Genomic DNA, 56,277 nt, shown 5'->3' on the forward strand with positions numbered 1-56,277 from the left:
CGTCCTCATACTGGGCGTATTCGGGCGTTCCGACAACGCAGCGAGGTGCCGTAGCTGTCGTCGCGCGCCCGCCAGGGATTACGGGACAGCCCTTAGGCTCCCTCTCACACGTACGCGAACAGGGGAACCGCATGGCCACAGACCGCGACGGCATGGTTGTCTACTGGCGGCCCGGCTGCCCGTACTGCATGAAGCTGCGACTGCGGCTGCGGTTCAGCCGCCTCACCTACACCGAGGTGAACATCTGGCGGGACCCCGAGGCAGCGGCGTTCGTCCGCTCGGTCGCTGACGGGAACGAGACCGTGCCGACGGTGTCCGTCGCCGGCCACTCGATGGTCAACCCGTCCAAGCGGCAGGTGCTGGCCGCGGTCCGGACCCACGCACCGCACCTGGAGGCGTCGTAGCTCCGGACCGGACGCGCGGCGCGGTCAGGGACGGGGCGCGGGCGGGTCGTCGATCGTCACCTTCATGCCGCCCAGCTCGTCCTCCAGGTCCTTGGCGGCCTCTTTTGTCGCCTCGCCGATATGGGCGTTGAAGATGTCGTCGACGAACCCGGCCAGGACCTTGGTGTCGATGCCCTTGCACTCCGGCGGGACGGTGCCGTCGGCAGTGTTCTCCACGAACCGCTTCTCCATGACGGCCCTGCATGCCTTCGGATCGGCCTTGGCCGGCTCGTCGCCGCCGCAGCCGGTGAGGACGAGGAGCAGGGCGGCGCCGCCGGTGGCGGCCGCGACAGTGCGGGTACGGATGCGCATGGTCCCCCCAGGACGTTGCATGATCAAGACGTCATTGTGCGCCAGGATCAGGCCGTACGTCACCGGCCGACGGGTCACAGCTCCAGGTCGACGACCACCGGCGCATGGTCGGACGCGCCCTTGCCCTTGCGCTCCTCGCGGTCCACATAGCTGTCCTTGACCGCAACCGTGAACGGGCCGTTGCCGTAGACCAGGTCGATCCGCATGCCCTTGTTCTTCGGGAAGCGCAGCTCGCGGTAGTCCCAGAAGGTGTACGGGCGGTCGTACTTGAGCGGGCGCGGCATGACGTCCGACAGTCCCTCCTCGCGCAGTGCGGCGAGGGCGGCGCGCTCGGCAGGGGTGACATGGGTGGCGCCCTCGAACAGGGCCGGGTCCCAGACGTCCTCGTCGGTCGGGGCCACGTTGAAATCGCCCAGCACCGCGAACGGCTGCGAGCCCGCCGCGTCCGTGGCGACCGCCTTCTGCAGGGCCTCGAACCAGCGCAGCTTGTACGCGTAGTGCGCGTGCGCGACCTCTCGGCCGTTCGGCACGTACACCGACCAGAGGCGGACCGGCCCGCAGGTCGCGGAGATCGCCCGGGGCTCCTGCACGCCGTCGTAGTCGGGGCCTTCGGGCAGCCCCGTGACCACGTCGGACAAGCCGACCCGGGAGACCAGTGCCACCCCGTTCCACCGGCCGGTGGCGTTGACCGCGGACTCGTAGCCGAGCTCGCGCAGCTCGTCCGCCGGGAACTGCTCGGCCGTGCACTTGGTCTCCTGGATGCACAGCACGTCCGTGCCGGTGCTCTCCAGCCAGGCCAGCAGCCGCGGGAGGCGGGCGGTGATCGAATTGACGTTCCACGTGGCGATGCGCATGTACGTAAACCTAGCGGCTCCCACTGACAGTCGCCGGACCGGCGACTGTCACAGACCGGTCGAGTCCCCCGGGGTCAGCCGACCGTGGTCGGTTCCGCCGAGGCTGCCGATCTGCCGGTCGTAGATCGGGCGGGCGAGATCGGTGAGCAGCGCGTCGTGGATGTCGATCGCGCGACGCGGCTTGACCTCGCGGACGTAGTCGATGACCTCGGAGATCTTGTTCCAGGGGGCCATCACCGGGAGCATCAGAGTGTCGACGGGGTGGTCGGGGACGGTGAGCGCGTCCCCCGGATGGAAGAGCGAACCGTCCACCAGAAAACCGATGTTGGTGATCCGCGGGATGTCGGGGTGGATCACCGCGTGCAGCTCACCGTGCACCTGTACGTCGAAGCCGGCGGCGGTGAACGTGTCACCGTGACCGACGGTGTGGACCCGGCCGGGGAAGGCCGCGGAGAGCTGATCGGCCACGCTGCGCAGAGTCCAGATCTCCGCGGCCGGATTGGCTTCCAGGCCGGCCCGCAGCCGGCCCTCGTCGAAGTGGTCGGCGTGCTCGTGGGTCACGAGCATCACGTCGGCGCCGAGTGCCGCGTCCTGCTCCGAGAAGCCGCCCGGGTCGATGACGAGTGTCCGCCCGCCCTTCTCCAGCCGGATGCAGGAGTGCGTCTTCTTGGTCAGGGTCAGGTGCACGGGGTTCGCAGCGTTCATGGTGCCCATCCTGCTACGGCCGGGGCGTCGTTTCTTCCTGAATCACGGACTGGGCGATGGTGAAGGCGGCGCCGGCGGCCGGGATGCCGCAGTACACGGCGGTCTGCAGCAGTACTTCCTTGATCTCGGCAGGGGTCAGTCCGTTGCGCAGGGCAGCCCTGATATGCGGGGCGAGGCCCTCAAGGTGGCCGGATGAGACCAGTGCAGTGAGCGTGACGCAGCTGCGGGTACGACGGTCCAGGACCTCCCGGGTCCAGGTCTCACCCCAGGCGTAGCGCGTGACGAGCTCCTGGAACTCGCCGGTGAAGTCGTCGGATGCGGCCATGACCCGGTCGACGTGGGCGTCGCCGAGCACTTCGCGGCGGACCTTCATCCCCGGGTCGTACGGGTCCGGGCGGCCGGAGGTCACGGGCGCGGCCCCGGCCGCGGCGGAAGCGATCTCCGCGATGGGCAGGACGGGGGCGGAGAGGGCGGGGCCGGTGCCGGGGACGGGGATGGCGGCGAGGGTGTCCTGCCAGCTGGTGGAGAAGTGGGTGAGGAGCAGATCGGTGACGGCGCCGGGCTGCTCGACGGGGGCGAGGTGCGAGGCGCCGGGGACGAGGGCGAGCCGGGCGTCCGGGATGCCCGCGACCAGGGTGCGGGCCTCGGCCGGCCCGGTGACCTGGTCCTCGGCGCCGACCAGGACGAGGGTCGGGACACCGATGCGGCCGAGTTCGCGGCGGATGTCGAAGGCGGCCAGGGCTTCGCAGGCGGCGATGTAGCAGCCGGGGTCGGTGGTGCGGACCATCTGGACGGCCCACTCGACGATGGCGGGCTGGGCGGCGGCGAAGCCGGGGGTGAACCAGTGGTCCGGTGCGCTGCGGGCCATCGGCGCCAGGCCGTTGGTGCGGACGATCACGCCGCGCTGGCGGAACTCGTCGGCGCTGCCGAACCGGGGCGAGGCGGCGACCAGAGCCAGCGCCGCGACCCGGTGCGGGTGGCGCAGTGCGAGGTCGGCGCCGATCGCGCCGCCGATGGAGCAGCCCGCGTAACCGAAGCGCTGGACGCCGAGGCTGTCGAGGGTGGCCAGCAGCCGGTCGGACAGTTCACCGACGGTGGTGGAGGGGTGGGCGGGGGCGCCGCCGTGGCCGGGCAGGTCGAAGCGGAAGACCCGCCAGCGCTGGGAGAGCTCCGGTATCTGGCGGTCCCACATGTGCCAGGTGGTGCCGAGCGAGGGGCCGATGACAAGGACGGGGGCGTCCTGCGGGCCGTCGAACCGGTACTGCAGGGCGTGCACCGGCAGCGCGTGTGATCCCTGCGGGATCTGCCGGGGCGGTACGGGCTGGGCGGGCTGCACCGGCTGGGCGTGCGACGGCTGCAACGGCACCTGCCCGGTCTGCGTGGCCGGGAACGGCGGCACCGGCTGCAGGGTGTGCCCGGGCTGCGCGGCCTGCGGTCCCAGGAACGGCTCCATCGTCTGCGGGCCCTGGAACTGCTGCGCCGCAGGTGCGGACTGCACGCCCTGGAAGGGCTGCGCGGGCTGCGGGGTCTTCGTCTCACTCACGTCGCTCACTCGCTCCAGGTTAGTGAGCGGTCGGTCGGCCTCCGGTCAGGGGGTCGCCGCGGATACGACATATACGACAGGAGATGCCGGATCGGTCATGTCCACAGTGATGTTCTGGGTGGGGCGCGGATCCTTGTTGATGTGGGTGGTGCCCGCCCAGTCGACGCCCTCACCGAAGTACCAGCCCGCGATCTTGGTGTCGCGGGCGCCCACGGTGACGTCGCCGTCGTTCAGGGCCGCGCGGCCGGAGCCCATACGGGACAGGAAGCGGTCGAGCCCGGCGGACGACGTGCGGAACTGCACGTACATCCGGCTGGCCTTCCAGTTGTTCGTCTCGTAGTACTGGACGTCCACCGCGTTGCCGGGGATCGGCACCTCAAAGATCCGGCGCTGCATCCGGGACGGCCAGCCCTCACGGAGCCCCTGCGCGGAGGCCTCGGCCTCCTTGTCCTGACCGGAGCGGCGGCTCTGGCCGGCGGAGATCAGCAGATAACCGGCCGGGACGCCGATCAGCAGGACGATGATGGTCGCCGTGATCAGGCGTCGGCGGATCATCCGGCGCCGGTCCTCCGGGGGCCGCCGGCCGTCCTCGTCGGGCGGCGAGGACTGGCGCGGCAGGACAGGATGCTCGGCTGTGGTCATGTTCTGGGGATCCCTAGGAGGTGCGGGTGTTGCGGGTGGACCGGATGGTGCTCGCGGCCTGGTCGTAGATCTGCGCGTACCGCTCGTACCGTTCGACACGACGGCGGTTGGTGCGGCGGAACCGGCGCGCAACCAGTCGGGCCAGGTCGGCGGCGCCGACCATACCTGCCTCCGGGCCGAGTTGTGCCTTCGCGATCCGGGCCTCGGGGCGGTAGCCGCGGCCGGTGAGGTGGCGCTTGAATGCGTCCCTGGCGGGACCGATGAGCAGGTCGTCGGCGGCGCTGACACCGCCCCCGATGACGAAGCAGGAGGGGTCGAGCGCGGCGGCCAGATTGGCGATGCCGACGCCGAGCCACTGGCCGATGTCCTGGAGGAGCTCGATGCACATCGCATCGCCCTCGCGGGCCAGTTCGGTGATGAGTGGCCCGGTGATGTCGGGGATGTTCCCCTTGACCCGCTCGATGATGCCGTGGGCGACGGGCGAGTCGGCGGCGGCCAGCTCCCTGGCCTCGCGGACGAGAGCGTTGCCGGAGCTGTACTGCTCCCAGCAGCCGCGGTTGCCGCACGGGCAGCGGTGCCCGCCGGGCACGACCTGCATGTGGCCGAACTCACCGGCGACCCCGTACTTGCCGCGCTTGACCTGACCGTCCTCCAGGATCGCGCCGCCGATGCCGGTGCCAAGCGTGATCATGACGAGATGGTCCTCGCCGCGGCCCGCGCCGAACCGCCACTCCGCCCACGCCGCGGTGTTCGCGTCGTTGTCCACCATGACGGGGACGACCAGGCGGGAGGCGAGGGCGTCGCGGAGGGGTTCGTCGCGCCAGGCCAGGTGCGGGGCGAACAGCACCTTGGAGCGGTCGGCGTCGACCCAGCCCGCCGCGCCGATGCCGACGGCGTGCACATCGTGCCGGTCGGAGAGGTCGAGGACCAGCTCGACGATGGTGTCCTCGACGACCTTGGGGCTCTTGGACTTGTCCGGCGTCTCGGTGCGCAGCTGCTCCAGGATGTTGCCGTCGGCGTCGACGACGCCGGCCATCACCTTCGTACCCCCGATGTCGATGCCGACGGTGGGTACCCGCGGCGCCGTGAGGTGCGAGCGCCGCTCGCGGGTGCCGACGGTCCGCAGGACGGTGGCGCGGGCGGAGCCGCGGTGTGTGAAGTCGCGGTACGTGCTCATCGTCCCTGCGGGGTCTGGAGGGGCCGGGCGGTGACAGCTCCCGGCGGCGGACGGCGCCCGTCGGGCTCGATTCTGCCACTGCCGGAGCATCGGGGCGGGCGGACGGGGTCCGCGGCGCCCCGCCCGCGCTCCCTCCTACGGAGTGTCGTCCGTGACCGGATGGCCGCCCAGGTGGGTCGGTGAGGGGGCCCGCTCGAGCTCGTGGCTGAGCTCCTCGAGCTCGCTGCCGCCCGCCATCTGGCGGGTCAGCTCATCCAGGGTGATGGAGTCCTTGGTGTGGCTGCCGGACATGGCACCCCGCTTGAGCAGCACGAACCGGTCGCCGACCAGATAGGCGTGGTGCGGGTTGTGCGTGATGAGAACCACGCCGAGCCCGGCGTCCCGGGCGGCCGCCACGTACTTCAGCACGACCCCGGACTGCTTGACGCCGAGCGCCGCGGTGGGCTCGTCCAGGACGAGGACCTTGGCGCCGAAATAGACGGCCCGCGCGATGGCGACGCACTGGCGCTCGCCGCCGGACAGGGTGCCGATCGGCTGGTCGACATCGCGCAGGTCGATGCCCATGCGCAGCAGCTCGGAGCGGGTCGTCTCGCGCATCATCCGGACATCGAGCCTCTTGAACGGGCCGACGCCCGTCGTCGGCTCGGAGCCGAGGAAGAAGTTCCGCCAGACGGGCATCAGCGGGACGACGGCCAGGTCCTGGTAGACCGTGGCGATGCCCCGCTCCAGGGCCTCGCGCGGGTTGGCGAGAGCGGTCTCCTCGCCCTCGACGAGAAGCCTGCCGGCGTCGTGCCGGTGCAGCCCCGCGATGATCTTGATGAGGGTGGACTTGCCGGCGCCGTTGTCACCGAGGACGCAGGAGATCTCGCCCGCGTGGACCTCCAGCGAGACGTCCTCCAGGGCCTTGATGTTCCCGTAGAACTTGCTGACGTGGTCCAGCTCGATCAGCGCCCGGGGGGCCGCGGTCGTCATTTCGTCGCCTCCGCGCGCTTGCGTACCCATGCGTTGAGCAGGGTGGCCAGGAGCAGCATGGCTCCGAGGAAGAACTTGAACCAGTCCGGGTTCCACTCCGCGTACACGATGCCCTTGCTGGTCATGCCGAAGATGAACGCGCCGATCGCCGAGCCGATCGCCGAGCCGTAGCCGCCGGTGATCAGGCAGCCGCCGATGACGGCCGCGATGATGTACGTCAGCTCGTTGCCGACGCCCTCGCCGGACTGCACGACATCGAACGAGAACAGCAGGTGCTGCCCGGAGACCCAGGCGGCGAAGGCGACCCCGAGGTAGAGCCCGACCTTGGTGCGGATCACCGGGACACCGACGGCACGGGCCGCGTCGGCCTCGCCGCCGACTGCGAAGATCCAGTTGCCGAACCGGGTACGGAGCAGGATCCAGGTGGCGATCGCGACGAGCACCGCCCACCACAGGATGGTGACCTTGAGCTCGACCCCGCCGACGGTCCACTGCGAGGCGAAGACCTTGCGGGCCGAGTCGAAGCCCTCCATGTCGGCGATGGACTTCGTCGACACGGTTCCGCTGATCAGCTTGGTGAAGCCGAGATTGAGACCGGTCAGCATCAGGAACGTACCGAGCGTGATGATGAAGCTCGGCAGTTTGGTACGGGTCAGCATGAGCCCGTTGAACGCGCCGACGGCCAGCGTCACCAGCAGCGACACGAAGACGCCGACCCAGATATTGGCCGTCATCTGGTAGCTGAACATCGACGAGACCAGTGCGGAGCTGGTGACCAGGACACCGGCGGACAGGTCGAACTCGCCGCCGATCATCAGCAGCGCCACCGGTGCCGCCATGATCCCGATGGTGGACGCCGCGTACAGCACCGTGCCGAAGCTGGAGGCGCGCAGGAAGCTGTCGGCGACGATCGAGAAGAAGATGAAGACGGCCGCGGCGCCGACGACCGATCCGAGTTCGGGGCGGCCGAGCAGTTTGCGCAGCGCCGAGGTGTGCAGCAGCCGCTCGTCGGCCCCGGCCGCCGGGGCGGGTGGTTGCTCCGTCGTGGTCATCGGGTCCCCCGCTCCGTGTACTCCGCCAGCTCGGCGGCGTCCTTCGAGGTGATGATCTGCGGGCCGGTGAGAACGGGGCGCCCGCCGCCGAGCACATTGCGGTTGTAGCGGTAGAGCCAGAGCAGGTCGACGGCCTCGTACCCCTGGAGATACGGCTGCTGGTCGACGGCGAAGCCCAGGGTCTTGTCCTGCAGTGCGGTGGCGACCTTGGCGTTCAGGTCGAACGTGTCGATCTCGGCCTCGGAGCCCGCGGTCCGCTTCGCCTTCACGGCGGCGTCCGCGAAGGGCGCGCCGAGCGTGACGACCGCGTCGATGCTCTTGTCCGCCTGAAGTTTCGCCTCGATGGACGCCTGGACGTCGGGCATGTTGGTGCCCTCGACGTACAGGTTCTGCATCTGCCCGTCGAACGCCTTTTTCGCTCCGGCGCAGCGCTGCTCATGGCCGACGTTGCCCTGCTCGTGCAGGATGCACAGGGCCTTCTTGCGGCCGCGCGCGTCGAGCTCGTCGCCGACGGCCTCACCCGCGATGGACTCGTCCTGGCCGATGTGGGTGAGCGCGCCGAACGCCTTGGACTCCGCGGAGCCCGAGTTCACCGTGATCACCGGGATCCCGGCCCTGGTGGCCTTGGCGACGACGTCCTTCATCGCGTCGGGCTTGGCGAGCGTGACGATCAGCCCGTCGACCCGCTGGTCGATGGCGGCCTGGACGAGCTGGGCCTGCTGCTGTGCCTCGTCGTTGTGCGAGTAAAGAAACTTGATGTTGTCCTTGACGGCCGCCTGCTCGGCGCCCCGCTGGACGATGTCCCAGAAGGTGTCGCCGTCGCCCGAGTGGGTGACCATGGCGAAGGTCCAGCGAGGCGTGTTCACCGCGGACCGGCCCTCGGCGGCGGCCCGGGCCGCGCGCTCCTCCGCCCGCTTGCCACCGGTGCTGCTGCATCCCACGAGGGAGGCCCCGAGCACCGCCGCAAGCACGGCGCCCATCGCACGTACCCCTGTCCGAACCCTTGCCACGACGCCGTGCCCTTCTTGTGCTGCTCGCTGTGCTGCTTGGTGCCGTCCGGGGGTATTGCCTCCCGGTCCGGCTGGCCAAGTATCCCCGAGCCCGAGTCGGCGCCGCCCGGCAGGGGCGGGCCGTGTGTGTCGGAAGGGCGTGGGCACGCTGGTGTCCGCGGTGGCGCGTACGGGGGTCATCGGGTGCCGCGCGCGGTGTACTCCTCCAGCTGCGGGACGTCGTCGGCGGTGACGATCGCCGGGCCGGTGAGCACCGGTTTGCCGCCGCCGATGACGTTGCCGTTCGTCTTGTTGAGCCAGATTTCGTCTACGGCGAGATAGCCCTGGAGGTAGGGCTGCTGGTCGACGGCGAAGCCGACCTCCGCGGCCTTGAGGCGCTTGACGACCTCGGCGTTCAGATCGAAGGTGTCGACCTCGGCCTTGGAGCCGGAGCCCTCCTTGGCCTTGACGGAGGCGGCGGCGAACGGCGCGCCGAGGGTGACGATCGTGTCGATGCCGTGGTCGGCCTGGAGCTTCGCCTCGATGGAGGAGGTGGAGGCGGGCATGTTGGTGCCCTCGACATTGAGATTCTCGACCGCGCCCTTGAAGGTCTTCTTCACTCCGGCGCACCGCTCCTCGAGCGACACATTGCCCTGTTCATGGATGACGCAGACGGCCTTCTTGCGGCCGCGCTTGTTGAGTTCCTCACCGACGGCCTCGCCGGCGACCTTCTCGTCCTGCCCGATATGGCCGAGCGCCCCGACCTCCGTGGAGAACTGCGCGCCCGAGTTGATCGTGACGACGGGGATGCCGGCCTTCACCGCCTTGGCGACGACCTCCTTGACGGCTTCCGGTTTGGCGAGCGTGACGACGATGCCGTCGACCTTCTGGTCAATGGCGGCCTGAACGAGCTGGGCCTGCTCCTTGCCCTCCTTGTCGGCGGAGTAGAGGAACTCGACGTTGTCCTTGGCCGCGGCCTGCTTCGCGCCGCTGCGGACGATGTCCCAGAAGGTGTCGCCCTCCCCCGCATGCGTGACCATGGCGATCTTCATGCGGGGTGTGGAGACGCCCTTGGCGCCTTGCCCGCTGCCGCTCCCGGACTTGTCCTCCGAGCTCTTGCCACCGGAGCTGCTGCATCCGGTTAAGGCGGTGAGGGCGAGGCTGATGGTGCATATGGCGATCAGGGTTGCTGCCCCGGCCGCCCGAGTGCGGCTTGGGGAGTTGTAGCGGGGTGCGTCGACGTCGTCAACGGGGCCTCCGGTGCGCTCGTCAGCGGACGAGGAGCTGGAAGTCGAAGGCGTAGCGCGAGGCCCGGTAGACGTGGGAGGCGAATTCGACCGCCCGCCCGGTGTCGTCGTACGTGGTGCGCTCCATGGTCAGCAGCGGCGCCCCCTCGGGCTCGGCGAGCTGGGCAGCCTCCTCGGCCGTGGCCAGGCGGGCGCCGACGCTCTGGCGCGCGCTGTGCAGGGTGATGCCGGCGGTCCGCATGATCCGGTAGAGACCGGTGGCCTCCAGCCGTTCGGTACCCAGGTCGACAAGGCCCGCGGGCAGGTGGTTGCGCAGCAGGGCCATCGGTTCGTCGTGTGCGGACCGCAGCCGCTCGACGAGCTGGACCTCGGTACCTTCCGGGACGCCGAGGGCGGCGGCGATCCTGGCGGTGGCGGGCTCGACCTGGTTGCGCAGGACGCGGGTGGCGGGGCGCTGGCCGGCCGCCTCCAGATCGTCGTAGAGGCTGCTCAGCTCGAGGGGCCGCTTGACCTGGCTGTGGACGACCTGGGTGCCCACCCCGCGGCGTCGGACCATCAGGCCCTTGTCGACGAGCGACTGGATGGCCTGGCGGACGGTGGGCCGGGACAGGCCGAGCCGGGCCGCGAGCTCGATCTCGTTGCCGAGGAGGCTGCCGGGGGCGAGGCGGCCCTGCTCGATTGCCGCCTCCAGCTGCTGGGACAGCTGGTAGTAGAGCGGGACCGGGCTGCTGCGGTCCACGCCGAGTTCGAGGGCGACGGGGTCGGCGATGGGTTTGGGCACGGCAGGAGCGTAGCTCTCACGTCAGGACCATCGGTAGTCAGGTCGTCCTGTTGTCCGAACAATCGGGATGACGTCCTCGGCGTGCCATGCAGCGGCGCCGTCCCACCGGCCGGTGCACCGGGTACGGGTCCAGCGACTCGACGCTCCGAACACGACTGGTTTGTCAGGACATATAGTTGACAGCGCAGTCGGTGGGCGGCACGTTGGGTGCATGCGTATCGGACTCATCGGCACCGGCCGGATCGGTGCCTTCCACGCGGGTGTGCTGGCCCGCCACCCTGCGGTGGACACGCTGGTGGTGACGGACACCGACGGGACGAGGGCGGCCGAGGTCGCAGCCCGGACGGGCGCTTCGACCGCCGGGTCCGTGGCCGACGTGCTGCGCGCGGGGGTGGACGCCGTCGTGATCGCCTCGGCCACGTCGGCGCACGCGGAGCTGATCGGTACGGCCGCGCGCGCGGGCCTGCCCGCGTTCTGCGAGAAGCCGATCGCGCTGGACCCTGCGGGCACGCTGAGCGCGCTGCGCGAGGTCGAGCAGGCCGGGAGCGTGCTCCAGCTGGGCTTCATGCGCCGATTCGACGCCGGGTACGGTGCGGCGCGCACCGCCGTGCGGGGCGGGGCGCTGGGCAGGCTGCACACCGTGCGGGCCGTGACCTCCGATCCGGCGCCGCCGCCCGCCGCCTATCTGCCGCACTCCGGCGGTCTGTTCCGGGATTGCCTGATCCATGACTTCGACATCCTGCGGTGGGTGACGGGCCGTGAGGTGGTGGAGGTGTACGCCACCGGATCGGATGCCGGGCCCGCGATGTTCCGCGCGGCAGGCGATGTCGACACGGCCGCGGCCCTGCTGACCCTCGACGACGCCACGCTGGCCACGGCGACGGCGACCCGGTGCAACGGCGCCGGGTACGACGTACGGATGGAGCTGGCGGGCGAGCTCGGCCAGATCGCGGTCGGTCTCGACGAGCGCACGCCGCTGACGTCGGTGGAGCCACAGGGCCCCGCCGCCCCGGCCAAGCCGTGGCCGGGGTTCCTGGAGCGGTTCGCCCCGGCGTACGAGGCGGAACTGGACGCGTTCGTGCGGGTGGTGCGGGGCGAGGCGGCCAACCCGTGCGACGGCCGGGAAGCGCTGCACGCGCTGCGGATCGCGGAGGCGTGCGAGCTGTCGCGGCGCGAGCACCGGCCGGTCGCAGTGGCGGAGATCCCGGCCGGCTGAGGTGGAATTGCCCCTTCAGGTCCGGGTGGAGAGCACGGTCCCCTGGGCGACCGCGCACAGGGATTCCGCGCCGTCGTCCGCTGCGGCGAACAGATCACAGCGGACCACGGCCTGGCGGCGGCCGGTATGGACGACGGTGGCGCGGGCGATCAGGGTGCGGCCGGTGGCCGGCCGGATGTACTGGATCGAGAAGCCGCCGGTGAGTACCGCCGGTCCGAGGGTCGTCCCGGCGGCGAAGGTGATCGAGTTGTCAGCCGCGTAGGACAGCACCCCGCCGTGCACAAAGCCGTTCTGCTGCTGGAGTTCCGGACGGATGTCCACTTCGAGGGTGGCCGCGCCGTCCCCGAATGCGGTTATCCGCGCCCCGACGAGCCCGCTGAACGGCTGGCTGTCGAGGACCTTCTGTGCCATCTGCAAATCAAGTCCGGTCATGACACGCTTTCCTACCTCACCAGCGCACCGGCAACCGTCGCACCCCGCGGATCAGCATCCCCGGCAGCCAGTCGAGCTCCGCGGTGTCCGGGTCGAGTGCGAGATCCGGGCACCGCTCCAGCAGCGCACGGATCGCGATCCGGCCCTCCATGCGGGCCAGCGGCGCCCCCATACAGAAGTGGATGCCGTGTCCGAACGCCAGATGACCCTGGGTGTCGCGGCGGATGTCGAAGCGGTCCGGTTCCGGATAGTGGGCAGGGTCGCGGTCGGCTCCGGCCAGGGCGATCAGGACCGCTTCGCCGGACGGAATGACCCGGGAGCCGATCGCGACCGGTTCACGGGTGAAGCGGAAGGTGGCGGTCTCCACCGGCCCGTCGTACCGGAGCATCTCCTCGACCGCACCGTCGATCAAGCTGAAATCGGCACGCAGTGCAGCCAGTTGACCGGGGTGGGAGAGAAGGGCGCGCACCCCGTTGGAGATCAGATTGACCGTGGTCTCATGACCGGCGACGAGCAGCAGGAAGGCCATCCCGACGAGTTCGTCGGGCGACAGTCCGTCGCCCTCCTCATAGCGCGCCCGGATCAGCGCACTCAGCAGGTCGTCGCCGGGCGAGCACCGCTTGTCCTCGATGAGCTCGACCAGATAGGCGCCCATCGAACGGACCGCCTCGCTCTCCTCCTGCGCAGTCTTCGGGGCGACGATGCCGTTCGACAGCCGGCGGAACTCGTTGCGGTCCAGGTCCGGCACACCGATCAGCTCACAGATGACCGTCATGGGCAGCGGGAAGGCGAGCGCGTCGACGAGGTCGCCGTGCCCGGCGGGCACCATCGCATCGAGGAGTTCACCGGTGATCTGCTGGACGCGCGGCCGCAACGACTCGATCCTGCGGGCGGTGAACTCGCGGGCGACGAGCTTGCGCAGCCGGGTGTGGTGGGGCGCGTCCATCTCCAGCATGTTGGCGTTGATCGCATCGCCGTCACCCTGGCCCGCCCAGCTCGACAGTGTCCGCCAGTCCTTGCCGAGCCGCTGGTCGGCGAGGGCCGCGCGGCCCTCCTCGTACCCGACGATCAGCCAGACCCGGTCGAAGTCGTCGGTACGGATGGTGTGCACCGGTCCCTCGGCGCGCATCTTCGCGTAGTACGGATACGGATTCGCGGTGAAGTCCTGGATCCCGCGAAGATCGACGTCCACTGCGGACACGGTCCGCCCCCTCCCGGCCGGTTCGGTTCGATCTGCTCGGATCGACCCCTGTCAGCCTACGTCGCCGGTGGAGCCGCCCTCCTCGTCGAGCAGACCCGCGTCGTGCACCAACAGCGCAATCTGAACGCGGTTGTTGAAGCCGAACTTCGCGAGAATGCGCGACACATGGGTCTTGACGGTGGCCACGCTGAGATAGAGGGCCGCGGCGATCTCCGCATTGGACCGCCCTCGTCCGACGGCAAACGCGACCTCGCGCTCCCGCTCGGCGAGAGAGGCGATCCGCTGCCGGGCCCGCTCGGCCCGGGCCGGCCGGCCGTCGGCACCGCCCGCGGCACGGGCCATGAGCTGCCGGGTGACGGCGGGGGACAGCACGGGGTCACCGGCCGCGACCCGTCGAACCGAGTCGACGATCTGCGCGGGCGGCGTGTCCTTCAGGACGAATCCTGCCGCTCCGGCGCGGATGGCCCGCAGCACCTGTTCATCGGCGTGGAACGTGGTGAGGACGACGACCTCCGGCGCGTCGGGCCGGCTGCGCAGCGTCTCCGTCGCAGTCAGCCCGTCCATGGTCGGCATCCTGATGTCCATCAGCACCACATCGGGGCGGTGCCGGTCGACGAGATCCGCGACCTCGGAGCCGTCCGCTCCCTCCCCCACGACGGTGATGTCGTCGACACCGCCGAGCATGAACGTCAGCCCGGCCCGTACGAGCGGGTCGTCGTCGACAATGAGCAGCCGGACGGGGGGCGCTGCGGGATCCCTGGGGGTGGTCATGCCGACCACGGTAGCCAGGCCCGGACGGCGAATCCGCCGTCGGGTTCCGGGCCGTGATCGAGACGGCCGCCCGCGAGGGTGGCGCGTTCGGTCAGGCCGATGAGGCCCTGACCGGAGCCCGGGACCCGCTCGAACGGTTCGACGGGCGCCGGGTTGCGTACCTCGATGGTGAGTCCGTCGCCCGGTCCGCCGGCGACGGTGACGGTGACCTCGCTGCCAGGGGCGTGTTTACGGGCGTTGGTCAGGCCCTCCTGAGCAATGCGGTACACGGTGCGGCCGGTGGCGGCGGGGGCGGTGGCCGGGTCGGCGACGCGGCTGTCGAGGGTGACCCTCATCCCGGCCAGGCGGGACTCGGCAATCAGGGCTTCCAGGGTGGCGAGGGTGGGCTGCGGCCGGTTGCCGTCCCCGCCGTCGCCGTCGCCGGGACTGCGGAGGACGCCGATGATCTCGCGGAGGTCCTGGAGCGCCTCGTGCGCGCTGTCCCGGATGACCCCGGCGGCCCGGCCGACCTCGGCCGGTGGCGCGTCGGGGCGGAATTCGAGGGCGCCCGCATGGACGCTGAGGAGGGTCAGCCGATGGGCGAGCACATCGTGCATCTCGCGGGCGATGGCCTCGCGGGCCAGCCGCTGCGCCTGCTCGGCCCGGAGTCCGGCCTCCGCCTCGGCCCGGCGGGCACGCTCGCGCAGCGTCACGACGAGCTGGCGTCTGGACCGTACGACCATCCCCCAGCTCAGCACCAGCAGAACCAGCAGCACGCCGATGACCGTGGACGCGACGAACGAGGTACCCGGGTCCGGACGCAGATACGGCTGTACGGGCGCGACGGCCAGTGCGAGCGCGCCGACGACCGCCACCGGTCTGAACGGCCGGTGCACCGCCACGCTGAACAGCGCCACGAGCAGGGCCCCGGCGGCGACCGGTTCCACGGTGCTGAGCAGGGTCAGGGCCACAGCGAGGCCGACCGGCCACCGCCGACGTGTCCACAGGGCACAGCAGGCCGCGGCGCCGATCAGCGAGTCGATGAGGACGACGCCGTCGGGAGTGGTGCGGTCGGCGTCGATGGCGCCGGCCACCGCCAGTCCGATCGCCGCCGCGCAGAGGAAGGCCGTGATGTCGACGACCCAGTCCCGTACCGTGCGGCGCGCCCTGCGGCCCTGGTCACCGGGTAGCTCGGGATCGGCCATCGCCGAGGGCAGCAGCCAGCGGTACTCCGTGCGCGTCATATCGACAAAACTACTCAGCCGGCGCGCTCGTACCGGCCGTACGGGAGCGGGAAGCCACCGAAGTCGCCGGACGGGAGCCTTCGGTAGCACCGGACCGGAGACTTAGGTAGCAGCGGGGCAGACCTGTGGCCGACGCGGCGGTGGGACCGTGCGCGCGAGGCTCGCGGGATGAAGAAACTCTGCGAGTCGGTCGGGTTCATCGTCTTCATCCAGGGTGTCGCCGGGCTGCTCCACGAATGGACGGGCTGGTTCCGGCTCTGGGCGGTGGTGCGGAGACTGGACTTCCTCGGTGGGTACGTGGTGTTCGTCAACATCGTGCTGGTGATGACGGGCGCCGCTGTGATGGTGGCAGCGGACCGGCTCAAGGAGTAGCCGGCTCACGGACCGGCGGGAGTTGCCGCGCGGCGGCCCCAGCCGGTTCCGGCGAGAACGAGCGCTGCTCCCAGTACACCGGGGGCGGAGAGCCGCTCGCCGCCGATCGCGATGCCCGCGGCGGCCGCCCACAGCGGTTCCGTGCCGAGCAGCAGACTGACCCGGGACGGCGAGGTGCGGCGTACCGACCACATCTGGACGAAGAAGGCGAACAGCGTGCAGAAGACAGAGAGGAACAGCAGCCCGCCCCATTCCCGGACACCGAACCCCGCGGCCACCGTCCATGGCGATGCGCCGGTGCCGGGCACGGCGGCGAGCACGGCGAAGACGGCGACCGCACTGCCGAGCTGCACAGTGGTCAGCGACAGCGAGTCCGCCGCCCGGACGGACTTGATGCGGGCCATCAGCAGCACATGGAGGGTGCGCGCGAGGGCGGCCACCAGCATCAGCAGATCGCCCACCGACGGGCTGGTGAAGCCGCCCCCCTGGGTCAGCAGCACCACACCGGCGACGGACAGTGCGGCTGCGGCGAGAAAAGTCCTGGGCGGCCGGACCCGGGTCACCGCGGCCTCGGCGAGCGGCGTGAAAATCATGGTGAGGCTGATGATGAGCCCGGCGTTGGTCGCCGAGGTGTGCACGACGCCGTACGTCTCCACCAGGAAGATCCCGCTGAGGACCAGCCCCAGCAGACCGGCGCCGCGCCACTGCGCCGCACCGAGCGCCCGCAGCCTGCGCCACCCGGCGACGGCGAGGACGGGCAGCACGATGACGAAGCGCAGGACGAGGACGGCGACGACGGTGGATGTCGTGGTGATGCCCTTGGCGGCGAGATAGCTGGCGCCCCAGACGACCGCGACGAGCAGCACGGGCAGATCGGTGAGCCAGGCCCGGCGCGGTGGTGCGAGGGCGGGCAGGGCGACGGCGGACACCTGGTTCTCCTGATTCTCCACAGCGGGAACGATGTGGAGACCTCACCGGCTCACACGCGGAACGATCACGTTACCGGGCGGGTCCCGCTGCGGGAACACCTGTCTCATCGGCCGGGCGAGCCCGCCCCCCTGGTCTTGTGTCTCCTGCTGACACCCAGCCGGTCACCCGATCGGCCGGAGAGTACGGGGGCCCAACGGCGTTCTGTAGCGCATCTGTTGCCGCCGGGAGAATGGTGTGCCGAGGGACTTCGATAGGCTCGCTGTGGGCTCGGGGCATGGCGGAGTCGGAACTGCCGTCAACAAGGATGGTTCGACATGAGCGGTGCACCTTCGGTAGGTCCCTTCCAGCCGCTCAAGGACGACGACCCGGCCGTCGTGGGCGGATACCGTTTGGCGGCGGCGCTGGGCGCGGGTGGCATGGGCAAGGTGTACCTGTCGTACACGCCCGGCGGGCGGCCCATCGCGCTGAAGGTGATCCGGCCCGAGTTCAGCGAGGACCCCGAGTTCCGGCGCCGTTTCCAGCAGGAAGTGCACGCCGCCCAGCGGGTGCAGGGCCTATATACGGCGCCGGTCATCGACTTCGACACCGAAGGTTCGCAGCCCTGGCTCGCCACCGCCTACGTCCCCGGGCCCTCGCTCGCGCACGCCGTGTCGCAGTACGGCGCACTGCCGCTGCGCACCGTGCTCCTGCTGACGGTCGGAGTCGCGGAGGCCCTGCACGTCATCCACGCCGCGGGCATCGTGCACCGCGACCTGAAGCCCGCCAACGTCCTGCTCTCCACGGACGGCCCGCGCGTCATCGACTTCGGCATCGCCCGCGCCGCCGACAGCACTGCCCTCACCGGCACGGGCGTCAGCGTGGGCACCCCGTCCTTCATGGCGCCCGAACAGGCGGCGGCCGGTACCGTCACACACGCCACCGACATCTTCGCCCTTGGTCAGATCGTGGCCTACGCCGCGATCGGGGCGCCCGCATACGGCGACGGCCCCTCCCACGCGGTGCTGTACCGGATCGTGCACGAGGAGCCCGACCTCAGCCGGCTGCCCGCCGAGCTGCGGCCGCTGGTGGCCCGGTGCCTCAGCCGCGACCCGGCCGCAAGGCCCGCCCTGACCGAGGTCATAGAGCAGTGTCATGAACTCTCGCCCGACCCGCTGCGGCAGGGCGAGGACTGGCTGCCGCAGACACTGGCCGGGTCCATCACCGAGCGCCGACAGCTCCCCGAGCCCGCCCGCACTCCGCCGCCCGCCACGCCGACCCCCACCGCATACTCCCCGCACGTGCCGCCGCCCGGTGGGGGCACCCCGTATGCGCCTCCCGGCTTCGGTCCCGCCTCCGAGCCCACCCGGACCGCACCGGGCAGGCCGGGCATGGCGCCGGCCGGACCTCATTTCTCACCCACCCCGCCGCCGGTCGTCGGCGGGCCGCAGCCCTGGGGCCCGCCGCCTCCGCCGCCGAAGCGGACACACCGCGGCCTGGTCGTCGCCGGGGCAGTGGCGGCCGCGATCGTCGGCCTCGCCGTCGTCAGCTCTCTCCTGGGGGACGGCTCCGGCAAGGACGACTCCAAGTCGCCCGGTGCCGGCAGCTCCGGTGAAGTCTCGGGCAGCAAGCGGCCGGACCCGAAGCCCGTCACGTACAAGGGCATCGACGTGACCGAGAACTACTTCGTGATGCTGGCCGACAGCCCGCCGCGCCCGACCGACAGTGAAGGGTCGGCCTTCGCCAGCAAGGCTGACCTGTACTTCCAGCCCAGAAGCATCAACGTGGTGGAGAGCGACGAGATCGGCACAGGCAACGGCAAGCTGGTGCTGCTGAACAACGCGCAGAAGGGTTCGCTGGACACCTGCCGCTCGGAGACCCGCTACAGCAAGTCGATCAGCCTCGACCAGCTCAGCAACGGCTCGCAGCTCTGCGTGCTGAGCGATGCCGGACACATCGCGCTGGCGACCTACCGCGGTGCATCCCGCGAGAACGATCCGAGCAAGTACATCACCCTCGACCTCACCATCTGGCGCAACGCTCAGGAACCCCAGAACGAGGGATGAAACGTCCGGCCCCGCACCGGCCCCGTTCCGCTCACGGTGAGCCGGCGAGGGTCGACCACCTTTTGAACGAGCGCCAGGATTTTGCCCCGCAGAACCTCGGTCGGGTAGCCGGGCGTCTGGTCGGCCCTGTTTCCGACCCCGCTGCCGCCCGGAACTTATCGATCCGCCCGACCGGCGTCATCGGCCGCGCTCCACGTGGGCGTCGGCCTCCCGCCCGTGACCGGCCGGGCAGGTGGTCCACCGTCGTCCGTCCTACCCTGGCCAGGAAGGTTTCCGAACGTAAAGGGAGATCATGACCGAGACCCCGGCTCGCCCTCTCAACGACGGCCGCACCATTCCCGCCGTGGGGCTAGGCACCTGGCCGATGGACGACGACGCGGCCGAACAGGCCGTGGCCGGAGCCCTGGGCCTCGGCTACCGGCTCGTCGACACCGCGCTCAACTACCGCAACGAGACCGGTACCGGACGCGGAATCGCCCGCAGCGGTGTGCCACGGGAGGACATCTTCGTCACCACCAAGGTCCCGGGCCGTCACCACGGTTACGAGATGACGCTGGCGTCGTTCGAGGAGTCCCGGCGCAATCTCGGGCTCGACTACGTGGACCTGTATCTCATCCACTGGCCGCTGCCCCGGGTCGATCTGTACGTCGACACCTGGAAGGCCATGATCCGGCTCCGGGAGGAGGGCCTGGTGCGCTCGATCGGCGTCTCCAACTTCACCGCGGCCCATCTCGACCGGCTGGAGCAGGAGACCGGGGTGCTGCCCGCCGTCAACCAGATCGAGATGCATCCACGCTTCCCGCAGGAGGAACTGCGGGCCGTGCACAACGCGAAGGGCATCGTCACGGAGAGCTGGAGCCCGCTGGGCCGCGGGCACCGGCTGCTGGCGGACCCGGAGCTTGTAGCCGTTGCCGCGGCGCACGGTGTGACACCCGGTCAGGCCGTGCTGCGCTGGCACACCCAACTGGGGGCGGTGCCGATCCCGAAGTCCGCCGATCCGGGGCGGCAGCGCGAGAATCTGGATCTGTTCGGCTTCGAGCTGACGCCGGACGAACTGGCCAGGATCTCCGCCGGTCCGCGGCGGCGGTTCGGCAGGGACCCCGAGACCCACGAGGAGTTCTGACCGGCAGCGGCTCACCGGTCGGAGTTCACGCGTCGGAGCGCACTTTCGCGGACCACCGGTCGGAGCTCACCGTCCTGGGTCACTCACCGCGGGGCGTGAGCTCCGCCATCGGGGACCAACCGTCGCCCGGGACCTCGACGTTGATGATCTCCGGGGTCCGGGCAATGAGGCCCGCCATCAGGTCCATGGCCGCCGCGAAGTGCTCGGACTTCACATGCGCCTCGCCCGCCTCGGGGGACGCGAAGGCCTCCAGGAGCACGAACTGGTCCGGATTCTCGACGCTGTACGACCACTCGAAGAACACATTGCCCGGTTCCTGGCGAGTGGCGAGGGTGAAGGGCTCGACGGCCGGAAGCCAGTTGTCGCGCTCGGCGCTGCGGACGGTGAACTTGACGGCGATGAAGATCATGGCGACTCGACTCCTGCTCGGGACATGCGACCTGTCCAGCCTCCCATAGGCCCTGGATCAGGGCGCATCGGGCACACCAGGAAGGAACCGGAGTCACCCGTCCTCGTCAGCCCCCCAGCTCGTGGTGGCGGGTGGCCAGTCGCGTCGCGCCCTCAGCTGTCAGCGAGCCGAACAGCCGCAGCCGCGAGATGCCGCCGTCGGGGAAGATGTCGAGCCGGACATGGGTGGCGCGTACGGCTTCCGGCAGGACGAAGCGGTGGTTCGTGTCGGGCTGCAGCCGGGTCCGGGGCAGGAGCTCGGTCCACTCCCCGCCGGTGCCGTCACCGGCGTCCGCGTCGCCGCTCTCGCCGTCCCGCACCGAAAGGCCCGCCCAGCCCGCCGAGTTGCCCTTCAGGCAGGCGGTGTCGATCTCGACGGCCCGGATCTCCGACTGCTCGGCGAGCCGGTAGCGGATCCAGTCGTTGCCCTTGTCGCGCCGACGACGGGTCTCCCAGCCGTCGTCCATCTGCCGGGAGCGGCCGGGCTGGATCGTGTTGGTGGCCGGGGAGTAGAAGCGGTCGGAGGCGTCCTCGACCTGACCGCCGTTCTCCAGCGCCGCGAGGTCGAAGGTGGACAGCGCGGCCAGCCAGGCGGGGTCGGGGACGACCTCTCCGTGGACCCGGAGACGGGCGATCCCGCCGTCGGGGTGCTGGTTGACCCGCAGATGGGTGACGCGCTGTTCTACGTCGATCGCGAACCCGTTGGCCGCGTGTCCGCCAACGGCCGTACGGCGTACGAGTGTTGTCCACTTCACGTCCGGCGCGAGGAGTTCCCCGGGCGAAGGGGAGCCAGGGACGAAGACCGCCTCGACGGAGACGGCCTGCGGGTAGTTGCCGCGGAAGTGGGCGGTGTCGACGACGATGCCGCGTACGACGCCGGGTGCGCCGAGCCGTACCAGCGCCCAGTCGTGGTCCTCGTCCCCGGGGTGCGGCTGCGCGGCGCTGACGCCGCGGCGGCGGCGCGTCTCCCAGCCGTCCATGATCTTGCCCTTGTGTCCGAAGTGCTCCGGGTCGAACTCGGCGGGCCCGGGCTTCAGCAGGTTCTCGCGCTCGGCGAAGAACTCGTCGTTGGCGGCGATCACGCCCGCGCCGAGCCGCCGGTCGGCGAGGTCGACGAGGTGGGTGAAGGGGAAGTCGGCGGTGCGGTAGTCGGCGTACGGGTCGCCGCCGCCGTACGGGTCGGCGTCGCCGGTGAAGTGCGCTGTCGCCGTCATGGTCAGTGGTTCCTTTCGAGGAGGCGGCCGGTGGGTTCGATGAGGAGGCCGTCCGCCGCGATGCGCCGGCCGCGCAGCCAGGTCGACTTCACCACGCCGTGCAGGGTCCGGCCGGCGTAGGCGGTGACCTGGTTGCGGTGGAACAGCTCGGCCGGGTCGACGGTGAAGGTCTCGTCGGGGGCGAGGACCGCGAAGTCGGCGTCGCGGCCGGGCTCGATGGCACCCTTGCGGGTCAGTCCGGCCAGCGCTGCGGGGGCCGCGGACATCCAGCGGGCCACATCGTCGAGCGAGTGGCCGCGCCGGCGTGCCTCGGTCCAGATGGCGGGCAGACCGAGCTGGAGGGAGGAGATGCCGCCCCAGGCGGAGGCGAAGTCCGGCGTCTTGAGGTCGGTGGTGCAGGGCGAGTGGTCGGAGACGATGCAGTCGATCGTGCCGTCGGCGAGCCCGGCCCAGAGCGCGTCCTGGTTGGCGGCTTCACGGATCGGCGGGCAGCACTTGAACTCCGTTGCCCCGTCCGGGACTTCCTCGGCGGTGAGGGTGAGGAAGTGCGGGCAGGACTCGACGGTGACGCGTACGCCGTCGCGTTTGGCGGCGGCGATCAGCGGCAGCGCGTCGCCGGACGACAGATGCAGGACATGGACGCGCGCGTTGAGCCGGCCGGCATGAGCGATGAGCCCCTCGATGGCGGTGTTCTCGGCGTCGCGCGGCCGGGAGGCCAGGAAGTCGGCGTACGCGGGTCCGCTGCGCTGCGGCGCGGCGGCCAGATGGCGCGGGTCCTCGGCGTGCACGATCAGCAGCCCGCCGAAGCCGGCGATCTCGGCCATGGAACGGGCCAGCTGCTCCTGGTCGAGCTCGGGGAACTCCTCGACGCCGGAGGGCGACAGGAAGCACTTGAAGCCGAAGACCCCGGCCTCGTACAGCGGCCGCAGATCCTTGACGTTGGTCGGGACGGCACCGCCCCAGAATCCGGTGTCCACGTGCGCCTTGGTGGCTGCCACCTGCCGCTTGGTCCGCAGATGGTCGACGGTGGTGGTCGGCGGGAGGGAGTTGAGCGGCATGTCGAGCAGGGTGGTGATGCCGCCCGCCGCGGCGGCGCGGGTGGCGGTCCAGAAGCCTTCCCACTCGGTGCGGCCGGGGTCGTTCACATGGACATGGGTGTCGACGAGGCCGGGCAGCAGGACGTCGTCGCCGAAGTCCTCCAGCCGGACGCCGGCCGGCACCTCGGTGTCGTACGCCAGGACGGCGTCGATCGTCCCGCCGGCGACCGCCACCGCTGCGGGGCGCGTCCCCTCGGGGGTGACGACGCGCGTCGAGCGCATTACCAGGGTCACGTCCGCACCGGACACCCGTGCTCCTCACTTCCGGCCTCTCGGCGGCCTGAGGTCGCCGAAGAAATTCAACGAACTGTTGAAGGAGTCTTCACGTGGGATTCCAGCCCGTCAAGACCCCACCTTCCCCCGCCGGACGGCAAGCCGACCACTCACATGGGTGACTGGAGATTTCCACAAAGTAAAAGGGTAATTTCGGAGAGCGGAACGTAGCATGGGCCAGGTACGGCTTCGCAGAACCGTCCCGTGGATCGCGGACACCCGGACAAACAGGCCCTGACCGGCCAGGACGCCGTGCCGGAGCAGTGGGCCGATCGGGAACCTCCCGGTAGGCTGCTGCCTTGCCCTTCCGCCTCGAAAGGACCGTTGACGTGCCGCCGTCCCACGCCAGCACATCCGACTCCAAGCCCGCCGGTTCCAGCGGCGGCGTGCAGTCACTTGAGCGCGCCTTCGATCTGCTGGAGCGGATGGCCGACGCCGGGGGCGAGGTCGGGCTGAGCGAACTCTCCGCGAGCAGCGGACTCCCGCTGCCCACCATTCACCGACTGATGCGCACCCTGGTCGTCTGCGGCTACGTGCGCCAGCAGCCCAACCGGCGCTATGCGCTCGGCCCGCGCCTGATCCGGCTCGGCGAGTCCGCGTCCCGGCTGCTCGGGACCTGGGCCCGACCGTATCTGGCGCGGCTGGTCGAGGAGACCGGCGAGACCGCGAACATGGCACTGCTCGACGGCGACGAGGTCGTGTACGTCGCACAGGTGCCGTCGAAGCACTCGATGCGGATGTTCACCGAGGTGGGCCGGCGGGTGCTCCCCCACTCCACGGGGGTGGGCAAGGCTCTCCTCTCGCACACCCCGCCGGATGAGGTACGGGCGCTGCTGGCCCGCACCGGAATGCCGGCCGCCACCGAGAAGACGATCACCACCCCGGACGGCTTCCTGGACGCGCTGGAGCAGGTCCGCCGCGCGGGATACGCGGTGGACGACAACGAGCAGGAGATAGGGGTCCGCTGCCTGGCGGTCTCCGTACCGAACTCCCCCACCTCGGCGGCGATCTCGATCTCGGGCCCGGCGGGACGGGTCACGGAGGCGGCGACGGAGCGGATCGTGCCGATCCTGCAGCAGGTCGCGAAGGAGCTGTCGCAGGCGCTGGCCAGCAGCGGTCCCACCGGCTGAGGCAACGCGGACACGACGGTGCCCGGGAGACGTCCGGCGCGCCCCCTCCATGACGTCAGCGGCGCGGCGGCTCGCCGAAGAGGTCCACGGCGATGCGTACGTCCCTGAGTGCGGATGCCAGTGCGCTGACCGAGCCGACCGCCCCCGCGATCAGCAGCAGTGAGCGGCGCAGCCGCGGGATCTCGGGCACACCGGTGACGGCCATCGCGTCCAGCGCGGCCAGCTCGTCCTCGGCGATACCCCGGTCAGGGAACTCCGCGGGATGCCCGGCCAGCTCGCGGCGGAGCCGGGAGACGGCTGTACGCAGCTCCGTCACCCTTGGGTCCTCACCACTGCTGGTCACCCGCGTCTGCCCCACGCTTCGCAACAAAGCACTCCCCCTCGCACATCCTTGTGCCGGTGTTTCGACCACGTCCCGAGCCGTGGTCAAGTGCCCGGGGGTGTGCGCAAGTTAACGCCATGAAAGGTGCTGTGCGCCACTCCACGGACAGAATTCAGGGTGACCACCAGGGGACGCAGCGTACTGGCCGGTCCGGTAGGAGATCACCGGTGCGGTGAGGTATTCAGGGCCTCATGGCTCATACACCCCACACCCTGTCCACTTCCGGCGCTCCGCAATCGTCCGGTCCCTCCGACGGGGGACAGCAGCCGGTGATCGCCGGTCTGCTGCTCGCCGCGGGCGGCGGCCGCCGGCTCGGCGGCCGGCCGAAAGCCCTGCTGGAACACCGCGGCCGGCCGCTCGTCGAACATGCGCTGCGCACGCTGCGGAACGGCGGCTGCGGCCCCGTCCACGTGGTGCTCGGCGCCGCGGCGGAGAAGGTGCGGACACGGGCCGACCTCTCCGGCTGCATGGTGACCGTCAATCCACAGTGGCCGGAAGGGATGGGTTCGTCGCTGCGGGCGGGTCTGGGGGCGCTCGCCGGCACGGGGGCGGATGCGGCGCTCGTCCTGCTGGTCGACCAGCCCGGCATCAGTGCGCAGGCAGTGGCACGGGTGCGGTCGGCGTATCGCTCCCGGGCGAGTCTGGCGGCGGCCTCGTACGACGGGGAGCGCGGCCATCCGGTGCTGTTCGGGGCCGAACGGTGGGCGGATGTCGCGGCGGGCGCGGTGGGCGACCAGGGCGCCCGGGCGTACCTGCGGGCGCACCGCGATGCGATCACGCTCGTCGAGTGTTCCGATGTGGCGGAGGCCTACGACATCGACACGGTGGAGGACCTGACGCACCTCGAGTGAGTGGGCTGCGCGCGCCGGCACGCCGCGCCGGCCCCGCCCCACTTCTGTCGACCCGGAGAATCTCGACATCAACAAACCATTGAACTTCCACCATGAGAAAACTACTATCCACTGGTCAGAAGCGCTTTGTACCCCCGGACGGCGCCCGTGTCCGCGTCACCGGGCCCTGGCACGTCGTGCCATTTCTGGCGACCCGGCGGCCGTAGAGGCTCCGCCCGCACCACCCGCTGAAGGAGTGACAGCTCATGTCCGCACCAGCGCCGTCCCCGCTGGCCATCGTCGTTGCCGAGCCCCTGCCCCGGCAGGACGAGGTCCTGACCGACGCGGCCCTCGCGTTCGTGGCCGAGCTGCACCGGCAGTTCACGCCCCGCCGTGACGAGCTGCTCGCCCGCCGCGGCGAGCGCCGCGCCGAGATCGCCCGCACCTCCACGCTGGACTTCCTGCCCGAGACGGCAGCGATCCGTGCGGACGACTCCTGGAAGGTCGCACCGGCCCCGGCCGCGCTGAACGACCGCCGGGTGGAGATCACCGGTCCGACCGACCGCAAAATGACCATCAACGCCCTGAACTCGGGCGCCAAGGTCTGGCTCGCCGACTTCGAGGACGCGTCCGCCCCCACGTGGGAGAACGTCATCCTCGGCCAGCTCAACCTGATCGACGCCTACGAGCGCCGCATCGACTTCACCGACCCCGGGTCGGGCAAGTCCTACGCGCTGAAGCCCGCCGACGAACTCGCCACGGTCGTCACCCGACCCCGCGGCTGGCACCTGAATGAGCGTCACATCCAGGTCGACGGCACCCCGGTGCCCGGTGCGCTGGTCGACTTCGGCCTCTACTTCTTCCACAACGCCCAGCGTCTGATCGACCTCGGCAAGGGCCCGTACTTCTACCTCCCGAAGACGGAGTCGCATCTGGAGGCCCGGCTCTGGAACGACATCTTCGTCTTCGCCCAGGACTACGTCGGCATCCCGCAGGGCACCGTTCGCGCGACCGTCCTGATCGAGACGATCACCGCCGCGTACGAGATGGAGGAGATCCTGTACGAGCTCCGCGACCACGCCTCCGGGCTGAACGCGGGCCGCTGGGACTACCTCTTCTCCATCGTCAAGAACTTCCGCGACGGCGGATCGAAGTTCGTCCTGCCGGACCGCAACGCCGTGACGATGACCGCCCCGTTCATGCGTGCGTACACCGAACTCCTCGTCCGCACCTGCCACAAGCGCGGTGCGCACGCGATCGGCGGCATGGCGGCGTTCATCCCGTCGCGCCGTGACGCCGAGGTCAACAAGGTCGCCTTCGAGAAGGTCAAGGCGGACAAGGACCGCGAGGCGAACGACGGCTTCGACGGCTCCTGGGTCGCCCACCCGGATCTCGTCCCGATCGCGATGGCCTCGTTCGACGCGGTCCTCGGCGAGAAGCCGAACCAGAAGGACCGCCTGCGCGAGGACGTCTCCGTGGCGGCCGGCGACCTGATCGCGATCGACACCCTGGACGCCAAGCCCACGTACGACGGCCTGCGCAACGCCGTTGCGGTCGGCATCCGCTACATCGAGGCGTGGCTGCGCGGAATGGGCGCGGTCGCCATCTTCAACCTGATGGAGGACGCCGCCACCGCGGAGATCTCCCGCTCGCAGATCTGGCAGTGGATCAACGCGGACGTGGTCTTCGAGAACGGCGAACACGCCACGGCGGACCTGGCCCGCAAGGTCGCGGCCGAGGAACTCGCCGCGATCCGAGCGGAGACCGGCGAAGAGGCGTTCACGTCCGGCAAGTGGCAGCAGGCCCACGACCTGCTCCTGCAGGTGTCGCTGGACCAGGACTACGCGGACTTCCTGACGCTGCCGGCGTACGAGCAGCTGGTCTGAGCCTCGCCGATCCCTTCGCGCCTTCGCCCCCGGTACCGCACAGCACCGGGGGCGAAGCGCTGTCCGGCCTCCGCCGAGAGCGCGCTGAGGGGGATCTGATCCCCGGTCGCCATGGGGTGCGGTGCAAGACTGACGGCCCGACAGGGCACATCGCACCCCGAGGAGAATCAGATGTGTGGAGGACGGGTCGCCGTCGTGGGCGGCAGCGTCGCCGGGTGCGCCGCCGCGCTGGCCTTACATCGTGGCGGCACCGACGAAGTCGTGGTCCTGGAACGCGCACCGGGCCGGCCGGCGGAGCGGGGCGTCGGACTGGCAGTACACGACGACCGCTACGACGAGCTGGAGTCGGCCGGATATCTGGACGCCCGGATGCCCTGGATCCAGTTGGAGCGCCGCCGCTGGTACGTGCGCGACACGCGCGGTCCGGCCGTCGGGCGACGGATCGGCGAGATGCCCTTCCCGTTCCGCACGTACAACTGGGGCCCGCTCTGGCACGAGCTTCGGGCGCGGGTCCCGGACGCGGTCGAGTTCCGTACCGGCACCACCGTCGGGGCATTACAACACGGCCCGGACGCAGTCGAGTTACATACCACGGACCGCGAAGGACGCCGGCGCCGCGAGCCCTTCGACCTCGCCGTCGGCGCGGACGGCTACCGCTCCCTCATCCGCACCGAGGTCTGCAGCGAGGTCTGCGCCGAGCCCGTCGCCGCGCTGCGCCCCGAGTTCGCCGGCTACCTCGCCTGGCGCGGCGCCTTCCCCGCATCCAGGATGACCGCCTCCGATCAGCGCCTGTGGGACGTCGAGGAGTGTGCGTACGTCGTCTTCCCCGGCGGCCACGTGATCATCTACCGCATCCCGGACTCCGCCGGCGGCCACCGCGTGAACTGGGTGCTCTACACCGCTCCTCCCCCGGATCTCGATCTGTCGCTGGAGACTCCGGTGAGTCTGCCGCCCGGCACGCTCACCGACGCCCTGCACACCCATCTCGCCCGGATCGCCGCAGAATTGCTGCCACCGTACTGGGGTGCGCTGGTCGCACTGACCGAGCCGGGCGAGCTGTTCGTCCAGCCGTTGTACGACTTCACGGCGCCGCGTTACGCCACCGGCCGGCTCCTGCTGACCGGCGACGCGGCGACCGTGGCCCGCCCGCACACCGGTGCGGGCGCGGTCAAGGCGCTCCAGGACGCGACGGCACTGGAGTCGGCGCTCAGGTCCGCGTCCGACTGGGCCGAGGCGCTCCATACGTACGACTCCGAGCGCATCGCGGTCGGCCGGGCCACGGTGGAGCTGGGGCGGCGACCGGGGCACGCCCTGGTGGAGACCACCCCGGAGCGGGGCTCGATGAACCCGTCGGCGCTGGATGTCTGGTGGCAGCGGGCCGCTGTGGGCGGGGGCTTGGGTGGCCGTGCCCTGCATGCGTGACCAGCGGGATCATCCTCGCTCGTCAGCACGCTGGGGACTTCGGCGCGGCCTAGGTGTCCGCCGTGCTCATGCATCGCTCCCCGCGCGGTACGCCTCCGCGTACTCCCGCAGGAATGCGGCCTCGGCGATGACCGCAGAGCGCAGCTCCGAGAACAGCACGCGTTCGTTCGGGGCGTGCAGATTGCACATGCTGTCCTGGGCGCCGAAGAGCAGCACCTCGGCGCCCGGCACCGCCTTGGACAGGCCGTTGACCAGCGGGATCGAGCCGCCGCTGGCGACGAATTCGGGGTCCTTGCCCCAGCCCTCGCGCAACGCGGTGCGGGCTGCCCGGTAGGCCGGGCCATCGGTGGCGGGCTCGAATCCGGGTCCGGTGTCGCCCGAGGTGACGGTGAGCGGGATTCCGAACGGGCGCATTGACTGCAAATGGGTGACCAACAGGCCCTGCGCCTCGTCCGGGTCCTGCTGCGGGTGGAAGCGGAGGTTCAGCTTGGCCCTGGCGTACGGGACGACCGCGGACGCGGCGTGGTCGACGTCCGGGGCATCGATACCGATGACGGTGATCGCCGGGCCGCTCCACAGCCGCTCGCCGAGGCTGCCCGAACCCATCAGCGGCAGGCCGTCCCGGACCCCGGCAAGGGAGCGGAACTCCTCCTGCGTATAGGCGGTGCCGGTCCACTCCTCGCGGCGCAGCCCCTCGACGGCGACATCGCCGTGCACGTCGTGGAGGGTGCCGAGAGCCGTGAGCAGGACGAGCAGGGCGTCGGGGGCGGCGCCGCCGAACTCGCCGCTGTGGCGGGGTTCGTCGAGGGTCCGCACCTCAACGAAGACCTCCGAGGCGCCACGCAGACCGGCGGTGAGGGTGGGGCTGCCGGGCCGGATGTTGCCCGTGTCGGCGATGACCATGGCATCGCAGGCGAAGCGGTCGGGGTCGGTCGGCGGGTAGTCCTCGAATCCGCTCCCGTACTCCTCCTGCCCCTCCAGGACGATCTTGAGGCCGACCGGCGGCTTCCCCTCGTAGGCTCGCAGTACGCCGAGGTGGACGATGATGTTCGCCTTGTCGTCGGCGATGCCGCGGGCGCGCATCCCGAGCCCCCCGTCGACGGGCGTGGGCTCGAAGGGAGGCGACCGCCACAGACTCTCGTCACCGGGCGGCTGGACGTCGTAGTGGCCGTAGAGCAGCACGGTCGGGGCGTCCGGGGACGGCGGCGGTACCTCGGCGACGATGACCGGCGCGGTGCCGGGGAGGTCGAGCCGGTCGATGCGCTCGACACCCGCGTCGCGCAGGAGGTCCACGAGCAGGTCGTGGGCCTCCTGCAGGGGCTCCGGCGGGAATCCGGGGAAGGAGACCGACGGGATGGCCGTCAGCCGCTCCAGATCCGTCCGGAGTCCGTCCATCAGCGTGTCGACGCGGGAGCCCAGGTCCATCGCCATCATTCAATCCCTCTTCCTCATCCTGCTCAGCCATGAGGTCTCCGGGATCAATGGACCATACGGTGCGACTCCCCGCACGCCATGCCGCCGGTCGGCACGGTCTCGTGTCAGCCGCCGAGGACGACCGCGCGCCGGGCGGAGAAGTCACCCCACTTCCCGTCCGGCAATTTTGCGCGGATCTTCATCGAGTAGCGGGTCCCGCGCGGGTCACCGACGGTGAGCCGGTAGCTCGCCCGGCCCGCGGGCGGCTTGCCGCCCCACACGATCGTGGTGGTGAGCCGGCCGTCGAGGAAGAGCTGGTACGCGGGAATCTCACCGCCGGCGTCGGGCTGCTTCCAGTCCAGGTCGATGGCGTACTCCTTGCCCTGGGCCCTGGTCGTGATCCGCAGATCGGTGGGGGCGGTACTGGCCGGCGCGCCCGGGGCGGAGGCAGTGGTGAGGTCGAGGGCGTTGCTGTCCGGCGAGGACGTGTCCGCGGCGTCCCGGGCCCGGACGGTGAAGGTATAGACGGTGCCGGGGCGCAGTCCGGTCAGGCGGGCCGTGGTCTGCGTGCCGGGCACGCTGTGGATGCGGGAGTCCTCCTGGTAGATGTCGTACGAGGTGACACCCACGTCGTCCGTCGAGCCGCCCCAGGACAGGGTTGCCGCTCGGCTGCCGTCCGCCGCGCCGCGCAGCCCGACCGGGCGGGTCGGCGGCTCGTGGTCGGCGGGTGTCCGCGCGGGCGTGGTGACGGCGACGGCCTCGCTCGGCGCGGAGAGGTTCCCGGCGGCGTCCCGGGCCCGGACGGTGAAGGTGTAGGCGGTGGAGGGGGTCAGCCCGTCGATGTCGATCATCTGCCGGGCCGCCGCGATGGACTTGACCTGCGTGCCCTTGCGGTACACCTGATAGCCGGTGATCGCCTTGTTGTCGGAGGCCGGGTCCCACATGACATGGACGGAGGTGGCGCTGCTCGCCTGCGCCGTCACCTCGCCGGGGGCGGTCGGTTTCTGCGTGTCGGCGGCGTCGGCAGTACCGCCGCATGCGGTGAGCGTGGCGAGGAACAGGGCGGCGGAGGTGGCCAAAGCGGCGTGTGCGTGGGGGCGTTGCACAGTCTTGCCTTCCGTCCGGCAGCAATGGTCTGGACCTGTATGACACGGCTGACGGGTCCCGGACAAGAGCGTGGAGCGGTGCCTTCCGCAATGTGCCGGTCTGCGGTGCGGATGTGTTGTGCGCAGAGCGATGAGTTCCGGCCGCCGCGGCGGTCTGAGAAGTATGGATACACAGAACGGAACATCGCCCGCACTCGATCTGGAACCTGCGGCACGGCAGATCGCCGGACTGCTCGACGGCATCGACGACCGCTCTCTGACCGGCCCGACGCCCTGTCCCGACTATGCGGTACGGGAGCTGCTCGCCCACCTGGTCGGGCTGACCACGGCCTTCCGCGACGCGGGCCGCAAGGACCTCGGACCGACGACCGACACCTCTCCGGACTCCGCGCTTCCGGTCCTGCCGGACGGCTGGCGCGAGGCACTGCCGCCCCTGCTGGACGAGCTGGTGGCCGCCTGGCGCGACCCCGCCGCCCGGCAGGGAATGACCAGGGCGGGTGGCGTGGATCTGCCGGGTGAGGTGGCCGCGATGGTCGCTCTGAACGAGCTGGTGATCCACGGCTGGGACCTGGCCAGGTCGACCGGCCAGAAGTACGAGGCGGACGAGACGAGCCTGCGGGTCTCCCTGTCCATGATGACGCCGAGGGACGACAGCCCCCGGCCTGGACAGCTCTTCGGGCCGCCGGTCCCGGTACCGGCGGACGCGCCCCTCCTCGACCGGGCGGTCGCGATGAGCGGCCGCCGCCCGGACTGGCAGCCGGGCGGCTGACGCGTCCGGCGTCGAATCAGGCGCGACCGCGTGCAGGGCGAGTACGGCGGCCGGGACCTGTTGCCGGTCCGTCCGTAGGCTCTCCAGTGCGGGGACCAGCGGGCGGGCCGCATCTCCGAAGAGGGGCGCCGCGCGCGCGGCACGGATGAACGTCCAGCGCCGTCCAGGCCGGTCCGGCCTCCGCGAGTACTCCGGCGAGCAGAGGCACCGCTTCCTCCGCGGCACCGGTGATCCGCCACGCCGCGCCCCTGCTGGGCCGAGCGGCGGGCCCCGCGGCCGCGGGGTTCAGCCGGCTGCCGGAGTCAGCTGGTGAAGAACTCCGTGATCTGCTGGGCGACCTGGTCCGCATGGGTCTCGTGGACCGCGTGGCCGCCGCCGAGTGTGATCAGCCGGCAGTCCGGGATCAGGGAGGCCATGTCGGCCAGCCGGCCCTGCGGCATGGTGCTCTCCGGGCCGCCGGCGATCATCAGCGTGGGTGCGACGATCTCGCCGAGACCGTCCGCCCACTGCGGGTCGGGGTCGGCGATCCGGGCCCGGATGGGTGCGACGACGTTCCAGTCGTAGTCGACCGGCCCTTCGGGCTCCGCGGCGGGCCTCGGCGCACTGGGGAACGGCGGCGGGGTCTCCACCAGCACCAGCCGCTCCACCCGGTCCGCGTGCTCCTGGGCGAGCAGGTGGGCGACGACGCCGCCCATGGAGTGGCCCACCAGGCCGACGCGGTCCAGCTCGCACTCGTCGAGGAAGCCGAGGACGTCGTCCCGCATCAGCTCGAAGGAGTACTCGTCGGGCCAGTCGCTCTCCCCGTGCCCGCGCAGATCGAGGGCGTACACCCGCCATTCCTCACCGAGCAGGCTCCCGACCGCTTCCCAGCTCGCGGCGGAACCGCCGAGGCCGTGCAGCAGCACGACGGGCGAGCCGAACGGGTCACCCCAGGTCCGGTACGCCAGCCGCACATCACCGACATCCACAACAGACTGATCTTCCATACCGTTCCTCAGCAGTGAGCGGGAGTGAGTCCGCGCGCTGGCACGCCCCGAACGGTCCTGGACGCACTGGTCCCCGGCGTACTCGACCCCGAGGCGGCGACACGCATCCCGTGCGTGGTCCGATCCCGGGAGGCCAGTTCCCTATGCGACCTGGCCATGTGGGTGCGGCCAGAGGCGGCGGGGAGGCCCTGAACCATCTCTCCGGTGGAGCAGGGGCCCCGCACACTGGCACCGTACCCGGTGTCCCAGATCGCACAGCAACGCTACCCCGGCCCCCGCACGGCGCCGCAAGCCCACCAGCCGACCAGCCGACCATCACACGATCGAGCTAAACCGACCTTATGCACGCTCCCCCGCGACCAGTTGCCGACCCCTGACGCTACAGCCGAATGGACCAAGATCCTTCTCCGCGCCTGGCAGGCTGGCGAAGTGAAGTTCGTTCCGCGTTCCCGCCTCGCCCCCGCCAGGGCCCCCGTCACGGCTCTTGTGACGGCTCTTGTGACGGCTCTTGTGACGGCTCTCGTCGTGCTGTCCGGATGCTCCGCGACCGGGGCCGGTTCCGGAAGCGGCCCCGCGGGGCCCGGGCTCGACGATCCGGCGAAGAAGGAGATCGCCATGCAGCTGGTCTCCAGCGCGGAGAACTCCACCCTGGACTGGAAGGCCCAGTACAAGTACATCGAGGACATCGGCGACGGCCGCGGCTACACCGCAGGCATCATCGGATTCTGCTCCGGCACCGGCGACCTGCTGAAGGTCGTCGAGCGGTATGCGGCGTCCCGCCCCGGCAATCCGCTGGAACGGTTCCTGCCCGCTCTGCGAGCGGTCAAGGGCAGCGATGCGCACGACGGTCTCGGCCGCCCGTTCACCGACGCGTGGGCGAAGGCGGCGGCCGACGCCGCGTTCCGGTCGGCGCAGGACGCCGAGCGGGACCACTCGTACTTCGATCCGGCGGTGCGCCGGGCCAAGGACGACGGGCTGGGCGCTCTGGGACAGTTCATTTACTACGACGCCTATGTGATGCACGGGGCCGCCGACTCGGGAGGCACGGTCGGATTCCGTGCGATGCGCCGCGAGGCTCTCGCCGTGGCCGAACCGCCTTCGCAGGGCGGTGACGAGAAGACGTACCTGAACGCCTTCCTCGACGCCCGTGTCACCGCGATCCGCAAGGAGCCGTCGCACTCCGACACCAGCCGCATCGAGACGGCTCAACGGGTCTTCGTCCGTGAGGGCGCATTCCAGCTGGAGCCACCTCTGCGGTGGAAGGTGTACGGCGACAGCTACCGCATCGACGGTCCGTAGACCAAGGAACGACGGGCGCACGCGGAGCTCAACTCACCTGTGTCGAAGGGGTGTACGATCCGCGCTCGACTCTGATAGGAAAGCTTCCTAACAGAACAGTCAAGCGACGAACTCCCTTTGGAGGACTGGTGCACGCTCCCCATAAGCGCACCGCACGTCGAAACACCCGCCCCGTCCGGCTCGCGCTGGTCGCGCTCGGGGTAGCATTCACGGCCATCCCCGCCACTGCCTATGCCGGTGCCCCCACGCATCCGGCGGTCCATCAGGAAACGGCCGCCGCCGGACAGGTGGCCGCCGCGACCGGGCTCGATGATCCGGCGAAGAAGGAGATCGCCATGCAGCTGGTCTCCAGCGCGGAGAACTCCACCCTGGACTGGAAGGCCCAGTACAAGTACATCGAGGACATCGGCGACGGCCGCGGCTACACCGCGGGCATCATCGGATTCTGCTCCGGCACCGGCGACATGCTCGACCTCGTCGAGCTCTACACCCAGCGCAAGCCGGGCAACGTCCTTGCGAAGTACCTGCCCGCACTGCGGGACGTGGACGGCACGGATTCGCACGACGGCCTCGACCCGAACTTCACCAGGGACTGGGCGACCGCCGCGTCGGACTCGGCGTTCAAGCAGGCACAGAACGACGAGCGGGACCGGGTGTACTTCAACCCGGCGGTCAGCCAGGGCAAGGCCGACGGCCTCGGTACCCTCGGCCAGTTCGCGTACTACGACGCCATCGTCATGCACGGCGACGGCGACGACAGCACCAGTTTCCGTGCCATCCGCAAGCGCGCTCTCGCCAAGGCGAAGCCGCCGGCCCAGGGCGGCAACGAGGTCACCTACCTGAATGCCTTCCTGGACGCGCGGGTCTGGGCGATGCAGCAGGAGGAGGCCCACTCGGACACCAGCCGGGTGGACACCGCCCAGCGGGTCTTCCTGAAGAACGGCAATCTGAACCTGGATCCGCCGCTCGACTGGAAGGTGTACGGCGACAGCTTCCACATCGGCTGAGCCCTGCCGCGAGGCACCGGTGGCGCGTACGGCACTCGCCGTACGCGCCACTGCGCCGTACCGGATGCGCTCAGTGCGCGCCCACCGGAGCCGCCGCAGTCGCGGCGGGCTCCTGCGCCACCGGTTCCGGCTTCCTGCCCAGGTGGTTGAAGGCCAGATTGAGGACGATCGCCACGACGCACCCGGTGGAAATCCCCGAGTCCAGCACGACGAGGAGGTCCTTGGGGAACGCGTGGTAGAACTCCGGCGCCGCGATCGGGATCAGTCCGATGCCGACGGCGGCCGCGACGATCAGCGCGTTCTCGCCCTTCTCCAGGGCCGCGCCGGCCAGCGTCTGGATGCCGCTCGCGGCGACCGAGCCGAAGAGCACGATGCCCGCACCGCCGAGCACCGGCAGCGGCACGAGGGCGATGACCGACGCGGCGACGGGGACCAGGCCGAGCACGACGAGGATGCCGCCGCCCGCGGCGACGACGAACCGGCTGCGCACCTTGGTCATCGCCACGAGCCCGATGTTCTGCGCGAAGGCGCTGCACATGAAGCCGTTGAAGAGCGGGCTGAGGGCGCTGCCCAGGGTATCGGCGCGCAGACCGCCCTCGATGGTCCGCTCGTCCGCCGGACGGCCGACGATCTTGCCGAGTGCCAGCATGTCCGCGGTGGACTCGGTCATGCAGACCAGCATCACGATGCACATGGAGACGATGGCGGCGATCTCGAACTGTGGCGCCCCGAAGTGGAACGGGGTCGGGAAACCGATCAGGGGGGCGTCCTTGATCGCGCCGAAGTCGGTGATGCCGACCGGGATCGCGATCAGGGTGCCGGCGACCAGTCCGAGCAGGATCGCGATCTGCTGGAGGAAGCCGCGCAGCAGTTTGCGCAGCGCGAGGACGATCACCAGGGTGACGGCCGCCATGGAGATATTGGTCGTGGACCCGTATCCGTCGGCCGTGGCGTTGCCACCCTGGGACCAGTTGAAGGCGACCGGCAGCAGGGAGACGCCGATCAGGGTGATGACGGTGCCGGTGACGACGGGCGGGAAGAAGCGGACCAGTTTGCAGAAGTAGGGGGCGAGTACGAAGCCGAGCAGGCCGGCCACGATGATCGCGCCGAAGATGACGGCGATGCCGTCGTGTCCGCGGTCCTTGCCGATCGCGATCATCGGTGTCACACCGGCGAACGAGACACCGTTGACGAACGGCAGCCGGGCGCCGATGCGCCAGAAGCCGAGAGTCTGGAGCAGAGTGGCGATGCCGGCGGTGAAGAGGCTCGCCCCCATGAGGAAGGCGGTCTCCTTGGCGGTGAGGCCCACGGCGGGTCCCACGATCATGGGCGGGGCCACCACGCCCGCGTACATCGCGGCCACGTGCTGCAGTCCGCTGGTGACCATCTTCAGTGGGGGGAGGGTCTCGTCGACCGGATGCTTGCCGTCGGCGACCTGCGGGTCGTCCCGTATCGGCTCCTGGTCGGGTCCTGCGACTGCGTCGTTGCGAAACCTGGGCTGTGCTGCCACGGCGGTTCCTCCGGTCGGTTACGCGTCAAAGCGACGCGGGTGTCAGGGAGGTGGTGCAGGTGGTGCAGGTCGTGCAGCTGATGCGGCAGCTTCAGTCACCGGTCCGGCGGGCGCGTACGTCTGCGTACGTGCCCGCCGGACCGGCTGCCGTGGACCCCGCTCGGGCCCACGGTGGCCGGCCAAGGGCCGTCCCCCTTCGGCCGGCCGTTCTCGGGGGCACCCCGGAGCGTCAGGCTCCGGCGGCGATCTGCGCGAGGCGGCGGGCCTCGTCGCGGGTGGTCCGTGCGATGGCGTCCTCGTCCACCGTGGTCAGGTGGTTGCTCTCGACGACCGTCTTCCCGTCGACGAGGGAGAGGGTGACGGGGGCCGCCGCGCCGAAGACGAGTGCGGTGACCGGGTCGGCGATGGAGGAGTGGGCGAGCGTGTCCAGCTTCCAGAGCACCAGGTCGGCGAGCTTGCCGACCTCCAGGGAGCCGATCTGGTCGGCGCGGCCGAGGACCTGGGCGCCGCCGTACGTGCCCAGGCGCAGGGCCTGACGGGCATTCAGGGCCCGTTCGCGGTGGGCGCCGAGGCGGTTGATGAGGAGGGCGTTGCGCAGTTCGGTGTGGAGTTCACCGGACTCGTTGGAGGCGGTGCCGTCGACGCCGAGGCCCACCGGGACACCCGCGGCGAGCATGTCGGGGACCCGGGCGATGCCGGCGGCGAGGCGGGCGTTGGAGGACGGACAGTGTGCGACGCCCGTTCCGGTACGGGCGAACGCGGCGATGTCGGAGTCGTTCATATGGACGCAGTGCGCCATCCACACGTCGTTGCCGAGCCAGCCCGTCGACTCGAAGTAGTCGGTCGGGCCCATGCCGAACAGCTCGTGGCAGAACTTCTCCTCCTCCACGGTCTCCGAGCCGTGGGTGTGCATCCGGACGCCGCGGCGGCGGGCCAACTCGGCCCCCTGCCGCAGAAGTTCGGTGGAGATGGAGAACGGCGAGCAGGGCGCGACGGCGATCTGGGTCATCGAGTCGAACGATCCGTCGTGGTGCGCGTCGATGGTCGCCTCCGTGGCGGCGAGCGCACCGTCGAGCGTCTCGACGGCGAAGTCCGGCGGCAGTCCGCCGTCCTTCCGGCTGCGGTCCATGGAGCCGCGGGCGAGGGTGAACCGTACGCCCATGTCGCGGGCCGCCCCGATGATGGCGCCGGACAGGTCGCCGGAGCCCCGCGGGTAGACGTAGTGGTGGTCCATGGCGGTGGTGACCCCGCCGCGGGCCATCATCGCGAGCGAGCCCTGCGCGGCCGCGCGGACCATCGGCTCGTCGATGCGCGCCCACGTCGGATAGAGCACGACCAGCCAGTCGAAGAGGTTGTGGTCGGTCGCCAGGCCCCTGGTGATCCACTGGTAGAAGTGGTGGTGGGTGTTGATCAGGCCGGGGGTGACGAGGTGTCCGGCGCCGTCGATGCGTCGTACGACATGCTCCAGGCCTTCGGGGGCCCGGCCGGCGCCGACGTGCTCGATGCGGTTGCCCGCGACGACCACATGGCCCGAGGCGTACTCGGTGTCGTCGGCGTCGACGGTCGCGATCGAACAGTTCTCGATGACGATGCGTTCCACACGGTCAGGGGCTGCCATGACGCTTCCTTCTTCTCTCTGCAGGGATGTGGGCACGGCAGGACCCCAGGAGGATTTGAGTGCCACGGCCGTGCGGCCGTGGGTGCCGAGATGTTGGAAGAACAGGTCGAGCGGGTCGGCGACGAGCGCTCCCGCACTGATCGCGGAGCGCAGCACGGTCCGCGCCCAGGGCGGGAATCCGGGTGGAAGCCGGGCGCGCGGCGAGCGTCCGCAGGAGGGTGGGGAGTCCGGCGATCAGCGGACCGGCCGGATGCACGGGGCTCTCCGGCGGTGCGGTGCAGGGGACTTCTGCTGCCGGCCTCGTTGCGTGCTGTGCCATGGGGGTTTCCTCCGGTCCGGCCGGTCCCTGCCCGTCGGCGGGCGGGGACCGGCTCGGTGCGGCGTCAGAGGTTGGTCATGTCTACCGGGATCTGCGGCTCGATGCCGTCCCGCAGCACGGTGGCCTCGATCAGGCCGTACGGGCGGTCCGCGGCGAAGTAGACCTCGTTGTCGTTCTTGAGGCCGAACGGTTCCAGGTCCACCAGGAAGTGGTGCTTGTTCGGCAGCGAGAACCGGATCTCGTCCACCTCGCTGCGGCTGTTGATGATGCGCGAACCCATCTGGTACAGGGTCTGCTGCAGCGAGAGGGAGTACGTCTCGGCGAAGGCCTGGAGCATGTGCTTGCGCGTCTGCTCGTAGGACTTCTCCCAGTTCGGCATGCGCGCGTCGTCGCTGGTCCAGTTGTACCGCCACTTGGCGGACACCTCGGTCGCGAGGATGCGGTCGTACGCCTCCTTGAGCGTCGTGTACTTGTCCTTGACGTAGCCCCAGAACTCGGAGTTGGTGGAGTTCATCACCACGAGGTCCTTGAGACCCGAGATGACCTGCCACCTCTCGCCGTCGAAGGTGATCTGGGTGGTGCGCGTCTCCTGGCCCTTGCGGACGAAGGAGTGCTTGACCTCGTCGGCACCGATGAACTGCGAGGTGCCGTCGGAGGTGGCGATGCGCTCCCAGGCGTACTCCTCGATCCGGATCCGCGCGGTCCTGATCGGCTCCTGCGACGTCAGGAAGTGACGGGCGAGGTGGATGCCGAACTGCTCGGCGGACTCGATGCCGTGCTCCTTGGCGAACGCGTACACCGTGTTCTTGGTGGTGTCGGTCGGCAGGACGTTGGCATTGGAGCCGGAGTAGTGGACGTCGTCCATGTCGCCGGAGAGCGCGACCGAGACGTTCAGGTCCTTGATGTGGTGGGTGTCGCCGTCCCGCGTGATCCTGACGACGCGGTTCTCTGCTTTGCCGTACTGGTTCTGGCCGAGAATCGTGGGCATGTCGGTGCTAGCTCCCTCGGTAAACGGAGTAGCCGAACGGGTTGAGCAGCAGCGGTACGTGATAGTGCTCGCCCGGTAGGACGGTGAAGGTGATCGCCACCTCCGGGAAGAACGCGCCGCTGTCCCTTACGCGGGGGGCGTCCTGCTGCGCCTCGGCTTGCTTCTTGGAACGGTGTTCTTGGGAGAAATACGTCTCGGTGTCGAAGTCGAGCCGTACATGGGTGGTGCCCTCCGGCAGCGCCGGCAGGTCCTTGCATCGCCCGTCCGTATCGGTCACGGAACCGCCGATCGCCACCCACGGCGCGTCGCTGCCGCTGCGGGCGGCGAGCGAGACAGGGACGGCCTCGGCAGGGCGGCCGATGCTGGTGTCCAGAATGTGCGTGGACACCGATGCGGTGGTGCCGTTGCGCAAGACCGTCACTCTCCTTCTGTTACGAGACGGGTCAGCCGGATGCGGTTGATCTTGCCCAGCTCGGTGCGCACGATCTCGCGCTCCCGCTCGGGCGAGTTCCCGATCCGGGACTTCACCGCGTCGCGCATCTGCTCACCGGTGGCACCGGTGGCGCAGATCAGGAAGACATGTCCGAACCGCTCCTGGTAGGCCAGGTTCAGTTCGAGCATCTCGGCCTTGAGCTCCTCGGTGGCGCCGGCCATCCCCCGCTGTTCGCGGGAGGAGGTGGGGTCCCCGGGCTTCGGGCGGCCGATCGGGGGGTGACCGGCCATCGCGTCGGTCAACCCGTCCTCGGTCAGATCGGCCGTGGCGACGTCGCTGGCAGAGAGAAGGGCTTCCGCGGTGGGGTACGGGCGCCGGGAGAGGATCGCTCTCCCCCATGCCGCGCTGGCACACACCTCGTGCAACGCGGTGGTGGCCTCGTCGTCCGCCAGGATGTTGAACCGGGCGAGGCCCGGTGTGGAGCTCGAAGTCACGGGAGCCTCCGTGGCTGTTCTTCGCTGTGCGTTGGTCGGGCTGCGGATAGCTAACGCCCTCCGCAACACCACGTCAACACTTTGTTGAAATTCCCGAACAGAAAAGGCCGCCGCCTGGCGATCCGGATAACGGCCTTCCAGTCACGTGTGCACGCCTACGCTCAACTACTCGCCTTTGGCGGCGTGTTCCCGGTTGAGGTAGTTGTAGACGGTGAAGCGGCTGACGCCCAGGGCTCCGGCCACCGTCTCCACGCCATGCCGTACGGAGAAGGCACCCCGCGCCTCCAGGGTCCGGACGACCGACTGCTTCGTCTTCCGGTCCAGGCCGGCGAGTGGCATCCCGTGCCGGCGCTCCATGGCGGCCAGGATGTGGTCGAGCGAGTCCGACAGCTGCGGCAGGCGTACGGCTATGACGTCCTCGCCCTCCCAGGCCAGCACCACGTCGTCGGCCCGTGCGTGCTCGGGCCCGACCAGCTCCGCGCCCATGGCGTCGACGAGCGGCTTGACCGCGGTGACGAGGGGGTGGTCCGAAGATTCGGTCACTTCGAGTCCTCCCCGATGACGTTGACCTGGAGTGATATCCGGGTGGCACCAGATTCCAGGGCCTTGCGCAGCAGGGAGTCCACCGCGGTGAGCACCGCGTCCGCGCCGCCCTCCGCCGTATTGCCGAAGGGGCCGACGTCCACGGCGTCCAGTTCGGCCGACTGGATGACCTCGCGGGCCACCACCGCGTGAGCGGGTGCCTCGTCGAGATCGAACGGCTCGGTGGTGAACTCCACTCTCAAGCGCACTGTGCCTCCCTCTCATGTGCTCGCTGCGCACCCTGGGGCCCGCGGCTCGGCCCCGACCCTAACCGACCGCTACCCGGCCCGGGGCCGGAGCGGCAGCACGCAGACAGCCATCGGGGCGGCGAACGGGGTTCCGGTGCGGTGCAGGCCGCCGCTCGCCCGGTCGACCTCGAAGACCGTCACGGTGCCGGACCGCTGGTTGGCGGCGAAGAGCAGCGCCCCGTCCGGCGAGAAGGCGATCTGCCGAGGGAAGTCGCCGCCCACCGGCACCGTGTCGATCAGCCGCAGCGCGGCCCCGCGCGCCCCCACGGCGTAGCGGGTCAGGCTGTTGTCGCCGCGGTTGGCGAGGTAGGCGAACCGGCCGTCCCCGGTGACCAGGAGCTGGGCGGGATAGCTGGTGCCGGGGCCGGTTCCGGTGGGCTGTGGGGTCCCCGGGGTCAGGGCGCCGGTGGCGGGGTCATAACCGCAGACGACGACGGTGTTGTCGACCTCGCAGGCGACATAGGCGAAGCGGCCGCTCGGGTGAAAGGTGAGGTGGCGCGGTCCGGCGCCCGGCCGCAGCGTGGCGTACGAGACCTGGCGGAGCGTGCCCCGGCGCCGGTCGAGCCGGTACGTGTACACGGTGTCGTTGCCCAGATCGACGGCGAGGACATGGCCGCCATCCGGGGAGGTGAGGATCTGGTGCGCGTGCGGCCCGTCCTGGCCGGGGCCGGGGGCCGGGGCCGTATGGACGACCAGGTCGGTGCGCTCCCCCAGCGAACCGTCGGCTGCGATCGGGTGCACGGCGACGCTGCCCGAGGTGTAGTTGGCGCTCAGCAGCCACCGGCCGCTTGGGTGGACGGAGAGATGGCAGGGACCTGCGCCGCCGGTGGAGCGGGTGCCGAGCACCCGGAACGTTCCGTTCGGGGCGAGCGCCACGGCCGTCACACCGCCGCGTTCCTGCTCGTCGACGGCGTACAGCGTGGTGCCCGAGGGGTGCAGGGCGAGGTATGAGGGGTTGTCGACGCCGGTGACGGTGGTGCGACCGGTGATCACCCCGGTCACCGGGTCGTACCCGGCGACGCCGATCCCCGCACCCCCTCCGGCGGTCGAGGTGTACGTCCCCAGGAAGAGCGTCCCGGTCCTTCGGTCGGCACGGGGGGCCGGGGCGTCCGGCCTGGCCGCCGCCGGGCCGGATGGCGCGGGCGGAGCGGGCGAGACGACGAAGGCCGCGCCCGCCAGGAGCGCTCCGAGGAACGTGCGGCGGCTGGTGCGGGTCGTCATGCGCGGCACCTCGGGTCGGCTGCGTCGGACATGTCAGCCAGAGTCTCCTGCCTCGCCCGAGGCCGCAAGTGGCGCAATTTCGGTTGCATCCTCCGCAATCGTCGCGCGCGGGGGTTGCGCGCGTCGCTCCTGGCGGCCCGATGTGCGGAGCCCCTCTTGACAGCTCTCCCTTCAGCCATGCAATCTTCCGTTGAGCAGAAACTAACTTCCGCGATACGGAAGGAGCGCCTGACGCCATGGGATTCCCGGACCAGCGCTTCGATGTGAACCTTTCGATCCTCTTCACGGAACTCCCGCTCCTGGAGCGCCCCGCGGCGGCCGCCGCCGCGGGCTTCACGGCGGTCGAGCTGTGGTGGCCCTGGATCGAGACCCCCACCCCGCCGCAGACCGAACTCGACGCTCTCAAGAAGACGCTCGACGACGCGGGCACGCAGCTGGTGGGGCTGAACTTCTACGCCGGACAACTGCCCGGACCCGACCGCGGTGCGCTCTCCGTACCCGGCGCGGAGTCGGACCGATTCCGCGCCAATATCGAGGTGGCGGCCGGCTTCGCCGCCTCGGTCGGCTGCAAGGCGCTCAACGCGCTCTACGGCAACCGCGTCGACGGTGTGGACCCGACGGCGCAGGACGAACTCGCCCTGGAGAACCTGGTCCTGGCCGCCCGCGCCGCCGACCGGATCGGGGCGGTCCTGCTGATCGAGACCCTGAACAAGCCGGAGTCACCGCGCTACCCGCTGGTGAGCGCACCGGCCGGGATCGAGGTCGTCGACAAGGTCAACGCCGCGACGGGCCTCGGCAACGCCAGGTTCCTGCTGGACCTGTACCACCTGTCGATGAACGGCGAGGACCTCAGCCAGGTGATCGCCGCGTACGCCGCAAACACCGGGCACGTGCAGATCGCCGACAACCCGGGGCGCGGCGCGCCCGGCACCGGCTCACTGCCGCTCGAGCAGCTCGTCGACGAGCTGACGAAGGCCGGTTACGACGGCTGGGTCGGCCTGGAGTACAAGCCGGGCGACCGACCGAGCTCCGAGTCCTTCGAGTGGCTCCCCGCCGAGGTGCGCGCGGCCCGCTGAGGGCGTCGGACCCACCCTCGTACACACGTTTTCAGGAAGGCACCCTCATGAGCAACAACCTCCCCAAGGTTGCGTGGATCGGACTCGGCATCATGGGCTCCCCCATGTCCGAAAACCTGATCAAGGCCGGGTACGACGTCACCGGTTACACCCTGGAGCAGGACAAGATCGACCGGCTGGTCGCCGCCGGCGGGTACGGCGCGGACTCGATCGCCGAGGCGGTCCGCGATGCCGATGTCGTGATCACGATGGTGCCCGCCTCCCCGCAGGTCGAGGCCATTGCGTACGGCCCCGACGGCATCCTGGAGAACGCGAGGTCCGGGGCCCTGCTGATCGACATGTCCTCGATCACTCCACAGACCTCCGTGGACCTCGCGAAGCACGCGAAGGACCAGGGCATCCGCGTGCTGGACGCCCCGGTGTCCGGCGGCGAGGCCGGTGCGATCGAGGCCGTGCTGTCGATCATGGTCGGCGGGGATCAGGCCGACTTCGACGCCGCGCAGCCGATCCTCCAGGCGCTCGGCAGGACCATCGTGCTCTGCGGTCCGCACGGCTCCGGCCAGACGGTGAAGGCCGCCAACCAGCTGATCGTCGCGGTCAACATCCAGGCCTGCGCCGAGGCCGTCGTCTTCCTGGAGAAGTCCGGGGTCGACCTCTCCGCCGCGCTCGACGTACTGAACGGCGGACTGGCCGGCTCGACCGTGCTGACCCGCAAGAAGGACAACTTCCTGCGGCGGGACTTCGCGCCGGGCTTCCGGATCGATCTGCACCACAAGGACATGGGCATCGTCACCGACGCCGCCCGCAATGTCGGTGCCGCGCTGCCCGTCGGCGCAGTGGTCGCGCAACTCGTCGCCTCGCTGCGCGCACAGGGCGACGGCGGCCTGGACCACTCGGCGCTGCTGCGCGCGGTCGAGCGCCTCTCGGGTCAGCCCGTCCAGGCCTGAGCGGCCGGGCCACCTCACAGACTTCCGGATGGTGTCGGCGCCGACACCTGTCCTGTCGCGCCCAGGCGCCGGCACCATCCGGAACACCTCACTCTCAATTTCAACAAACTGTTGACGTTCTGTTCGGAGCGTACTTACGCTCCTGGAGCCCCCAGGGCGTCGCAGTTCAGCAACTCCCGTACGGAAGGTCGCCCCGACACCATGACGCAGCGTGTGCTTACGACCGAGTCAGGCGCCCCGGTCGCCGACAACCAGAACTCCGCCACCGCCGGCGTCGGTGGCCCGATTCTCCTCCAGGACCAGCACCTGCTGGAGAAGCTCGCGCGCTTCAATCGGGAGCGCATCCCGGAGCGCGTGGTCCACGCCCGCGGCTCCGGCGCGTACGGCTACTTCGAGGTGACCGACGACGTCACCGGCTTCACCCGCGCCGACTTCCTCTCGGCCGTCGGCAAGCGCACCGAGACGTTCATCCGGTTCTCGACGGTCGCCGACTCGCTCGGCGGCGCCGACGCCGTACGCGACCCGCGCGGCTTCGCCCTCAAGTTCTACACGGACGAGGGCAATTACGACCTGGTCGGCAACAACACGCCGGTGTTCTTCATCAAGGACCCGATCAAGTTCCCCGACTTCATCCACTCGCAGAAGCGCGACCCGTTCACGGGCCGTCAGGAGCCCGACAACGTCTGGGACTTCTGGGCGCACGCCCCGGAGGCGACCCACCAGGTGACCTGGCTGATGGGAGACCGCGGCATCCCCGCCTCGTACCGTCACATGAACGGCTACGGCTCGCACACCTACCAGTGGACGAACACCGAGGGCGAGGCCTTCTTCGTCAAGTACCACTTCAAGACGAACCAGGGCGTGCGCTCCCTCTCCAGCGAGCAGGCCGCCGAACTCGCGGGCAGGGACGGCAGCTCGCACCAGACGGACCTGCTGCAGGCCATCGAGCGGGGCGTGAACCCGTCCTGGACCTTGCACGTGCAGGTCATGCCGGCCGCCGAGGCCGCGGACTACCGCTTCAACCCGTTCGACCTCACCAAGGTGTGGCCGCACAGCGACTACCCGCTGCAGCGGGTGGGCCGGCTGGTCCTGGACCGCAACCCGGACAATGTGTTCGCCGAGGTCGAGCAGGCCGCTTTCTCTCCGAACAACTTCGTGCCCGGCATCGGCCCGTCCCCGGACAAGATGCTGCAGGGCCGCCTGTTCGCCTACGCCGACGCGCACCGCTACCGGCTCGGCGTCAACCACACCCAGCTCCCGGTGAACGCGCCGCGCACCGCCGTCGTCGACAACTACGGCCGCGACGGCCTGCACGCCACCCGCAACGGCGCCCGCCACGACAGGAACTACGAGCCCAACTCGTACGCGGGCCCCGCCCAGACCGACGCACCGCTCTCCGCCCCGCTCGCCGTCCACGGCTGGACCGGCACCCACGCGGCGCCCGCCCACACCAAGGACGACGACTTCTTCCAGGCGGGCGAGCTCTACCGGCTGATGTCCGAGGACGAGAAGGGCCGCCTGGTCGCCAACATCGCCGGAAGCCTCTCCCAGGTCACCCGCGACGACGTGATCGAGAAGAACCTCGCCCATTTCCACGCCGCCGACGCCGAGTACGGCCAGCGCGTGGAGGACGCGGTCCGCGCCCTGCGCGAGGACTAGAACACCGAGACCGCGCAAGGGTTATGACGGGAGGTCATCTCCCCTGCGCTGTCCGTCCGGCCGGCCCTGAGGGGTGCCCGGCGGGACGGACGTGACTGAGGACCGCGGCGGCGTGCGAGCCAGTGCGGTGGTGAAGGCAGCCGGCGGCCGCTCTCGACCTGACAGAGAGTGGACCCGGCCGCCCATCGCTCGCCGCCGCGGCCCCGGCACAACCCGCACGAAGGACTCCGCCCGGCGGCGCGAACGAAACGGTCGCGCCGGCCTCTCGCCGTCGGGCGGTCACCACCCTCGCGCCAGGGCGGGGAGTACGGACGGTCCCGTACTCCCCGCCCTCGCGTGCGCGTCAATAGCCGGTCGGGCGGACCAGGCCCGTCTCGTACGCGAAGACCGCCGCCTGGGTCCGGTCGCGCAGCCCCAGCTTGGCCAGGATCCGGCTCACATGGGTCTTCGCCGTCTGCTCCGCCACCACCAGGCGCGTGGCGATCTCCGCGTTCGACAGGCCCTGCGCAATCAGGGAAAGCACCTCGGTCTCACGCTCCGTCAGATCACCGACTCGGTCCATGAGCGGGGCCCGAGGTTCCGCCGTCATCCGGGAGAACTCGGCGATCAGCCGCTTGGTGATGTTCGGGGCGAGCAGCGCGTCACCTGCTGCCACCACCCGTACCGCGTGGACCAGTTCCTCGACCGAAGCATCCTTGAGCAGAAAGCCGGACGCGCCCGCGCGCAGCGCCTCGTACACGTACTCGTCGAGATCGAAGGTGGTCAGGATGAGCACCTTGATCTGGGCGTCGTGCGGTGACGTGATGCGGCGGGTCGCCTCGATGCCGCCGAGCACGGGCATCCGGACATCCATCAGGACGACATCCGGGGCGAGTTCTGCGACCTTGGAGACGGCATCGAGGCCGTCCACCGCCTGACCGACGACCTCGATGCCGGGTTCTGCGTCGAGCAGCACCGTAAATCCCTGGCGGACCATCACCTGGTCGTCGGCGATCAGTACGCGGATGGTCGTCACAGTGTGTCCTCAGCAGGTAAGGCGGCCAGGTCAGGGGCGCTCACCGGCAGGATAGCCGTGACTTCGTAGCCGCCGTCCGGGGTCCGTCCAGTGACGAGTTCGCCGCCCAGCATCGCGGCGCGCTCGCGCATCCCGAGCAGTCCGTGCCCCATGCCCCGCGATGGCGCCGCGGGTCCGTCCGGCGCGGTGTTGGTGATCCGGACGGTGAGCCCGGCCGCCCCGTAGGCCGTCTCCACCCGCACCTGGGCACCGGGCGCGTGCCGCATCGCGTTGCTGAGCGCCTCCTGGACGATCCGGAACGCCGACAGTTCGACACTCGGCGGCAGCGGGCGCGGCGTGCCGATGGTGGCGGTGGTGACCACGAGCCCGGCGCCGCGCACATTGGCCAGCAGTTCGTCCAGGCGGTCGAGAGTGGGCTGCGGGGCGTGTCTCGCCCCCATCGAGAGAGCGTCCTCGGAGCGCAGCACGCCGAGCACATGCCGCAGCTCGGTGAGCGCCTCGACGGCGTTCTGCCGGATGCCCGCGAGGTTCTCCCTGAGCTCGTCGGACGGGTTGTCGACCAGGTGCGGGGCGACCTGCGCCTGGATGGAGATCACCGACATGTGGTGGGCGACCACGTCGTGCAGCTCGCGGGCGATCCGGTTGCGCTCCTCCAGCAGGGTGCGCCGGGCCCGCTCCCCGGCGGTGAGTTCCTCCTGGACGACCAGCTGGGTGCGGGCCACCCGCAGGCCGCGCAGCGAGGCGCCGATCACCACGGCGGCGATCAGGACCGGGGCGCCGCGGTCGAGGACGTAGTGGTGTGCCCGGGTGGTGGCGACAGTGCAGGCCAGTGCCGCGAGGAGGCTGATCACCAGCGCCCCGGCCGCCCGACGGGGCCGGACCCGCAGTGCCAGCAGGAACAGCACCCCGCACTGGAGCAAGAGCCCTGAAACGGTCCAGGGGAAAAATGCGTCCGGGCTCAACCCGGGCTCCGTGATCCGCGCGGTGACGACCATGAGGGCCGTCGACGCCCACCAGGCGGACACCGGGCGGAACATGCCGGCGATCAGCGCCGCCGCCTGGCCGATGCTGAGCAGCACCGCGTACCCGGGGATGGCGCTGCCGTCGACCGGTGCCAGATCGTTCACATGGGCCACGGCGAGGGCCACGGCACAGAAGACCAGCACCATCCCGAACACCGGCCGCCAGACCGGCCATCCGGGATGTCCCATGGCAGGCAGCGGATCGGCGGGCGCCGTCAGATCCTCGAACAGGGCGCGCGGCGCCCTCCGCAGCGCGGTCCTCAACCGCTGTTTGTCCCCCACCACTGACCCCCTCGTCCGGTTCAGACTAGGCACGGCGCATCACCGATGTCCGGGCAGGACGCCCCTCGCGGACGATACGGCCGCCTTTCCGCGGCCGCTCCTCCTCGTACTTACGGAATGCCGCCCAGCACACCAGCAGAGCCACGGCGAACACCGGCAGCCAGGCCAGCCGTGCGAAGACCCAGTCGTAGTCCCTGGGCACGGTGTGCAGACCGGGCAGCGACTCGCCTGCGAGCAGACCGACGGCGGTGACCGCCATCATCGCGGTCTGGTGCCAGAGGAAGACGGTCATCGCGGAGAGGTTGACCAGCGCCACCGCCGCCCAGGCCGCGGGGCGTCGAAGGACTCGCCGCAGCGGGCCGATCAGCAGCCGGGCCGCGCCGCACTGGGCGAGGCCGAAGGTGACAGCCGCGAGCGTGGGCGGGTCGAGGTTGGAGATCCTGGAGCCGGGCACCCCGACCATGGACGCCGGGTAGCCGGCCCACAGGACGAGTCCGGCCGTGGCGGCGGCGCCGATGAGCAGCAGGGCCCATCCGGTCGACCGGCTCCGCAGGCCGCCGCGGGCCCAGCTCGCACCCAGGCAGTACGGGACCAGCCAGCCGGCCGCCACATTGATCCAGCCGAGCCGGGCGGGACCGCCCAGTCCGAACCGGATCAGGTCGACATGCAGCACGACGGCGAGCGGCCACAGCGGATGAAGCTTCGCGACCAGCGGGGTCGCCGCCGTCAGCGCTGCGAAGACCAGCAGGAACCAGAGTGGTGACAGCACCAGTTTGAGCAGCGCGTGCACGGTCTCCGTGCCCACCCCGGAGGCGAGCAGCGCGCCCGCGATCACGGTCCACACCACCAGCACGGCGGCGACCGGCCTGAACAGCCGGCCCGTACGGGCGCCGAGCCACTGCCCGTACGTGGTGCCGCGAGTGCGGGCGGAGGCGTAACTCTTCGCCCCGACCTGACCGCCCACCAGGAAGAACACGGCAAGCGTCTGGAACAGCCAGGAGACCGGGGTCAGTTGGGGCATGTGCTGGAGGGGGCTCGCGGCACGCACCGTGCCGGTGTCGGCGATCAGGGCGGTCACCAGCCAGTGGCCGAGCACCACGCCCAGGATGGCGAGGGCGCGCAGTGCGTCGACGGCGCGGTCGCGGTCGGGTGGGGTGGCGGCGTCGATCCGCCGGACGAGTTCACGCATGACGGCCCTCCTCGGCAGGGGTCCGGCCTGAGACGATCCGGGCGATGTTCTTCAGCGATAAGGAGCCGGGCTTCAGGTAGTCGCTGTGACCGCCGTCGCCCGCCGCGAAGTGCCGGGCACCGAACTTCTGGGAGACCGGGTCCGTTCCGAATCCGAGAGTGATGAACGGGAGTCGGAGCTGTACGTGCGGCACCTCGGCGATCCAGTCGTCGCCGCCCCGGCCCGCCCAGACGGTGGCCGGGGTGTGGAGTGCGGAGACGTTGTCGGCGCCGGTGCCGGGGCTGCCGTACAGGACGATGTCCGAGACCGCCAGCCCTGGCGCTGACTCGGCACAGACGACGGATCCGTAGGAGTGGCACAGCAGCGAGGTCCGGGCGGTTGGCTCGGTACGCTTCAATTCGGCGAGGAATGTACGGAGTTCGGTTGCGGCGCTCTTGGCCCGGCCCGTGGTCACCGACGCCCGGCTCACCGTGTCCGGCGTTTCGTAGCCGAGCCAGCCGATGACCGCCGTCCCCTCGCCCGTCTCCCGGCGCAGGGCGACGGCGGCGGCCCGCAGCCGCCAGTACCGGTCGAGGCTGATGCCCGCCCCCGGGACCAGCACGGCGATCCGGCGCGCCCGGGAGAGGTCGCCGAAGACCTCGGCGCTGCGGCCGCCGTCGCGGCCGTCGAAGGAGAAGAAGTGGCGCGCCGGGTCGGCGAGGACGCGCAGGGCGGCGGCCCGCTTGCGGTCGCCGTGGCGGGTGGCTGTCCGCTCGGCCGCGCGGATGAACCCGCGGTTGACGGCGTACCGTTCGGCAAGGTCGGCGGGGGTCGCGGCGCGCAGCGGGGCGAGGGCGGCCGGGGCCGGTGCCGGGACGGCCGAGGGCCGGGCCGCGCCCGACAGGGGCACGGCGACCGCAGCGATGACAAGGGCGGCGAGCAGGGTCCGGACGGTGCGCGGAAGGTTCCTGCGCGGGTGACTCCTGGGCGGGCGGAGCGCCATGCGGGATGGTCCTTCCGTACCGGATGTCCGTCGAGATGTTCTGTCGTGCTTCCGGTACAGAAGCTAGGGAGCGGACCTTGTGGTCGGCGTCCGCCCGGGGAGGGCACCTTCCGCGTAACTCTGAAGTGCTACGGGTAGGGGGAGTTGCCGCATTCGGCCGGGCCCTGACACACGTGCGGGGGCGGACCACCGGGTTCTGGTGGTCCGCCCCCACACAGGCGCCGGAAGGGACGGTCCGTCAGCTCGCGACGAACGGGCGGATCGAGGTCGGGGCGTGGCCCGGCTCGGTGGCGATGTCCTCCCACTCGTTGATGGCGTCGATACCCGCGGCGCCCATCGAGATGTTGGTGACGCGCTCCAGGATCGCCTCGACGACCACCGGGACACGGAACTCGGCGGCCAGCTTCTTGGCCTCCTCGAACGCGGGCAGCAGCTGGTCCGGCTCGGTGACCCGGATCGCCTTGCAGCCCAGGCCCTCGACGACCTTGACGTGGTCGACGCCGTAGACGCCCAGCTCCGGGGAGTTGATGTTCTCGAACTCCAGGTTGACCTGAAAGTCGATGTCCAGGTTGCGCTGTGCCTGGCGGATCAGCCCCAGGTAGGAGTTGTTCACCAGGACATGGACGTACGGGATGTGGTGCTGTGCGCCGACCGCCAGCTCCTCCAGCATGAACTGGAAGTCGTAGTCGCCGGAGAGCGCGACGACCTGGCCCTCGGGGTCGGCGGTGGCGACGCCCAGCGCGGCCGGAATGGTCCAGCCGAGCGGACCGGCCTGACCGCAGTTGATCCAGTGGCGCGGCCGGTAGACGTGCAGCATCTGCGCGCCGGCGATCTGGGAGAGGCCGATCGTGGTGACGTAGCGCGTCTCCGGTCCGAAGGCGCGGTTCATCTCCTCGTACACGCGCTGCGGCTTCAGCGGCACGTTGTCGAAGTGGGTGCGGCGCTGCAGCCGGGCCCTGCGCTCCTGGGTGGAGGCGGCCCAGGCGCTGCGGTCCGCCAGCCTGTCCGCGGCCTTGAGCTCCTTCGCCACTTCGACGAAGAGCTCCAGCGCTGCCTTGGCGTCGGAGGCGATACCGAGGTCCGGCGCGAAGATCTTGCCGAGCTGGGTGGGCTCGATGTCGACGTGGACGAATGTGCGGCCCTTGGTGTACACGGCCAGGTCGCCGGTGTGCCGGTTGGCCCAGCGGTTGCCGATGCCCAGGACGAAGTCCGACTCCAGGAAGTTCGCGTTGCCGTAGCGGTGCGAGGTCTGCAGGCCGACCATGCCGGCGTTCAGCTCGTGGTCGTCGGCGAGGATGCCCCAGCCCATCAGGGTCGGGATGACCGGGGTGCCGGTCAGCTCGGCGAACTCGACGAGGAGTTCGCAGGCGTCGGCGTTGATGATGCCGCCACCGGCGACGATCACCGGGCGCTCGGATGCGAGCAGGAACCCGATCGCCTTCTCGATCTGGGCGCGGGACGCGGCCGGCTTGTAGACGGGCAGCGGCTGGTACGTTTCCGGGTCGAACTCGATCTCCGTCAGCTGCACGTCGATCGGGAGGTCGATGAGGACCGGGCCGGGGCGACCCGACCGCATCAGGTGGAAGGCCTGCTGGAAGACGCCGGGCACCTGCGCGGCCTCCAGGACGGTCGTCGCGGCCTTGGTCACCGGCTTGGCGATCGAGGCGATGTCGACGGCCTGGAAGTCCTCCTTGTGGAGCTTGGCCACCGGCGCCTGGCCGGTGATGCAGAGGATCGGAATGGAGTCGGCGATCGCCGAGTAGAGCCCGGTGATCATGTCGGTCCCGGCGGGCCCCGACGTACCGATGCAGACGCCGATGTTCCCTGCCCTGCTCCGGGTGTAGCCCTCGGCCATGTGGGACGCACCCTCGACATGGCGGGCGAGCGTGTGGTCGATGCCACCGCCGGCCTTGAGCGCCGCGTAGAACGGGTTGATCGCTGCGCCCGGCACGCCGAACGCATTGGTGACGCCTTCCAGCTTGAGGATCTCAACTGCCGCTCGGGCAGCGGTCATTCGAGGCATGGAGTACTCCTGCTCGGACGGGTGGAGTCGGGCTCTGTCGCGCCACCTGAGAGCACCTATTCCGCATTACGGAAATTCATTTCTGCTATACGGAAGCAATCTAAGCTGCGGCCGGATGGCCGTCAAGGCCACCGAATCCACCAAGTCGCTCCCCCGCGCCTCGCTCTTGGTGGACCATGGGACGGAGCACAGGGGACACGGGGCGCAGAGACCCCGGGGGCGGCGCCGGGGGGCGCCGGAGGGAGACCACAGTGGAGTCCGTGCCGGTACGCTGCCCGGCCTGCGGCCGCGATCACGCCTACCTCACACCGGTCTATCCGTGCCCGTGCGGGACCCCCATCGCCCCGCCGGTGCTGCGCGGCGGGGTGGTCGAGCCGATCACCCGCCGCACCTGGAACGAGGACTGGGTGACCGTGCGCTGCCGCACCTGCGGACGCCACGACCAGTGGCCGCAGCCGGAGCTGTGCTGCCCGTGCGGGTCGGTGCTGCGGATCCCGGTCCGCCCGGCCACGGAATCCGCGCCCGGCCCGGCCGCCGGGACCCTGTCCACCCACATCCCGCTGCCGCGGACGGCGGCGGCGCCCCGCCCGTCGTTCCGGCCGATGACGATCCGTACCGGCCGCGATGCGGTCACCGCCGCCGCGATGTATCTGAGGTGGCTGGGCTACCGCGACGTCGTGCAGCCCGCGGAACGCCCGGCCTCCCGGATCGATGTACGCGCCGCCGGGCTGATCGCCCAGGTCGACTCGACCACCCGGCCGACCACCCTGCGCGATGTCGAATGCCTCTGGCTGAACGGCTTGAACGCCTCGGTGACCAGCGTCTTCTTCTCACTGGCGGGCTATGCGCGGGACGCCAGGGCGCGGGCGGACGGTCTCTGCATCCCGCTCTTCGTGATGGACCTCACCGGGACCCCGCAGCCGGTCAACAGCCCGGCGGACGAACTGCTCTCCACCGGCGCCTGACCGTTCCTAACCGGTGTGCGTAAGTGAGTCTTGGACCCACTGCTGCGTACTGGGCGCATCCCGAACGGTTTTGGATGCACTGGGTTCCCGCTTTCGCTTCCCGCTCGGCGACGGCCCTCCAGGGGGCCGGTCCGTGGTGGGCGGGCGGGTTCCCTCACGCCCCCAGGTGCCCGGTTCGGCCGGGACGGTCCGATGCCGCACACGATCACTCCGGTCGTATGGGGGGGCGGTGCCGTCCTCCCCCAAGCTCTCAACTCCGTTCGAGCAGGGGATACCCCATCCCGGATCGGGTGCCCGAGGGCGCGTCTCCCGATCGCGATACCATCGGCATCATTACGGGACATCTCTCGGCGTGGGGTGGCCAGCGGTTTCTGCCAGTGCCGGGCACCCCACATGCTGGTGTAGGCCGGGTCGACCGCGACAATAGCCAGGCCCTGTTCGGCGGCCATGGACACCAACCGGGCCTTCAGCTTCCCGGTCGGGATACCGGAGATGAGCTGCCGGAACCGCTTGTGGCGGCCGTGCTTCTCACGGGTCTTCGCGGCGGTGAAGTCGAGGTCTTCGATGCCGATCGCGGCGACACCGACACGCCTGGCCCAGTTGATCAACCGAGTCAGGGCATGGCGGATCTGTGCATCTCGGTGACCGGCCGAACCGGACAGGTCGTAGGGGAAGCGGTGCGGGTCACCGACCGGGTTGCCATGTTGGTCGAGGTGGTAGGCGGCGAAGTGATCGGCGTTGGTGTCGACGCCGACCATGCCCCGGGCGCGGGCGGTCTCCAACGGGATGGTCCGGACGACGGGGCGCTGCCAGGATGCCATGAGGTACCAGCGGCCTCGCTGCGTATCGAGGTGGATGCGGTAGGCCACGGCCCGGTTCGCTGCGATGCGGTCGGCCCACTCCGCACCCCGGTGCACAAACGCCACGGTGGAGGCGAGGACGTACCGGCCGTACCGGGCATTGGCCAGGTGCGCGAGCGGGGCAGGCAGTCTGATGCTGACCTCGCCGTCCGGGGTGACGCGGATCGTCTCGTTCCCGAACCGCTTCCCCGACTCACCATCAGCAGCAAGAAACCAGCGTCCCGCCTCCCACCGCTCCCGCCACTGCTCCTCGGTGAGCCGGGCCTGGGCGAGGTTGTGGCGGGTGTTGAGGAGACGTTTACCGCCCCTCACCACCCGCACCCGTCCGGCCTGCCAGTCAGCAACAGCAGCAGCGAGCCGTGCTTCTAGCATCGCGAGCCGGCGGGATTTGCGGAACCACTCGTTCTTCGACCGGTAGCCGCCCGCAGCCCGCCTCGTTCCGGGCGCCCCGACCGGGAGGGACAGGCGGTGCCGCAACGTCTTGATCCCGGCAGCCAGCTTCCGGATATGTGCGGCCTGGCAACGGCGCGCCAGCGCCCACTGATCGTGCGTGGCCTTGGTGATCGCACCCGCGATCCGCGACGACGACACCCCGGTCAGGTCCCGCTTACGCGCCGCCCACGTGTCCGCACCGTGCTCCAGACCCTCCGCACAGCGAGCCTTGAGATCACCGGAAGCCAGCGCACCCTGATGCGCACCGACCGCACGCAGCACCAACTCGTCCTCGGGGGTGAGGTGTTTGAGGCGGTCCCGGACCGCCACCCCGCACGGCCCAGGCACCACAAAGGACACCGCCAGCTTCCGCAAACCACCCACCACACCACCCCCGCCCTCAAGGCCGGACACCTGCCACCCAGCCCAACGAGCAACAACCACCAAGGTCACCCATTCGACCCCAGAACCCCCGTTCCCACCCCCACCAACCCACCGACAGAACTCACTCCCACTCACCACACTCCAGCTCAGCAAACCCACAGCAGCTCACACCCCCCGTACCGACCGCCATACTGGCGGCATGCGCATCCGTCCCGCCCGCCGCTCCGACCTTCCGCTGCTCCAGGAGATCGAGCGCGCCGCCGGCGAACCCTTCCGCACCCTCGCCATGTCCGCCGTCGCGGACGACGACCCGCCGCCTCTCGACCTGCTGGACGAATACCGCAGGGCCGGCCGCGCCTGGGTGGCCGCGGACGCCGACGACCGCCCGGTCGGCTACCTGATCGCCGATCCGGTCGACGGCGCGGCCCATGTCGAGCAGGTCTCGGTCCATCCGTCCGCCGCCCGGCGCGGCCTCGGCAGCGCGCTCATCGACCACCTCGCCCTCTGGGCGGGCGAACAGCGGCTCGAAGCCCTCACCCTCACCACCTTCTCGCACGTCCCGTGGAACGCGCCGTACTACACGCGCCTCGGCTTCCGCACGCTCACGGAGGCCGAACTCACCGACGGGCTGCGGAAGATCAGGGCGGAGGAGGCCGAACACGGCCTGGACCGCTGGCCGAGGGTCTGCATGCGGCGCGACCTCTGACGCGGCGACACCATTCGTCCACTTCCACGCGGGC

53 protein-coding genes and 1 pseudogene are annotated in these 56,277 nt (G+C 70.4%); 17 read left to right on the forward strand and 37 right to left on the reverse strand.

Annotated features, from left to right (window positions below):
• The first annotated feature begins 131 nt into the window (after positions 1-131).
• Positions 132-404: a mycoredoxin gene (locus ABZV38_RS23275; protein WP_356329819.1), complete on the forward strand. Its 273-nt coding sequence runs from the start codon at positions 132-134 to the stop codon at positions 402-404.
• Positions 405-428: 24 nt separating this feature from the next.
• On the opposite strand, the gene ABZV38_RS23280 is transcribed toward ABZV38_RS23275, so the two are convergent.
• From ABZV38_RS23280 to ABZV38_RS23330, 11 genes are all read right to left on the reverse strand, one after another.
• A complete protein-coding gene (locus tag ABZV38_RS23280; RefSeq protein ID WP_356329820.1) occupies positions 429-755 on the reverse strand; it encodes a hypothetical protein in 327 nt (108 codons plus the stop codon).
• A 74-nt stretch (positions 756-829) separates the two neighbouring features.
• Complete coding sequence (locus tag ABZV38_RS23285; protein ID WP_356329822.1) at positions 830-1,609, reverse strand: exodeoxyribonuclease III; 780 nt, start codon at positions 1,607-1,609, stop codon at positions 830-832.
• A gap of 48 nt (positions 1,610-1,657) precedes the next feature.
• Positions 1,658-2,314: an MBL fold metallo-hydrolase gene (locus ABZV38_RS23290; protein WP_356329823.1), complete on the reverse strand. Its 657-nt coding sequence runs from the start codon at positions 2,312-2,314 to the stop codon at positions 1,658-1,660.
• Positions 2,315-2,327: 13 nt separating this feature from the next.
• Positions 2,328-3,866 carry an alpha/beta fold hydrolase gene (locus tag ABZV38_RS23295; RefSeq protein ID WP_356329825.1) on the reverse strand — a complete coding sequence of 513 codons (1,539 nt, stop codon included), beginning with the start codon at positions 3,864-3,866 and terminating at the stop codon, positions 2,328-2,330.
• A gap of 36 nt (positions 3,867-3,902) precedes the next feature.
• On the reverse strand, positions 3,903-4,499 hold the full coding sequence (locus tag ABZV38_RS23300) for a hypothetical protein (protein ID WP_356329827.1): 597 nt from the start codon (positions 4,497-4,499) through the stop codon (positions 3,903-3,905).
• A gap of 13 nt (positions 4,500-4,512) precedes the next feature.
• Entirely contained in the window at positions 4,513-5,676 is a 1,164-nt protein-coding gene (locus ABZV38_RS23305; protein ID WP_356329829.1) for an ROK family glucokinase, read from the reverse strand.
• Positions 5,677-5,811: 135 nt separating this feature from the next.
• A complete protein-coding gene (locus ABZV38_RS23310; protein ID WP_356329830.1) occupies positions 5,812-6,678 on the reverse strand; it encodes an ATP-binding cassette domain-containing protein in 867 nt (288 codons plus the stop codon).
• The gene (locus tag ABZV38_RS23315) at positions 6,645-7,700 is read right to left on the reverse strand and encodes an ABC transporter permease (RefSeq protein ID WP_356329832.1); all 1,056 of its coding nucleotides are present in this window, start codon (positions 7,698-7,700) and stop codon (positions 6,645-6,647) included. The genes ABZV38_RS23310 and ABZV38_RS23315 overlap by 34 nt, the downstream gene beginning before the upstream one ends.
• Positions 7,697-8,680, reverse strand: coding sequence for a sugar ABC transporter substrate-binding protein (locus ABZV38_RS23320; RefSeq protein WP_356329834.1), 984 nt, complete (start codon positions 8,678-8,680; stop codon positions 7,697-7,699). The genes ABZV38_RS23315 and ABZV38_RS23320 overlap by 4 nt, the downstream gene beginning before the upstream one ends.
• A gap of 206 nt (positions 8,681-8,886) precedes the next feature.
• Positions 8,887-9,873 carry a sugar ABC transporter substrate-binding protein gene (locus tag ABZV38_RS23325; RefSeq protein WP_356329928.1) on the reverse strand — a complete coding sequence of 329 codons (987 nt, stop codon included), beginning with the start codon at positions 9,871-9,873 and terminating at the stop codon, positions 8,887-8,889.
• An 85-nt stretch (positions 9,874-9,958) separates the two neighbouring features.
• Positions 9,959-10,717, reverse strand: coding sequence for a GntR family transcriptional regulator (locus tag ABZV38_RS23330; protein WP_356329836.1), 759 nt, complete (start codon positions 10,715-10,717; stop codon positions 9,959-9,961).
• A gap of 211 nt (positions 10,718-10,928) precedes the next feature.
• On the opposite strand from ABZV38_RS23330, the gene ABZV38_RS23335 reads away from it, so the two are divergent.
• On the forward strand, positions 10,929-11,933 hold the full coding sequence (locus tag ABZV38_RS23335; RefSeq protein WP_356329838.1) for a Gfo/Idh/MocA family oxidoreductase: 1,005 nt from the start codon (positions 10,929-10,931) through the stop codon (positions 11,931-11,933).
• Positions 11,934-11,948: 15 nt separating this feature from the next.
• Here the strand turns inward: ABZV38_RS23335 and ABZV38_RS23340 are convergent, their stop codons facing one another.
• The 4 genes from ABZV38_RS23340 to ABZV38_RS23355 form a co-directional block, all read right to left on the reverse strand.
• Positions 11,949-12,365, reverse strand: a complete 417-nt coding sequence (locus tag ABZV38_RS23340; RefSeq protein ID WP_356329840.1) for a PaaI family thioesterase — start codon at positions 12,363-12,365, stop codon at positions 11,949-11,951.
• Between the two features lie 16 nt (positions 12,366-12,381).
• Positions 12,382-13,494 (reverse strand): cytochrome P450, encoded by a 1,113-nt coding sequence (locus tag ABZV38_RS23345; protein WP_356329929.1) that lies wholly within the window; start codon positions 13,492-13,494, stop codon positions 12,382-12,384.
• Between the two features lie 123 nt (positions 13,495-13,617).
• Complete coding sequence (locus ABZV38_RS23350; RefSeq protein ID WP_356329842.1) at positions 13,618-14,337, reverse strand: response regulator transcription factor; 720 nt, start codon at positions 14,335-14,337, stop codon at positions 13,618-13,620.
• A complete protein-coding gene (locus ABZV38_RS23355) occupies positions 14,334-15,560 on the reverse strand; it encodes a histidine kinase (protein WP_356329844.1) in 1,227 nt (408 codons plus the stop codon). The genes ABZV38_RS23350 and ABZV38_RS23355 overlap by 4 nt, the downstream gene beginning before the upstream one ends.
• A 168-nt stretch (positions 15,561-15,728) precedes the next feature.
• Between ABZV38_RS23355 and ABZV38_RS23360 the strand changes: the two genes are divergently transcribed.
• Positions 15,729-15,932, forward strand: a complete 204-nt coding sequence (locus ABZV38_RS23360) for a hypothetical protein (RefSeq protein WP_356329845.1) — start codon at positions 15,729-15,731, stop codon at positions 15,930-15,932.
• Between the two features lie 5 nt (positions 15,933-15,937).
• On the opposite strand, the gene ABZV38_RS23365 is transcribed toward ABZV38_RS23360, so the two are convergent.
• A complete protein-coding gene (locus ABZV38_RS23365) occupies positions 15,938-16,861 on the reverse strand; it encodes a DMT family transporter (RefSeq protein ID WP_356329931.1) in 924 nt (307 codons plus the stop codon).
• A 315-nt stretch (positions 16,862-17,176) separates the two neighbouring features.
• Here ABZV38_RS23365 and ABZV38_RS23370 point away from each other — a divergent pair, with 315 nt between their 5' ends.
• The gene (locus ABZV38_RS23370; RefSeq protein WP_356329847.1) at positions 17,177-18,904 is read left to right on the forward strand and encodes a serine/threonine-protein kinase; all 1,728 of its coding nucleotides are present in this window, start codon (positions 17,177-17,179) and stop codon (positions 18,902-18,904) included.
• A 292-nt stretch (positions 18,905-19,196) separates the two neighbouring features.
• Positions 19,197-20,027 carry an aldo/keto reductase gene (locus tag ABZV38_RS23375; RefSeq protein WP_356329849.1) on the forward strand — a complete coding sequence of 277 codons (831 nt, stop codon included), beginning with the start codon at positions 19,197-19,199 and terminating at the stop codon, positions 20,025-20,027.
• A 79-nt stretch (positions 20,028-20,106) separates the two neighbouring features.
• Here the strand turns inward: ABZV38_RS23375 and ABZV38_RS23380 are convergent, their stop codons facing one another.
• From ABZV38_RS23380 to allB, 3 genes are all read right to left on the reverse strand, one after another.
• The gene (locus ABZV38_RS23380) at positions 20,107-20,436 is read right to left on the reverse strand and encodes a putative quinol monooxygenase (RefSeq protein WP_356329851.1); all 330 of its coding nucleotides are present in this window, start codon (positions 20,434-20,436) and stop codon (positions 20,107-20,109) included.
• A 106-nt stretch (positions 20,437-20,542) separates the two neighbouring features.
• On the reverse strand, positions 20,543-21,688 hold the full coding sequence (gene alc, locus ABZV38_RS23385) for an allantoicase (protein ID WP_356329853.1): 1,146 nt from the start codon (positions 21,686-21,688) through the stop codon (positions 20,543-20,545).
• A 2-nt stretch (positions 21,689-21,690) separates the two neighbouring features.
• Entirely contained in the window at positions 21,691-23,034 is a 1,344-nt protein-coding gene (gene allB, locus ABZV38_RS23390) for an allantoinase AllB (protein WP_356329855.1), read from the reverse strand.
• A gap of 353 nt (positions 23,035-23,387) precedes the next feature.
• Here allB and ABZV38_RS23395 point away from each other — a divergent pair, with 353 nt between their 5' ends.
• Positions 23,388-24,188 carry an IclR family transcriptional regulator gene (locus tag ABZV38_RS23395; protein ID WP_356329858.1) on the forward strand — a complete coding sequence of 267 codons (801 nt, stop codon included), beginning with the start codon at positions 23,388-23,390 and terminating at the stop codon, positions 24,186-24,188.
• A 55-nt stretch (positions 24,189-24,243) separates the two neighbouring features.
• Here the strand turns inward: ABZV38_RS23395 and ABZV38_RS23400 are convergent, their stop codons facing one another.
• Positions 24,244-24,546 (reverse strand): DUF5955 family protein, encoded by a 303-nt coding sequence (locus ABZV38_RS23400; RefSeq protein ID WP_356329859.1) that lies wholly within the window; start codon positions 24,544-24,546, stop codon positions 24,244-24,246.
• 305 nt (positions 24,547-24,851) lie between these two features.
• On the opposite strand from ABZV38_RS23400, the gene ABZV38_RS23405 reads away from it, so the two are divergent.
• From ABZV38_RS23405 to ABZV38_RS23415, 3 genes are all read left to right on the forward strand, one after another.
• Complete coding sequence (locus ABZV38_RS23405; RefSeq protein WP_356329933.1) at positions 24,852-25,421, forward strand: nucleotidyltransferase family protein; 570 nt, start codon at positions 24,852-24,854, stop codon at positions 25,419-25,421.
• A 245-nt stretch (positions 25,422-25,666) separates the two neighbouring features.
• Entirely contained in the window at positions 25,667-27,286 is a 1,620-nt protein-coding gene (gene aceB, locus ABZV38_RS23410; protein ID WP_356329861.1) for a malate synthase A, read from the forward strand.
• Between the two features lie 171 nt (positions 27,287-27,457).
• Entirely contained in the window at positions 27,458-28,708 is a 1,251-nt protein-coding gene (locus ABZV38_RS23415; RefSeq protein WP_356329862.1) for an FAD-dependent monooxygenase, read from the forward strand.
• 66 nt (positions 28,709-28,774) lie between these two features.
• Here ABZV38_RS23415 and ABZV38_RS23420 read toward each other — a convergent pair whose 3' ends face one another.
• Positions 28,775-30,142 carry a M20/M25/M40 family metallo-hydrolase gene (locus ABZV38_RS23420; RefSeq protein WP_356329864.1) on the reverse strand — a complete coding sequence of 456 codons (1,368 nt, stop codon included), beginning with the start codon at positions 30,140-30,142 and terminating at the stop codon, positions 28,775-28,777.
• Positions 30,143-30,246: 104 nt separating this feature from the next.
• On the reverse strand, positions 30,247-31,227 hold the full coding sequence (locus tag ABZV38_RS23425) for a fibronectin type III domain-containing protein (protein ID WP_356329866.1): 981 nt from the start codon (positions 31,225-31,227) through the stop codon (positions 30,247-30,249).
• 163 nt (positions 31,228-31,390) lie between these two features.
• On the opposite strand from ABZV38_RS23425, the gene ABZV38_RS23430 reads away from it, so the two are divergent.
• Positions 31,391-31,996, forward strand: a complete 606-nt coding sequence (locus ABZV38_RS23430) for a TIGR03086 family metal-binding protein (protein WP_356329867.1) — start codon at positions 31,391-31,393, stop codon at positions 31,994-31,996.
• A 302-nt stretch (positions 31,997-32,298) separates the two neighbouring features.
• Here ABZV38_RS23430 and ABZV38_RS23435 read toward each other — a convergent pair whose 3' ends face one another.
• On the reverse strand, positions 32,299-32,982 hold the full coding sequence (locus ABZV38_RS23435) for an alpha/beta hydrolase (protein WP_356329869.1): 684 nt from the start codon (positions 32,980-32,982) through the stop codon (positions 32,299-32,301).
• Positions 32,983-33,507: 525 nt separating this feature from the next.
• Here ABZV38_RS23435 and ABZV38_RS23440 point away from each other — a divergent pair.
• Both ABZV38_RS23440 and ABZV38_RS23445 read left to right on the forward strand, forming a co-directional pair.
• On the forward strand, positions 33,508-34,281 hold the full coding sequence (locus ABZV38_RS23440; RefSeq protein WP_356329935.1) for a chitosanase: 774 nt from the start codon (positions 33,508-33,510) through the stop codon (positions 34,279-34,281).
• A 128-nt stretch (positions 34,282-34,409) separates the two neighbouring features.
• Entirely contained in the window at positions 34,410-35,288 is an 879-nt protein-coding gene (locus tag ABZV38_RS23445; RefSeq protein WP_356329871.1) for a chitosanase, read from the forward strand.
• Positions 35,289-35,358: 70 nt separating this feature from the next.
• On the opposite strand, the gene ABZV38_RS23450 is transcribed toward ABZV38_RS23445, so the two are convergent.
• The 8 genes from ABZV38_RS23450 to ABZV38_RS23485 form a co-directional block, all read right to left on the reverse strand.
• Positions 35,359-36,798: a nucleobase:cation symporter-2 family protein gene (locus ABZV38_RS23450; RefSeq protein ID WP_356329873.1), complete on the reverse strand. Its 1,440-nt coding sequence runs from the start codon at positions 36,796-36,798 to the stop codon at positions 35,359-35,361.
• Positions 36,799-37,027: 229 nt separating this feature from the next.
• Positions 37,028-38,416, reverse strand: coding sequence for an 8-oxoguanine deaminase (locus ABZV38_RS23455; RefSeq protein WP_356329874.1), 1,389 nt, complete (start codon positions 38,414-38,416; stop codon positions 37,028-37,030).
• 383 nt (positions 38,417-38,799) lie between these two features.
• Positions 38,800-39,723 carry a factor-independent urate hydroxylase gene (gene pucL / locus ABZV38_RS23460; protein ID WP_356329876.1) on the reverse strand — a complete coding sequence of 308 codons (924 nt, stop codon included), beginning with the start codon at positions 39,721-39,723 and terminating at the stop codon, positions 38,800-38,802.
• A gap of 7 nt (positions 39,724-39,730) precedes the next feature.
• Entirely contained in the window at positions 39,731-40,135 is a 405-nt protein-coding gene (uraH, locus tag ABZV38_RS23465) for a hydroxyisourate hydrolase (protein ID WP_356329878.1), read from the reverse strand.
• A 5-nt stretch (positions 40,136-40,140) separates the two neighbouring features.
• A complete protein-coding gene (uraD, locus tag ABZV38_RS23470) occupies positions 40,141-40,650 on the reverse strand; it encodes a 2-oxo-4-hydroxy-4-carboxy-5-ureidoimidazoline decarboxylase (protein ID WP_356329880.1) in 510 nt (169 codons plus the stop codon).
• A gap of 165 nt (positions 40,651-40,815) precedes the next feature.
• Positions 40,816-41,136 carry a helix-turn-helix domain-containing protein gene (locus tag ABZV38_RS23475; RefSeq protein WP_356329937.1) on the reverse strand — a complete coding sequence of 107 codons (321 nt, stop codon included), beginning with the start codon at positions 41,134-41,136 and terminating at the stop codon, positions 40,816-40,818.
• 53 nt (positions 41,137-41,189) lie between these two features.
• The gene (locus tag ABZV38_RS23480; protein WP_356329882.1) at positions 41,190-41,441 is read right to left on the reverse strand and encodes a hypothetical protein; all 252 of its coding nucleotides are present in this window, start codon (positions 41,439-41,441) and stop codon (positions 41,190-41,192) included.
• Between the two features lie 69 nt (positions 41,442-41,510).
• On the reverse strand, positions 41,511-42,701 hold the full coding sequence (locus ABZV38_RS23485; RefSeq protein ID WP_356329884.1) for a lactonase family protein: 1,191 nt from the start codon (positions 42,699-42,701) through the stop codon (positions 41,511-41,513).
• A gap of 236 nt (positions 42,702-42,937) precedes the next feature.
• On the opposite strand from ABZV38_RS23485, the gene ABZV38_RS23490 reads away from it, so the two are divergent.
• The 3 genes from ABZV38_RS23490 to ABZV38_RS23500 all read left to right on the forward strand — a co-directional run bounded on the left by ABZV38_RS23490 (position 42,938) and on the right by ABZV38_RS23500 (position 46,383).
• Positions 42,938-43,777: a TIM barrel protein gene (locus tag ABZV38_RS23490; protein WP_356329885.1), complete on the forward strand. Its 840-nt coding sequence runs from the start codon at positions 42,938-42,940 to the stop codon at positions 43,775-43,777.
• 47 nt (positions 43,778-43,824) lie between these two features.
• The gene (locus ABZV38_RS23495) at positions 43,825-44,724 is read left to right on the forward strand and encodes a 2-hydroxy-3-oxopropionate reductase (protein ID WP_356329887.1); all 900 of its coding nucleotides are present in this window, start codon (positions 43,825-43,827) and stop codon (positions 44,722-44,724) included.
• A 201-nt stretch (positions 44,725-44,925) separates the two neighbouring features.
• Positions 44,926-46,383 (forward strand): catalase, encoded by a 1,458-nt coding sequence (locus tag ABZV38_RS23500; RefSeq protein WP_356329889.1) that lies wholly within the window; start codon positions 44,926-44,928, stop codon positions 46,381-46,383.
• A gap of 343 nt (positions 46,384-46,726) precedes the next feature.
• Here ABZV38_RS23500 and ABZV38_RS23505 read toward each other — a convergent pair whose 3' ends face one another.
• The 5 genes from ABZV38_RS23505 to gcl form a co-directional block, all read right to left on the reverse strand.
• The gene (locus ABZV38_RS23505; protein WP_356329891.1) at positions 46,727-47,398 is read right to left on the reverse strand and encodes a response regulator transcription factor; all 672 of its coding nucleotides are present in this window, start codon (positions 47,396-47,398) and stop codon (positions 46,727-46,729) included.
• The gene (locus tag ABZV38_RS23510; protein WP_356329893.1) at positions 47,395-48,702 is read right to left on the reverse strand and encodes a sensor histidine kinase; all 1,308 of its coding nucleotides are present in this window, start codon (positions 48,700-48,702) and stop codon (positions 47,395-47,397) included. The genes ABZV38_RS23505 and ABZV38_RS23510 overlap by 4 nt, the downstream gene beginning before the upstream one ends.
• A 25-nt stretch (positions 48,703-48,727) precedes the next feature.
• Positions 48,728-49,891, reverse strand: coding sequence for an acyltransferase (locus ABZV38_RS23515; protein WP_356329895.1), 1,164 nt, complete (start codon positions 49,889-49,891; stop codon positions 48,728-48,730).
• A complete protein-coding gene (locus ABZV38_RS23520; RefSeq protein WP_356329897.1) occupies positions 49,884-50,873 on the reverse strand; it encodes an alpha/beta hydrolase in 990 nt (329 codons plus the stop codon). The genes ABZV38_RS23515 and ABZV38_RS23520 overlap by 8 nt, the downstream gene beginning before the upstream one ends.
• Before the next feature lie 238 nt (positions 50,874-51,111).
• Entirely contained in the window at positions 51,112-52,896 is a 1,785-nt protein-coding gene (gene gcl, locus ABZV38_RS23525; protein ID WP_356329899.1) for a glyoxylate carboligase, read from the reverse strand.
• 251 nt (positions 52,897-53,147) lie between these two features.
• On the opposite strand from gcl, the gene ABZV38_RS23530 reads away from it, so the two are divergent.
• A complete protein-coding gene (locus ABZV38_RS23530) occupies positions 53,148-53,861 on the forward strand; it encodes a hypothetical protein (RefSeq protein ID WP_356329900.1) in 714 nt (237 codons plus the stop codon).
• 6 nt (positions 53,862-53,867) lie between these two features.
• On the opposite strand, the pseudogene ABZV38_RS23535 reads toward ABZV38_RS23530, so the two are convergent.
• A pseudogene (locus ABZV38_RS23535) lies at positions 53,868-55,537 on the reverse strand (IS200/IS605 family accessory protein TnpB-related protein).
• A gap of 199 nt (positions 55,538-55,736) precedes the next feature.
• On the opposite strand from ABZV38_RS23535, the gene ABZV38_RS23540 reads away from it, so the two are divergent.
• Positions 55,737-56,243, forward strand: a complete 507-nt coding sequence (locus ABZV38_RS23540; RefSeq protein WP_356329902.1) for a GNAT family N-acetyltransferase — start codon at positions 55,737-55,739, stop codon at positions 56,241-56,243.
• Positions 56,244-56,277: the final 34 nt, after the last annotated feature.

The organism is Streptomyces sp. NPDC005181, assembly GCF_040608395.1.
Classification (GTDB): Bacteria; Actinomycetota; Actinomycetes; order Streptomycetales; family Streptomycetaceae; genus Streptomyces.

Bases quoted from the DNA above. Each gene is read 5' to 3' on its own strand.
- ABZV38_RS23275 (WP_356329819.1), top strand. From the start codon at position 132: ATGGCCACAGACCGCGACGGCATGGTTGTCTACTGGCGGCCCGGCTGC.
- ABZV38_RS23300 (WP_356329827.1), bottom strand. From the start codon at position 4,499: ATGACCACAGCCGAGCATCCTGTCCTGCCGCGCCAGTCCTCGCCGCCC.
- ABZV38_RS23305 (WP_356329829.1), bottom strand. From the start codon at position 5,676: ATGAGCACGTACCGCGACTTCACACACCGCGGCTCCGCCCGCGCCACC.
- ABZV38_RS23415 (WP_356329862.1), top strand. From the start codon at position 27,458: ATGTGTGGAGGACGGGTCGCCGTCGTGGGCGGCAGCGTCGCCGGGTGC.
- ABZV38_RS23515 (WP_356329895.1), bottom strand. From the start codon at position 49,891: ATGCGTGAACTCGTCCGGCGGATCGACGCCGCCACCCCACCCGACCGC.
- ABZV38_RS23520 (WP_356329897.1), bottom strand. From the start codon at position 50,873: ATGGCGCTCCGCCCGCCCAGGAGTCACCCGCGCAGGAACCTTCCGCGC.
- ABZV38_RS23540 (WP_356329902.1), top strand. From the start codon at position 55,737: ATGCGCATCCGTCCCGCCCGCCGCTCCGACCTTCCGCTGCTCCAGGAG.
- ABZV38_RS23310 (WP_356329830.1), bottom strand. From the start codon at position 6,678: ATGGGTACGCAAGCGCGCGGAGGCGACGAAATGACGACCGCGGCCCCC.
- ABZV38_RS23475 (WP_356329937.1), bottom strand. From the start codon at position 41,136: ATGGGCGCGGAGCTGGTCGGGCCCGAGCACGCACGGGCCGACGACGTG.
- ABZV38_RS23485 (WP_356329884.1), bottom strand. From the start codon at position 42,701: ATGACGACCCGCACCAGCCGCCGCACGTTCCTCGGAGCGCTCCTGGCG.
- ABZV38_RS23375 (WP_356329849.1), top strand. From the start codon at position 19,197: ATGACCGAGACCCCGGCTCGCCCTCTCAACGACGGCCGCACCATTCCC.
- ABZV38_RS23285 (WP_356329822.1), bottom strand. From the start codon at position 1,609: ATGCGCATCGCCACGTGGAACGTCAATTCGATCACCGCCCGCCTCCCG.
- ABZV38_RS23350 (WP_356329842.1), bottom strand. From the start codon at position 14,337: ATGACCACCCCCAGGGATCCCGCAGCGCCCCCCGTCCGGCTGCTCATT.
- ABZV38_RS23500 (WP_356329889.1), top strand. From the start codon at position 44,926: ATGACGCAGCGTGTGCTTACGACCGAGTCAGGCGCCCCGGTCGCCGAC.
- ABZV38_RS23315 (WP_356329832.1), bottom strand. From the start codon at position 7,700: ATGACCACGACGGAGCAACCACCCGCCCCGGCGGCCGGGGCCGACGAG.
- ABZV38_RS23340 (WP_356329840.1), bottom strand. From the start codon at position 12,365: ATGACCGGACTTGATTTGCAGATGGCACAGAAGGTCCTCGACAGCCAG.
- ABZV38_RS23435 (WP_356329869.1), bottom strand. From the start codon at position 32,982: ATGGAAGATCAGTCTGTTGTGGATGTCGGTGATGTGCGGCTGGCGTAC.
- aceB (WP_356329861.1), top strand. From the start codon at position 25,667: ATGTCCGCACCAGCGCCGTCCCCGCTGGCCATCGTCGTTGCCGAGCCC.
- ABZV38_RS23290 (WP_356329823.1), bottom strand. From the start codon at position 2,314: ATGAACGCTGCGAACCCCGTGCACCTGACCCTGACCAAGAAGACGCAC.
- ABZV38_RS23355 (WP_356329844.1), bottom strand. From the start codon at position 15,560: ATGACGCGCACGGAGTACCGCTGGCTGCTGCCCTCGGCGATGGCCGAT.
- ABZV38_RS23380 (WP_356329851.1), bottom strand. From the start codon at position 20,436: ATGATCTTCATCGCCGTCAAGTTCACCGTCCGCAGCGCCGAGCGCGAC.
- ABZV38_RS23320 (WP_356329834.1), bottom strand. From the start codon at position 8,680: ATGGGCGCCGTGCTTGCGGCGGTGCTCGGGGCCTCCCTCGTGGGATGC.
- ABZV38_RS23335 (WP_356329838.1), top strand. From the start codon at position 10,929: ATGCGTATCGGACTCATCGGCACCGGCCGGATCGGTGCCTTCCACGCG.
- ABZV38_RS23420 (WP_356329864.1), bottom strand. From the start codon at position 30,142: ATGATGGCGATGGACCTGGGCTCCCGCGTCGACACGCTGATGGACGGA.
- pucL (WP_356329876.1), bottom strand. From the start codon at position 39,723: ATGCCCACGATTCTCGGCCAGAACCAGTACGGCAAAGCAGAGAACCGC.
- alc (WP_356329853.1), bottom strand. From the start codon at position 21,688: ATGACGGCGACAGCGCACTTCACCGGCGACGCCGACCCGTACGGCGGC.
- ABZV38_RS23490 (WP_356329885.1), top strand. From the start codon at position 42,938: ATGGGATTCCCGGACCAGCGCTTCGATGTGAACCTTTCGATCCTCTTC.
- ABZV38_RS23430 (WP_356329867.1), top strand. From the start codon at position 31,391: ATGGATACACAGAACGGAACATCGCCCGCACTCGATCTGGAACCTGCG.
- ABZV38_RS23495 (WP_356329887.1), top strand. From the start codon at position 43,825: ATGAGCAACAACCTCCCCAAGGTTGCGTGGATCGGACTCGGCATCATG.
- gcl (WP_356329899.1), bottom strand. From the start codon at position 52,896: ATGCCTCGAATGACCGCTGCCCGAGCGGCAGTTGAGATCCTCAAGCTG.
- ABZV38_RS23455 (WP_356329874.1), bottom strand. From the start codon at position 38,416: ATGGCAGCCCCTGACCGTGTGGAACGCATCGTCATCGAGAACTGTTCG.
- ABZV38_RS23370 (WP_356329847.1), top strand. From the start codon at position 17,177: ATGAGCGGTGCACCTTCGGTAGGTCCCTTCCAGCCGCTCAAGGACGAC.
- ABZV38_RS23360 (WP_356329845.1), top strand. From the start codon at position 15,729: ATGAAGAAACTCTGCGAGTCGGTCGGGTTCATCGTCTTCATCCAGGGT.
- ABZV38_RS23280 (WP_356329820.1), bottom strand. From the start codon at position 755: ATGCGCATCCGTACCCGCACTGTCGCGGCCGCCACCGGCGGCGCCGCC.
- ABZV38_RS23345 (WP_356329929.1), bottom strand. From the start codon at position 13,494: ATGCGCGCCGAGGGACCGGTGCACACCATCCGTACCGACGACTTCGAC.